Origin of the sequence: Microbacterium sp. MMO-20, assembly GCF_037147735.1 — a bacterium.
Lineage (GTDB): Bacteria > Actinomycetota > Actinomycetes > Actinomycetales > Microbacteriaceae > Microbacterium.
In genome coordinates, this window is record NZ_JBBCUU010000004.1 from 114005 (window position 1) to 171675 (window position 57671).

General features: G+C 71.5%; 46 protein-coding genes (2 of these 46 running past the window's edge). 30 read left to right on the forward strand and 16 right to left on the reverse strand.

The features are described from left to right. The 3 genes in view from WFI52_RS07605 to WFI52_RS07615 are tightly spaced (each overlapping or abutting the next) and all read left to right on the forward strand, a layout consistent with a single transcriptional unit that may run on beyond the window. Positions 1–43: the 3' end of an alkylhydroperoxidase domain protein gene (locus WFI52_RS07605; RefSeq protein ID WP_294979728.1), read on the forward strand. Its footprint begins 581 nt before the window's first position; only the last 43 of its 624 coding nucleotides appear in the window; the start codon falls outside the window, past its left edge; its stop codon occupies positions 41–43. Beyond that, on the forward strand, positions 40–687 hold the full coding sequence (locus WFI52_RS07610) for a VOC family protein (protein WP_336626610.1): 648 nt from the start codon (positions 40–42) through the stop codon (positions 685–687). The genes WFI52_RS07605 and WFI52_RS07610 overlap by 4 nt, the downstream gene beginning before the upstream one ends. Continuing rightward, positions 684–1943 (forward strand): amidohydrolase, encoded by a 1260-nt coding sequence (locus tag WFI52_RS07615; RefSeq protein ID WP_336626611.1) that lies wholly within the window; start codon positions 684–686, stop codon positions 1941–1943. Before WFI52_RS07610 ends, WFI52_RS07615 begins: the two co-directional genes overlap by 4 nt. 70 nt (positions 1944–2013) lie before the next feature. Here the strand turns inward: WFI52_RS07615 and WFI52_RS07620 are convergent, their stop codons facing one another. Beyond that, the gene (locus WFI52_RS07620) at positions 2014–2502 is read right to left on the reverse strand and encodes a DUF6326 family protein (RefSeq protein WP_336626612.1); all 489 of its coding nucleotides are present in this window, start codon (positions 2500–2502) and stop codon (positions 2014–2016) included. Positions 2503–2616: 114 nt separating this feature from the next. On the opposite strand from WFI52_RS07620, the gene WFI52_RS07625 reads away from it, so the two are divergent. From WFI52_RS07625 to treZ, 3 genes are all read left to right on the forward strand, one after another. After that, positions 2617–3288: a TetR/AcrR family transcriptional regulator gene (locus WFI52_RS07625; RefSeq protein WP_336626613.1), complete on the forward strand. Its 672-nt coding sequence runs from the start codon at positions 2617–2619 to the stop codon at positions 3286–3288. Between the two features lie 107 nt (positions 3289–3395). Next, the gene (locus tag WFI52_RS07630) at positions 3396–4682 is read left to right on the forward strand and encodes a serine hydrolase domain-containing protein (RefSeq protein WP_336626614.1); all 1287 of its coding nucleotides are present in this window, start codon (positions 3396–3398) and stop codon (positions 4680–4682) included. A 114-nt stretch (positions 4683–4796) separates the two neighbouring features. Beyond that, positions 4797–6527, forward strand: a complete 1731-nt coding sequence (gene treZ / locus WFI52_RS07635; protein ID WP_336626615.1) for a malto-oligosyltrehalose trehalohydrolase — start codon at positions 4797–4799, stop codon at positions 6525–6527. Positions 6528–6544: 17 nt separating this feature from the next. Here the strand turns inward: treZ and WFI52_RS07640 are convergent, their stop codons facing one another. From WFI52_RS07640 to WFI52_RS07650, 3 genes are all read right to left on the reverse strand, one after another. Next, complete coding sequence (locus WFI52_RS07640) at positions 6545–7270, reverse strand: glutamine amidotransferase-related protein (RefSeq protein ID WP_336626616.1); 726 nt, start codon at positions 7268–7270, stop codon at positions 6545–6547. Positions 7271–7320: 50 nt separating this feature from the next. Next, positions 7321–7923 (reverse strand): LysR family transcriptional regulator substrate-binding protein, encoded by a 603-nt coding sequence (locus tag WFI52_RS07645; RefSeq protein WP_336626617.1) that lies wholly within the window; start codon positions 7921–7923, stop codon positions 7321–7323. A 182-nt stretch (positions 7924–8105) separates the two neighbouring features. Further along, the gene (locus WFI52_RS07650) at positions 8106–8513 is read right to left on the reverse strand and encodes a transferase (protein ID WP_336626618.1); all 408 of its coding nucleotides are present in this window, start codon (positions 8511–8513) and stop codon (positions 8106–8108) included. Positions 8514–8579: 66 nt separating this feature from the next. Between WFI52_RS07650 and WFI52_RS07655 the strand changes: the two genes are divergently transcribed. Beyond that, positions 8580–9239, forward strand: coding sequence for a YitT family protein (locus WFI52_RS07655; RefSeq protein ID WP_336626619.1), 660 nt, complete (start codon positions 8580–8582; stop codon positions 9237–9239). 15 nt (positions 9240–9254) lie between these two features. Here the strand turns inward: WFI52_RS07655 and WFI52_RS07660 are convergent, their stop codons facing one another. The 4 genes from WFI52_RS07660 to WFI52_RS07675 form a co-directional block, all read right to left on the reverse strand. After that, the gene (locus tag WFI52_RS07660; protein ID WP_336626620.1) at positions 9255–10037 is read right to left on the reverse strand and encodes a DNA-formamidopyrimidine glycosylase family protein; all 783 of its coding nucleotides are present in this window, start codon (positions 10035–10037) and stop codon (positions 9255–9257) included. 57 nt (positions 10038–10094) lie between these two features. After that, a complete protein-coding gene (locus WFI52_RS07665) occupies positions 10095–14864 on the reverse strand; it encodes an ATP-dependent helicase (protein ID WP_336626621.1) in 4770 nt (1589 codons plus the stop codon). 101 nt (positions 14865–14965) lie between these two features. Then, complete coding sequence (locus WFI52_RS07670) at positions 14966–16657, reverse strand: ABC-F family ATP-binding cassette domain-containing protein (protein ID WP_336626622.1); 1692 nt, start codon at positions 16655–16657, stop codon at positions 14966–14968. A 288-nt stretch (positions 16658–16945) separates the two neighbouring features. Next, positions 16946–17626: an alpha/beta hydrolase gene (locus WFI52_RS07675; RefSeq protein ID WP_336626623.1), complete on the reverse strand. Its 681-nt coding sequence runs from the start codon at positions 17624–17626 to the stop codon at positions 16946–16948. A 91-nt stretch (positions 17627–17717) separates the two neighbouring features. Between WFI52_RS07675 and WFI52_RS07680 the strand changes: the two genes are divergently transcribed. The 4 genes from WFI52_RS07680 (at position 17718) to WFI52_RS07695 (ending at position 22379) form a co-directional block, all read left to right on the forward strand. Further along, entirely contained in the window at positions 17718–18347 is a 630-nt protein-coding gene (locus tag WFI52_RS07680) for an NUDIX hydrolase family protein (protein WP_336626624.1), read from the forward strand. Between the two features lie 28 nt (positions 18348–18375). After that, positions 18376–18978, forward strand: a complete 603-nt coding sequence (locus tag WFI52_RS07685) for an AlbA family DNA-binding domain-containing protein (protein ID WP_336626625.1) — start codon at positions 18376–18378, stop codon at positions 18976–18978. Positions 18979–18999: 21 nt separating this feature from the next. Beyond that, positions 19000–20949, forward strand: coding sequence for a M3 family metallopeptidase (locus WFI52_RS07690; RefSeq protein WP_336626626.1), 1950 nt, complete (start codon positions 19000–19002; stop codon positions 20947–20949). A gap of 107 nt (positions 20950–21056) precedes the next feature. Then, positions 21057–22379, forward strand: coding sequence for a DivIVA domain-containing protein (locus WFI52_RS07695; protein WP_336626627.1), 1323 nt, complete (start codon positions 21057–21059; stop codon positions 22377–22379). 15 nt (positions 22380–22394) lie between these two features. Here the strand turns inward: WFI52_RS07695 and WFI52_RS07700 are convergent, their stop codons facing one another. Next, positions 22395–23456, reverse strand: a complete 1062-nt coding sequence (locus WFI52_RS07700; protein ID WP_336626628.1) for a threonine aldolase family protein — start codon at positions 23454–23456, stop codon at positions 22395–22397. A gap of 40 nt (positions 23457–23496) precedes the next feature. Between WFI52_RS07700 and WFI52_RS07705 the strand changes: the two genes are divergently transcribed. Both WFI52_RS07705 and WFI52_RS07710 read left to right on the forward strand, forming a co-directional pair. Next, positions 23497–24333 (forward strand): tryptophan-rich sensory protein, encoded by an 837-nt coding sequence (locus tag WFI52_RS07705; protein ID WP_336626629.1) that lies wholly within the window; start codon positions 23497–23499, stop codon positions 24331–24333. Between the two features lie 114 nt (positions 24334–24447). Beyond that, the gene (locus WFI52_RS07710) at positions 24448–25830 is read left to right on the forward strand and encodes an MFS transporter (protein WP_336626698.1); all 1383 of its coding nucleotides are present in this window, start codon (positions 24448–24450) and stop codon (positions 25828–25830) included. 12 nt (positions 25831–25842) lie between these two features. Here the strand turns inward: WFI52_RS07710 and WFI52_RS07715 are convergent, their stop codons facing one another. Then, the gene (locus WFI52_RS07715; protein ID WP_336626630.1) at positions 25843–26520 is read right to left on the reverse strand and encodes an SDR family oxidoreductase; all 678 of its coding nucleotides are present in this window, start codon (positions 26518–26520) and stop codon (positions 25843–25845) included. After that, positions 26513–27958 carry a DUF6421 family protein gene (locus tag WFI52_RS07720; RefSeq protein WP_336626631.1) on the reverse strand — a complete coding sequence of 482 codons (1446 nt, stop codon included), beginning with the start codon at positions 27956–27958 and terminating at the stop codon, positions 26513–26515. The genes WFI52_RS07715 and WFI52_RS07720 overlap by 8 nt, the downstream gene beginning before the upstream one ends. 70 nt (positions 27959–28028) lie before the next feature. Between WFI52_RS07720 and WFI52_RS07725 the strand changes: the two genes are divergently transcribed. The 5 genes from WFI52_RS07725 to WFI52_RS07745 all read left to right on the forward strand — a co-directional run bounded on the left by WFI52_RS07725 (position 28029) and on the right by WFI52_RS07745 (position 32802). Continuing rightward, on the forward strand, positions 28029–28481 hold the full coding sequence (locus WFI52_RS07725) for an Lrp/AsnC family transcriptional regulator (RefSeq protein WP_336626632.1): 453 nt from the start codon (positions 28029–28031) through the stop codon (positions 28479–28481). Positions 28482–28566: 85 nt separating this feature from the next. After that, the gene (locus WFI52_RS07730; RefSeq protein WP_336626633.1) at positions 28567–29793 is read left to right on the forward strand and encodes a sensor histidine kinase; all 1227 of its coding nucleotides are present in this window, start codon (positions 28567–28569) and stop codon (positions 29791–29793) included. Next, a complete protein-coding gene (locus tag WFI52_RS07735; RefSeq protein WP_336626634.1) occupies positions 29790–30449 on the forward strand; it encodes a response regulator transcription factor in 660 nt (219 codons plus the stop codon). Before WFI52_RS07730 ends, WFI52_RS07735 begins: the two co-directional genes overlap by 4 nt. A 101-nt stretch (positions 30450–30550) precedes the next feature. After that, complete coding sequence (locus tag WFI52_RS07740) at positions 30551–31312, forward strand: ABC transporter ATP-binding protein (RefSeq protein WP_336626635.1); 762 nt, start codon at positions 30551–30553, stop codon at positions 31310–31312. Then, entirely contained in the window at positions 31309–32802 is a 1494-nt protein-coding gene (locus WFI52_RS07745) for an FtsX-like permease family protein (protein ID WP_442927720.1), read from the forward strand. The genes WFI52_RS07740 and WFI52_RS07745 overlap by 4 nt, the downstream gene beginning before the upstream one ends. A gap of 108 nt (positions 32803–32910) precedes the next feature. Here the strand turns inward: WFI52_RS07745 and WFI52_RS07750 are convergent, their stop codons facing one another. Next, complete coding sequence (locus WFI52_RS07750) at positions 32911–33438, reverse strand: hypothetical protein (RefSeq protein ID WP_336626636.1); 528 nt, start codon at positions 33436–33438, stop codon at positions 32911–32913. Between the two features lie 39 nt (positions 33439–33477). Here WFI52_RS07750 and WFI52_RS07755 point away from each other — a divergent pair, with 39 nt between their 5' ends. Next, the gene (locus WFI52_RS07755; protein ID WP_336626637.1) at positions 33478–34128 is read left to right on the forward strand and encodes a 2-phosphosulfolactate phosphatase; all 651 of its coding nucleotides are present in this window, start codon (positions 33478–33480) and stop codon (positions 34126–34128) included. On the opposite strand, the gene WFI52_RS07760 is transcribed toward WFI52_RS07755, so the two are convergent. The 3 genes from WFI52_RS07760 to WFI52_RS07770 form a co-directional block, all read right to left on the reverse strand. Continuing rightward, positions 34116–34616: a SprT-like domain-containing protein gene (locus tag WFI52_RS07760; RefSeq protein ID WP_336626638.1), complete on the reverse strand. Its 501-nt coding sequence runs from the start codon at positions 34614–34616 to the stop codon at positions 34116–34118. The two genes, WFI52_RS07755 and WFI52_RS07760, sit on opposite strands and share 13 nt — an antisense overlap. 65 nt (positions 34617–34681) lie before the next feature. After that, complete coding sequence (locus WFI52_RS07765) at positions 34682–35209, reverse strand: hypothetical protein (protein ID WP_336626639.1); 528 nt, start codon at positions 35207–35209, stop codon at positions 34682–34684. A gap of 110 nt (positions 35210–35319) precedes the next feature. Further along, entirely contained in the window at positions 35320–36180 is an 861-nt protein-coding gene (locus tag WFI52_RS07770; protein ID WP_336626640.1) for a spermidine synthase, read from the reverse strand. A 172-nt stretch (positions 36181–36352) separates the two neighbouring features. Here WFI52_RS07770 and WFI52_RS07775 point away from each other — a divergent pair, with 172 nt between their 5' ends. The 5 genes from WFI52_RS07775 (at position 36353) to WFI52_RS07795 (ending at position 47079) form a co-directional block, all read left to right on the forward strand. Beyond that, entirely contained in the window at positions 36353–37108 is a 756-nt protein-coding gene (locus WFI52_RS07775) for a 5-oxoprolinase subunit PxpA (protein ID WP_336626641.1), read from the forward strand. Between the two features lie 38 nt (positions 37109–37146). Then, on the forward strand, positions 37147–38727 hold the full coding sequence (locus WFI52_RS07780) for a 5-oxoprolinase/urea amidolyase family protein (protein ID WP_336626642.1): 1581 nt from the start codon (positions 37147–37149) through the stop codon (positions 38725–38727). Positions 38728–38984: 257 nt separating this feature from the next. Then, the gene (rpoB, locus tag WFI52_RS07785) at positions 38985–42485 is read left to right on the forward strand and encodes a DNA-directed RNA polymerase subunit beta (RefSeq protein WP_336626700.1); all 3501 of its coding nucleotides are present in this window, start codon (positions 38985–38987) and stop codon (positions 42483–42485) included. Positions 42486–42524: 39 nt separating this feature from the next. Next, positions 42525–46397: a DNA-directed RNA polymerase subunit beta' gene (gene rpoC, locus WFI52_RS07790; RefSeq protein WP_336626643.1), complete on the forward strand. Its 3873-nt coding sequence runs from the start codon at positions 42525–42527 to the stop codon at positions 46395–46397. 79 nt (positions 46398–46476) lie between these two features. Then, entirely contained in the window at positions 46477–47079 is a 603-nt protein-coding gene (locus WFI52_RS07795) for a hypothetical protein (protein WP_336626644.1), read from the forward strand. Position 47080: 1 nt separating this feature from the next. Here the strand turns inward: WFI52_RS07795 and WFI52_RS07800 are convergent, their stop codons facing one another. Beyond that, positions 47081–47728 carry a hypothetical protein gene (locus WFI52_RS07800; RefSeq protein WP_336626645.1) on the reverse strand — a complete coding sequence of 216 codons (648 nt, stop codon included), beginning with the start codon at positions 47726–47728 and terminating at the stop codon, positions 47081–47083. Positions 47729–47859: 131 nt separating this feature from the next. Here WFI52_RS07800 and WFI52_RS07805 point away from each other — a divergent pair, with 131 nt between their 5' ends. From WFI52_RS07805 to WFI52_RS07830, 6 genes are all read left to right on the forward strand, one after another. Beyond that, positions 47860–48825 carry an ABC transporter gene (locus WFI52_RS07805; protein WP_336626646.1) on the forward strand — a complete coding sequence of 322 codons (966 nt, stop codon included), beginning with the start codon at positions 47860–47862 and terminating at the stop codon, positions 48823–48825. A gap of 17 nt (positions 48826–48842) precedes the next feature. After that, positions 48843–49331, forward strand: coding sequence for a hypothetical protein (locus WFI52_RS07810; RefSeq protein WP_336626647.1), 489 nt, complete (start codon positions 48843–48845; stop codon positions 49329–49331). Between the two features lie 120 nt (positions 49332–49451). Next, complete coding sequence (locus WFI52_RS07815; protein WP_336626648.1) at positions 49452–50138, forward strand: spermidine/putrescine ABC transporter substrate-binding protein; 687 nt, start codon at positions 49452–49454, stop codon at positions 50136–50138. A 112-nt stretch (positions 50139–50250) separates the two neighbouring features. Next, the gene (locus WFI52_RS07820) at positions 50251–51378 is read left to right on the forward strand and encodes a serine/threonine-protein kinase (RefSeq protein ID WP_336626649.1); all 1128 of its coding nucleotides are present in this window, start codon (positions 50251–50253) and stop codon (positions 51376–51378) included. Further along, complete coding sequence (locus WFI52_RS07825) at positions 51378–57317, forward strand: Ig-like domain-containing protein (protein ID WP_336626650.1); 5940 nt, start codon at positions 51378–51380, stop codon at positions 57315–57317. The genes WFI52_RS07820 and WFI52_RS07825 overlap by 1 nt, the downstream gene beginning before the upstream one ends. Further along, a protein-coding gene (locus tag WFI52_RS07830; protein WP_336626651.1) for an AAA family ATPase crosses the window boundary here: on the forward strand, positions 57314–57671 show its 5' portion. Its footprint extends 608 nt past the window's final position; 358 of the gene's 966 nt are visible here — the first part of the coding sequence; its start codon is at positions 57314–57316; its stop codon lies beyond the right edge, outside the window. Before WFI52_RS07825 ends, WFI52_RS07830 begins: the two co-directional genes overlap by 4 nt.

Below are 57671 nucleotides of genomic sequence, written 5' to 3' on the forward strand. Positions count from 1 at the left end.
CGGCGAACCCGAAGTCCCCACCCGGCAGCGAGGAAACCGATGAGGATCCCCACCCTTCTCGACCATGTCGTCATCGCAGGCCCCGACCTCCCTGCGCTCGTGGACTGGTTCGCCGAGCGCACGGGCGTCGTCGCGGCTCCCGGCGGCGCGCACCCGACGGGCACCGCCAACGCGCTCGTCGCGCTGACGATCGACGGGCGCCGCGGCCCGCAGTACATCGAGCTGATCGGCCCGAACCCGGACCGGTCGGAGCCCGAGCTGCCCGAGACGTTCGGCATCTCGACGTTCAGCGCGCCGTCCGTGCAGGCGTACGCCGTCCACCCCGCCGACATCGAGGCGACGGTCGCGGCGGCGCGCGCGGGCGGCTACGATCCGGGCGACGTCAGCGACCTGTCGCGGCGCACCCCCGACGGCACCCTCCTCGAGTGGCGCCTTACTCGCGGCGAGCACCGCCGCATCGACGTGCCGTTCCTCATCGACTGGGGCACGACGCCTCAGCCCGGGCTCAGCGACATCCCGACAGTCGAGCTCGTCTCGCTCGTGCGCACGGAGCCCGACCCGGCGCCGCTGCGCGAGATCCTCGCCGCGTTCGACCTCGGCGACGGGCTCGCCGAGGTCGTCGCGGGTGACGCCGCAGGCTTCCGGCTGACGCTGCGCACCCCAGCCGGCGATCTCGTCGATCTGTGACCGACGCTGTGACCGACGCGGAGGCCCTGCCCGCCGCTGCGCCCGCAGACGACGAGATCGCGGCGGCCGTCGAGCGCCTGCGCCCCGACCTCGCCCGGCTCGCCCGCGAGCTCTACGACGAGCCCGAGATCGGCTTCGAAGAGCATGCGTCCGTCGCGCGCATCGCGGCCCTCCTCAGGGCGCACGGCGTGGATGCCGAGGTGGGTGCTTTCGGGCTCGACACGGCTCTGCGGGCGCGCGCCGGGGCGGATGCCGCGGCATCCGCCCCCCACTTCGCGATCATCGCGGAGTACGACGCGCTCCCCGGCATCGGGCACGCGTGCGGGCACAACATCATCGCCGGCGTGGCGGTCGGGGCGTTCCTCGCGGCGGCGCCGATCGTCGCGCGGCTCGGCGGTCGGCTCTCGCTCATCGGCACCCCCGCGGAGGAGAACGGCGGCGGCAAGGAGCTCATCATCCGTGCGGGCGGGTTCGACGACGTGGACGCCGCCGGCATGGTCCACCCCTCGAGCGGCCGGGGGACGAGTTCCGTCCTCGGCCAGCGGACGACGGGAGTGCGCCGCGTCGCGGTCAGCTTCCACGGCCGCGCGGCGCACGCCGCAGGCGCGCCCTGGCTCGGACGCAACGCGCTCGACGGCGTCGTCACGGCGTATCAGAGCGTCGCGCAGCTGCGTCAGCACATCCTCCCCACCGATCGCATCCACGGGATCATCACCGACGGCGGTGCGGCGCCGAACATCGTGCCCGAGCGGGCGTCGGCCCTCTTCTACGTCCGCTCGGCCGACGTCGGGGCGCTCCGGGAGCTCACCGATCGAGTCGTCGCCGCCATCGAGGGCGCGGCGCTCGCGACGGGCACGCGCGCCGAGATCGACCTCGACCCGGTGCCTCCGTACCTGCCGCTCGAGACCAACACGGCCCTCACCGGCCGCTGGACGCGGGCTTTCGCCGCACGCGGGCACGACATCCCGCCGCCTGCGGCGCCGCCGCAGGGCGGGCCCTCGACCGACATGGGCAACGTGAGCCGGCTCGTCCCCTCGATCCATCCCGCGCTGGGACTCGGCGGCCCCGACGACGTGTTCCCTCACAACGCGGCCTTCGCCGACCTGACGGTGCTCCCGCCGGCGATCGACGCCCTCGTGGATGCCGCGTCGGCGCTCGCCGCGACGGCGGTCGCCTACGTCTCCGACCCCGAGCTGCGCGCCGCGGCGGCGGCCGAGTTCGCGGCATCCGGCGGCCCGTCGCGCTGGGAGGATTGACGCACGAGGCAGTCCGGCGTGAGGGGCGGGCCGTCACCGGGGTGACGAACCGCCCCTCGTCTTCGGGCGGTCAGGCGGTGTCTGGCCGTCGCGTCGACGTCCAGGCGACACGCACGATGAGAGCGAGCAGGAGCACCTCGACGCCGATGGAGAGCACGTAGAAGGGCACCCACTCCGGCGTCGTGCCGGCGATGTTGAACACCGTATACGGCACGTAGAGCAGTGCCACGATGATGTTGACGAGACGGTTGGCCCGTGCGGGCAGCGTCACGGAGAGCGTGATCATCAGCGCCGGGATCATCACCGAGGCGAGCATGCCCGTGAGGAGTGGAGGGCTGACCTCGAACCTCCAGACGAGTCCGTCGAGGATGCCGGCGACGACCCCGGGCTTGTAGAAGTTGAGCACGTCGACGTAGACGTAGAGGAACATGAAGCTGGTCCACGCAGCAGCGAGCTTCACCCGCGGTGGCACGGGCGTGCGTTCGGCGAGCGTGCGCGCGGTGGCCGTGGTCTGAGGAGCAGGGTGTGGGGCCGACTGAGGGGCGCGGTGCAGGGACATCGGGTCTCCTTCGAAGAGATGATGGGTATGTCGTACAGCGTACGACGTACAGTGTACGACAGCGCGTACGCCGTACGATAGTCCCCGAACCGCCGTGAGTGAGGAGACCCTCGAATGACGCAGGGACGGGAGCCCGCCGCGGAGCCGGAAGGTCTGAGCGCGGCGCGCGTCGTCGCCGAGGCCGTCCGCATCGCCGACGACGCGGGGGTCGAAGGCCTCAGCATGCGGCGCCTCGCCACCGCACTCGGAGCGGGCGCGATGTCGCTGTATCACTACATCGCGAACAAAGACGAACTGCTCGACGCGATGGTCGACGTCGTCTTCGCCGAGATCGAGCCGCCGCCGCTCGACGTCGACTGGAAGGTCGCGATGCGGGCGGAAGCCCTCTCTGCCCGCGAGGCCCTCGCGCGCCACCCGTGGGCGATCAGCCTCATGGAGTCCCGGACCACGCCCGGGCCGGCGAACCTGCGCCATCGCGAGGCTGTCACGGCGTGCCTCCGTCGCGCCGGGTTCTCGGTCGTGATGGCCACGCACGCCAACTGGCTGCTCAACGGGCACGTCTACGGGTATGCCATGCAGGAGGCGAACGTGCCGTTCGACAGCGCGGACGCGCTCGCGGACATGACCGAGGAGGTCTACCTCCCTCAGCTCCCGCCGGATCAGTTCCCGTACCTGAACGAGTCCGCGACCGAGCTCCTCGCGATCGGCTACGACCCGACGCAGGAGTTCCTCTACGGGATCGACCTGCTCCTCGACGCCCTCGACGCCCGGAGGATCGGCGGCTGACGGCGCCGAAGACATGGGCCTGGGTCCCTTCCCCTCAGCGCGCGTTCGACCGCACAGTGGGACAGTCCACCCGAAGGACGCAGAACACCCGTCGTGAAAGGTCCGCCATGCGACCGCGCCGCTCCCTCCCGCTCATCACGGCCGTCACCGCTCTCCTCCTCTCGGGGTGTGCGGCACAGGCCGGCCCGGACCCGGCGGCATCCGCCACGGCCTCCGCCGCCCCCGTCTCGACGTGCGTCGCCGACCCCGAGGCGGTGATCGCGCGCACCCAGGCGCTCCCCACGAGCGCCATGCCCGCCGTGCTCGCCGCAACGATCGACGCCGCCGCACAGGCGGGTTTCGCCGCGGCGGCGGCACCGGGCGCGATCGTCGCCGTGCAGTCTCCGGACGGACTCTTCCTCCAGGCCTACGGCATCGCCGATCCGACCACGGGCGCGGCGATGACGACCGACCTCTACCAGCGGGTCGGCTCGATCACGAAGCCCTTCACGGTGACGCTCCTCGCCCAGCTCGCCGCCGAAGGAGAGCTCAGCCTCGACGACCCTATCTCGGAGTACATCGACGGCGTGGAGGGAGGAGACGGCATCACGCTGCGCGAGCTCGCCGACATGACGAGCGGGATCGCGAGCTACACGCTCGACGAGGCCTGGCAGGCGCGGTTCTTCGACGAGCCTCTGACGCAGTGGACGCCCGACGAGCTGATCCGCGTGGGCACGTCGCTGCCCGCGAAGGGCTTCGCCCCCGGCACAGCCTTCGACTACTCCAACACCAACACCGTGCTCCTCGGTCGGGTGATCGAGAAGGTGACCGGCCGATCCTACGGCGACGCCCTCACGAACGGGATTCTGAAGCCTCTCGGGATGGACCATTCCGTGTTCCCCGTGGATGCCGCATTCCCCTCCCCACACGCGCGCGGATACACGCTGCAGGGCGGCCGCGCCACCCCCGACGCCCCCGAGGAGACGACCGACTGGAACCCCTCCTGGGCCTGGTCGGCGGGCGGGCTCATCTCCTCGGCATCCGACCTCCTGACCTTCGGACGCGCCGAGGCGACCGGCGCCGGACTCCTCCCGGCGGCCGCGCAACTCGACCGCCTGACATCGTTCCGCGAGTTCAACGGGGCGGGCGCCGGTGGCTACGGTCTCGGCTGGGGATGTCAGAACGGCTGGGTCGGTCACGCGGGTGAGCTGCCGGGCTACAACTCCTCGATGTTCTACGACACCGCCCACGACGTGACCGTCATCACGATGACGAACAGCGACATCCCCTCCGGCGACTGCGAGGCGCCGACGCTGGCGTACAACCCCACGGGCATCGTGTGCAGCTCGCCGGCGACGCGCATCTTCACGTCGATCGCCGCGGCTCTCGGAACCCCTTTCGCCCCGCAGCGGTGATCCGGCTCTTCGTCGCCGCCCGCACCTCGGAGGCGCTGTGGGCGAGCGTCGAGCTGTCGCGGGTCGCGCGTCAAGGGGCGCGGTGCATCCGTCCGGCACGGGCAGGATGGACGCATGACGATCGAGGTGTGGGCGCCCCGTGCGCCGCGGGTTCGACTGCGACGTCCGGGTGAGACCGACATCGATCTCACCCGCGCGGAAGCCGGGTGGTGGCGTGTCGATGTCGCCCTGGCGCCGGGCGCCGAATACGGGTTCGTCCTCGGCGACAGCGCCGACGCACCCGCACGGCCCGATCCCCGCTCGCGGCGGCAGCCGCGCGGCGTGCACGACCTCTCGGCGTGGGATGACGCGGCATCCTTCCCCTGGACCGACGCCTCGTGGCCGGGGCGCCCTCTCGAGGGAGGCCTGGTCTACGAACTGCACATCGGCACGTTCACGCCCGAGGGCACACTCGACGCGGCGGCCGCGAAGCTCGCGTACCTCGCCGATCTCGGGGTCACGCACGTCGAGTTGCTCCCTGTGAACGGCTTCAACGGCACCCACAACTGGGGCTACGACGGCGTGCTCTGGTACACCGTGCAGGAGGACTACGGCGGGCCGGAGGCGTACCGGCGCTTCGTGGATGCCGCGCACGCCGCCGGACTCGCCGTCATCCAGGACGTCGTCTACAACCACCTCGGGCCGTCGGGGAACTACCTGCCCGAGTTCGGACCCTATCTGCGGGAGGGGCACGCCAACACCTGGGGCGACAGCGTGAACCTCGACGAACGCGCCGTCCGCGACTACATCACGGGGAACGCCCTCATGTGGCTGCGCGACAACCACGTCGACGGGCTGCGCCTCGACGCCGTCCACGCCCTCCACGAATCAGGCGATCAGCCCCAGCACATCCTCGCCGAGCTCTCCGCGGCCGTCGACGCGCTCTCCGCCGACCTCGGCCGGCCCCTCACCCTCATCGCCGAGAGCGACCTGAACGATCCGATCATGATCACGGCGCGCGATGCCGGCGGCTACGGCATCCACGCGCAATGGGTCGACGACTGGCATCACGCCGCACACGTCGCCCTCACGGGCGAGACGTCGGGCTACTACGCCGACTTCGCCGACCCCGCGGCGCTGCCGAAGACGTGGGCGGGAGGTTTCTTCCACGACGGCACATACTCCTCGTTCCGCGGCGAGAACTGGGGAAGGCCCGTGCCGGAGGCCGTGCCGTCGTGGCGGTTCGTCGAGTTCGCGCAGGACCATGACCAGATCGGCAACCGCGCCGCGGGCGACCGGCTCAGCCAGTCGCTGTCGTACGACCGGCTCGCTGTCGCCGCCGTCCTCACGATGACCGCGCCGGGCACCCCCATGCTCTTCATGGGGGAGGAGTGGGGTGCCTCGACGCCGTGGCAGTTCTTCACGTCGCACCCCGAACCCGAGCTCGCCGAGGCGGTACGGTCGGGCCGCAAGGCCGAGTTCGCCGCGATGGGATGGGACGAGTCGGTCGTCCCCGACCCGAACGACCCCGCGACCTTCCAGCGCTCCACGCTCGACTGGGCAGAAGCGGCGGAAGGTGATCACGCGCGACTGCTCGCGCTGTACCGGTCGCTCGCGCGGCTGCGACGGGAGCGCGCCGAGCTCACCGACTCGCACCGTGCGGGACACGCCGCCGAGTCGGCGGGACCGGGACGGTGGCTCCTGCACCGAGGCGCGGCGACGGTCTGGATCAATCTCTCCGATGAGCCGTGGCGCATCGATATCGCGTCCGGCGACACGGTGTGGCTCGCGACCGAGGAGGTCGCGGGGCCCGGCGGACTCGTCCTTCCGCCGGACGCGGCGGCGGTCGTCGGTCCTCCGGCATAGACCCCCGACGCCGCGGGTCAGAACGCGGTGGCGAAGGCGCGCAGGATGCGCGGGGGTTCCGACAGCGACGCGGCGAGTACGCGGGCGGCGATGCGGTCATAGTCGCGCGCGTCGAAATAGCCGTCGTCGCGATACACGGCCATGCGCTCCGTGAAGGCGTGGCCCGTGGGCTCGGGGTGGAACTGCGTCGCGTAGAGCCGATCGCCGACGCGGTAGGCCTGCACGGGGCATCCCTCGTTCTCAGCGAGCAGCACCGCGCCCGGGGGCAGGGTCGCGGTGCCCTCCTTGTGGGCGGTGAGGGCGGTGAACCGGTGCGCGAGCGCACCGAACAGCGGGTCGGCGCGGCCGTCGTCCGTCAGTGCGACGGGCGTCGGACCAGTGTCTTCGGGGTAGGCGCGTGTCACCTCGCCGCCGAGCGTGCGCGTCGCGACGCCGATGCCGTAGCAGGTGAAGAGCGCGGCGATGCGGCCGGACGCCGCTTCGTCGGCGAGGCGGGCGAGGGAGGCTTCGAGCCCACGCTGCGCGTCCGTCTTGGTGTCTTCGGGGTCGGTGACGTTGAAGGGGCTGCCGCCGACGACGGCACCGCGCCAGCGCGCGGTGAAGTCCGAAGGAAGAGTCTCGCGCACGAGGTCCCAGCGCTCCAGCTCGTCCTCGCCGAGGCGCATCGCCGTGCGGAACGACTCGTACTCGGCGGCCGCGGCGCCCTCCTGCGGGCGCGCGCACAGATACACGAGCGATGTCATGGGGCGAGTCTAGGCTTCCGCGCGAAGTTCCTTCAGCGCGACGGATCCCTTCAGCGCGACGAGTTCGCGGTGCGCCCGCGAACGATCCCGATGAAGGCGTCCACAAGGGGCGGGGTCGGGCCGTCGTCGCGCCACACGAGGGCGACGGTCGAGTGCGGTCCGTCGGTGAGCGGGCGGTGCGCGGCATCCTTCCGGTGGTGCAGGCGGGCGAGCGACATCGGCACGATGACGACGCCCACCCCCGTCACCGCCGTCGCGATGGCCTCTTCGACCGTCGAGGGTGGCGCGAACCGCGGCGGCTCGGCGCCACGGACGGTGACCGCGATCGGCGCGTGAGTGGGCGTGATCACGACTTCGCCGGCGAGATCGGCGAGGGTCAACTCCTCGGCGGCCGTGAGGTGCGAGTCGGCGCTGCACACGACGACCGGCACCTCGTCGTAGAGGGTGATCACGTGCAGTCCCGTGCGGTCGATCGGCAGCCGCACGAGCGCGGCGTCGACGGATGCCGAGGACACCGCTCCGCGCTGATCGCCGATCCCGAGCGGAACGAGCTCGAGGGGGATCTGCCCGTAGCGGCTCTTCCAGACGTCGATCCATTTTCCGGGCGTTGCGCCCTCGATCGCGCCGAGCCGGAACGGTCCGGGCGGCAGCACGAGCGGTGCGGAAGCGGTGCGGGCGGACGCTGGCGGCGTGGCGCGCGTCGGGGACTTCTTCGCCGACGGCGCCGGCTTTGACGTGCGCGCACTCGATCCCGAGGCGCCCGCTCGGCGAGGTCCGGGTCTCCCCGCTGATCTGCGTCCCGCCATGCAGCCAGCGTAGTCCGGGACGTGCAGACTCAGGCCGCCAGGCGCAGCCCGCGGCGGTCGGTGGCGACGGTCTCGCCGTCGGCGATCTGCTCGTCGTCGCCGATGAGCGAACCGCCCGCGACACGCGCGTGCGCGCCGATGACGGTGCGCACGCCGATCTTGGCCTTCGAGCCGATCGCCGCGCCCGAACCGATGTGGGCGTGCGGGGCGATCTCGGCACCGCGGCCGATGACGGCATCCGGTTCGATCCACGCTCCGCGGCCGATGTGCGCGCCCTCCGCGATCTGCACACCCGGTTCCACGTACGCTCCCGCCTCGACGAGAGCGGTCGCGTGCACCTTGGCGCCGTTCGCGATGAGGCCGCGACCGTTGACGTGCTTGCGGTAGCGCAGCGTCTTTCCCTGATCGTCTTCGATGTCGACGTAGTTCTTGCCCACGAGTCCTCCTCGACGGGTGCAACCGGCGGTCGCGGGGATTCATTCCCGCGCACGCGGCCGGGGAGAATGGATGCCGTGACCGCACCCGAACCCGACCCGACGACCGGCCCCTCGCTGGTCTTCGAGGAGAAGACGCAGGAGCACGGGATCGTCGAGGACGCCCTGGGGCTTCTGACCGGGACGTTCCTCGTGTCGCTGGGCCTCCACCTGCTGCACGCGGCACACGCCGTCACGGGCGGTACGGCGGGTCTCTCGCTCCTTCTCGGCTACGCGACGGCGTGGCCGTTCTGGCTGCTGTTCCTCGTGATCAATGCACCGTTCGCCCTGCTCGCGGTGTGGCGGCGAGGCTGGGACTTCACGGTGCGCACCCTCATCTGCATCGGTGCGGTGTCGGGCTGGGCACTCGTCCACGACGCGCTCTTCCCCGTCGGGTGGATCGAACCGTGGTACGGCACCCTCGCGGGCAATCTCCTCGCCGGCGTGGGCGTGCTGATCCTCTTCCGCCACCGCGCGAGCGTCGGCGGCATCAACATCATCGGCCTCGAGATCCAGGACCGCACGGGCTTCCGCGCCGGGTGGACGATGATGATCTTCGACGTCCTGATCGTCCTCTCGGCCCTCCTCGTCGTGCCGTGCACGAACGTGCTCATGAGCGCGGTGGGAGCCGTACTGCTCAACCTCGTGCTCGCGCTCAACCACCGCCCAGGGCGGTACCTGGGGCACTGAGCGGGAGCCTGCGCCTCACGTCTGACAGACGGGGCACCAGAACACTATCCGCTCGCTCGTCTCGGTGGCTCCGAGGTCGCCGCGCTGGATGAGCGTGCCGCACCGACGGCACGGCTTGCCGCCGCGGCGGTACACCCAGTCCTGCTGGCCGGGGCGCGTGTCGCCCGTGAACGTGCGCCCGGAGCGGTCGCGGTTCGCGCGGATCATGCGTGCGGCGGTGTCGATGAGGCCGACGATGTGCGCACCGTCCAGGTCGTTCGCGGGGCGTGTCGGCAGGATGCCGCGAACGAAGAGCAGCTCGTTCGCGTACTCGTTCCCGAGCCCGGCGAGGTTGCGCTGGTCCAGCAGCGCAACGTGGACGGGACGTGTGTCGGCGCCGAGGTTTCGCGCCGCGGCATCCGGGTCCCAGTCCGGCCCGAGCAGATCGGGGCCGAGGTGGCCGACGAGGTCGTCTTCGCTCGATGTCGGCACGAGATCGACCATCGCGATCTCGAACCCCACGGCTGTCGCGCGCGGCGTGCCGACGATCGCACGCGCCTGGAACGCGGGTGACCGCCACCGCTCGCCCGGGCGGAAGACGAGCCAGCGCCCCTCCATCTTGAGGTGCGAATGCAGCGTCATCTCGCCGATGCGCATGAGGAGGTGCTTGCCGCGGGGCGTCACGTCGTGGACGACCTCGCCGGTGAGATCCGCTGTCGCGTGGCGCGGAACGCGCAGGTCGAAGCGCGTCACCTCCTGACCGGCGAGCGCCTCGTGCAGGCGCCGCGCGGTGCGGAAGACGGTGTCACCCTCAGGCATAGGAGGTCTCAGGCATAGGAGGTCTCAGGCATGGGAGGTCTCAGGCATCCGAATCCGTCATCGTGCGCGCCGCAGGGTCAGACCGCGACTCGACTCGACGAAACCCGCCGCCAGCAGGGCCCGCCCCGCGGGTGTGCCGTAGACGAACGCACCCGACACCTGTTCCACCGTGAGCGTGTCCAACCGTCGCGCGCGTGCCGTGTCGACGAGGCTGCGCGCGGCCGCGGCGAGCACGGCGTCATCCTCCGAGAAGGCGAGCGCCGACCGGCCGCCGCGCTCGAGGTACAGCACGAGTGCGCCGTCGACGAGCACGACGAGGCCCCCGGCTTTGCGACCGGGGCGATGGGCGACGCCATCGAGCGCCGGCCATCCGAGCGCCGCGCCGTACGGGTTGGCCGGGTCGGTCGCGGCGAGGGTGAGCGCGTGGAGCGGCGCCGGATCGGCGAGGGCGGCGAACGTCCGCAGGCGGTCGACGGTGGAGGATGCCGCGAACTGCGCCGCACCGAGCCGCTCGATGAAGTAACCGCGGCGCGTGTGACCGGCATCCTCGAACCCCGCCAGGATCCGGTACGCCTGCGCGAAACCGCCCGGGACGCCCTCGGCCTGCACACTGCCGCGCGTCACGACGCCGTAGCGCTCGAGCAGCATGCTCGCCGCTGCGGTGGCGCGCACGGCGCCGTCGGCGCTCGGGTCGGGGAGCAGCGACCAGCGTCCCCCCACGAGCGGCGGCCGGGCCGGCGCCGCCGCACCCCGCACGGCCTGCACGGCCTGCAGCGGCACGCCGCGGAACATCCGTGCTCGTGGCGTCCGCCGCACGGCGCGGTGCGCCTGCGACCCGCCGCCGAGGAGGGCCCGCACGGGAGCGAACGTGTCGTTCGTGACGCGTCCCGTCCAGGTGAGGTTCCAGAGGGCGTCGATGACGGCCTGTTCGCTCGTCGCTCCCGTCATCGCGACGAGTTGCGCGGCGAAGTAGGCCCCGCCCGTCGCGAGCGCGGCGAGGAGCTGCTGCTCGAACGCGTCGGGCTCCGCCCCCTCGTCCCTCGGCGCGAGAGTGAGAGGGAGCGCGTCGGCGGGGTGCAGGGCGATCCATCCGTCGCGTCCGGGCAGCGATCCGTGCCCCGACCAGACCACCTCGCCTGTCGCGGTGAGCTCGTCGAGCATCGCGGGTGCGTAGTCGGTGACGCGCGAGGGCAGGATGAGCGACTCCCACGCACTCGCCGGAAGCGGGACGCCGGCGAGCTGTTCGATCGTCGCCAGCACACCGTCGATTCCCTCGAGGGGCCGGCCGCCGACCGATCCGGCTATGTGCTGCCACGACGGCAGGAACCGGGCGAATGCCTCGGGCGTGACCGGCTCGACCGTTCCGCGGATCGCGGCGAGCGAGCGCAGACGCAGGCGGCGCAGCACCTCGCTGTCGCACCACTCCAGGTCGCCCGTCTCGGAACCGCCGCGCGATGTCTCGGCGGGCAGGAAGAATCCGCTCGCGATACGCCCCTGCGACTCCAGCCGTTGCAGCGTCTGCCGCGCGACGGCCGCGCCGATTCCCAGACGGCTGGCGACGTCCGACGTGCGGAAAGGGCCGTGCGTGCGCGCGTGGCGGGCGACGAGGTCGGCGAGCGGGTCGACGACGGGTTCGAGGAACGCGACCGGGATGCCAACGGGCAACGCGATCCCGAGGGCGTCGCGCAGGCGCCCCGCGTCCTCGATCTGCGCGGTGCGGCTCTCGCCCGCGATCGTCACGCCGATCGCCCGGCGCGCCGTCACGAGCTCGTCGAGCAGTGTCGCCGCCGTGGCGCGGTCGGCCGGCGCTCCGGGGGCGGCGTCAGAGCCGGGCGCCCCCTCGGGGCCGGGCGCGCCCTCGAGCCGCAGCGCGACCTCATCGGCGCTCAACGGGCCGAGCAGGCGCAGCAGGTCCGCGACCCCCTCGACGCCGCGCACCCGTCGGTCGGGGGCGAGACGCTGCGCCTCGGCTTCGAACTGCGCGATGACGGCGGGGTCGAGGAGCTCTCGCATCTCGACCTTGCCGAGCAGCTCGCTCAGCAGTGCCGGGTCGACCGACAGGGCGGCCGCGCGGCGCTCGGCCAGCGGGGAATCGCCCTCGTACATGAACGCGCCGACATATCCGAACAGCAGGTCGCGCGCGAAGGGTGACGGCTGACTCGTCGTCGTCTCGACGAGGCGGATGCGTCGGTCGGCGATCGAGCGCGCGATGCGCAGCAGCGCCGGCACGTCGTAGACGTCTTGCAGCACTTCGCGCAGGGTCTCGAGGATGATCGGGAACGTCGGATGGTTCTTCGCCACTTCGAGCAGCTGCGCCGACTTCTGCCGCTGCTGCCACAGCGGCGACCGCTTGTTGGGGTTCAGGCGCGGCAGCAGCAGCGCGCGCGCTGCGCACTCGCGGAAGCGAGACGCGAACAGGGCCGACCCGCCGACCTCGTCCGTGACGAGCTGCTCGAGCTCGTCCGCGTCGAACACGAAGAGCTCCGCGCCGGGGGGCTCGCTCTCGGCATCCGGCACTCGCACGATGATGCCGTCGTCGCTCGCGACCGCTGACCCGTCGACGCCGAGCCGCTCGCGGATGCGCGCGTTGACCGCCAGCGCCCACGGTCCGTGCACGTGCATGCCGTACGGGGAATGCAAGATGATCCGCCAGTCGCCGACCTCGTCGCGCGAGCGCTCGACGGTCAGCGTGCGATCGGTCGGCAACGTGCCGGTGGCCTCCTTCTGCTCGGCGAGGTACGCGAGGAGATTCCCGATCGCATTGTCGTCGAGACCCGACTCGCGCAACCGCGCGGTCGCCTTCTCAGCGGAGGATGCCGCGACCTCGCGCGAGAACGCACCCAGTGCCTCGCCGAGCTCGGCCGGCCGGCCGAGGCCGTCGCCGTGCCAGAACGGCAGCTTGCCGGGCTGCCCGAAGGCCGGGAGCACATTGACGCGGTCGTGGGTGATCTCGACGATCCGCCAGCTCGTCGTGCCCAGTGTGAAGACGTCGTTGACGCGCGACTCGTACACCATCTCCTCGTCGAGCTCGCCGACGCGCGCGTTCCGCGTCTCACCGGCGACGAAGACGCCGAACAGGCCGCGATCGGGGATCGTCCCGCCGCTCGTCACGGCGACCCGCTGCGCGCCGGGGCGCCCCGTGAGAGTGCCGTGATCGCGGTCCCAGACGACCCTCGGCCGGAGCTCCGCGAATTCGTCTGAGGGGTACTTCCCGGCGAGCAGATCGAGCGTCGCCTCGTACGCTGAGCGCGGCAGGGTGCGAAACGGCGCCGAACGCTTGACCGTCTCGAACCAGTCCTCCACATCGATCGTGCCCGTGGCGCAGGCCGCGATCGTCTGCTGCGCGAGGATGTCGAGCGGATTCGCGGGCACCGAGATCGCCTCGATCTGCCCCGCGAGCATGCGCTCGGTCACGACGGCCGTGTGCAGCACGTCGCCGCGATGCTTGGGGAACAGGGCCGCGCGACTGATCTCTCCGACCTGGTGACCCGCGCGGCCGACGCGCTGCAGGCCGGATGCCGCGGAGGGCGGCGCCTCGACCTGGATGACGAGGTCCACCGCGCCCATATCGATGCCGAGCTCGAGCGAGCTCGTCGCGACGACGCAGCGCAGCGTGCCACTCTTCAGCTCGTCCTCGACCTGAGCGCGCTGCTCCTTCGACACCGAGCCGTGGTGCGCTTTGGCGAGGACCGGCTCCACTCCCGCCGACGAACCCGCCTGCGCCATCGTCGCGGCGGGGATCGCTGGGGTCGGCACCTCCACACCGAGACGCTCGGCGTAGATCTCGTTGAGCCGCCCGGTCAGCCGCTCGGCGAGCCGGCGCGAGTTCGCGAAGACGATCGTGGAGCGGTGCGCGAGCACGCGATCGACGATCGCCTCCTCGACGTGCGGCCACACCGAGCCCGTCACTTCTGACGGCTGCGAGGGCGCGGCGAACCAATCGCCGTCGCCGGCATCCTCCGCGGTCTCGCCGTCGCCCGCTGTCTCGGCCGCCGCCGGCGGCGGCGGGGGCGGGTTCAGCATGTCTTCGAGCGGGACGACGACGCGCAGATCGAACGTCTTCGACGCGCGTGGAGCGACGACCTCGACCGGCGCTGACCCGCCGAGGAATCGTGCGACCTCGTCGATCGGCCGCACCGTCGCCGACAGCCCGATGCGCTGCGCGGGGGACTCGAGGAGAGTGTCGAGCCGCTCGAGACTCACGGCGAGATGCGCGCCGCGCTTGGTGGCCGCGACCGCGTGCACCTCGTCGACGATGACGGTATGCACGCCTCGCAGCGTCTCGGATGCCTGCGACGTCAGCATCAGGTAGAGCGACTCGGGCGTCGTGATGAGGATGTCGGGCGGATCGGCGACGAGTTTGCGGCGGTCGGCCGACGTCGTGTCTCCCGAGCGCACGCCGACCGTCACCTCGGGCACCGGGATGCCGAGGCGGCGCGCCGACTGCCCGATGCCGACGAGCGGGGAGCGCAGATTCCGCTCGACGTCGACGCCGAGCGCCTTGAGGGGCGACACGTAGAGGATGCGGGTGGTCGGGGCATCCGCCTTCTGTCTCTTCGGCTTCGTGCCCGACCTCGCACCCGGGTTCGCGCCGGCTGCCGCATCGGCCGCGGCGGGAGCGGCGACCGCCTTCTCGCGGAACACGCGGTCGATCGCCCACAGGAACGCCGACAGTGTCTTGCCCGACCCGGTCGGCGCGACCACGAGCGCGTGCTTGCCGTGCGAGATCGCCTCCCAGGCCCCCGCTTGGGCCGGGGTGGGCTCGGCGAAGGCGCCACGGAACCAGTCCTGCGTCGCAGGACCGAATCGCTCGAGCACGTCGCCCATCCGTCCATCTTGGCGCGAGCCTCCGACATCGGCGCAGGTGTTCGCCGACAGCGCCGTCAGTCAGAGCACGTCGGGAAGCGCTCGATGCCAGGGAGGAAGGCTCACACCGCGCGCTCCGCCCCGTCGAGCCGTGTCTCGGCCAGCCGCCCGTCCCGCAGCTCGAGTACGAGGCTCGGCTCCAGGCGCGCCAGGAACGCGTCGTCGTGACTCACCACGAGCACGCCGCCGCGGTAGGCGCCGAGGGCGTCGACGAGCTGGTCCACGGTGTCGAGATCGAGGTTGTTGGTCGGCTCGTCGAGCACGAGCAGGTGCGGCGGGGGATCGGCCATCAGCACGCACGCGAGTGCCAGGCGGAACCGCTCGCCGCCCGACAGCGCCGCCGCGGGCCGCAGCACCGTGTCGCCGCGCAGGAGGAACCGGGCGAGCCGATTCCGGAGCTCGACGTCGCCGACGCTCGGCGCTGCCCGGCGCAGGTTCTCGAGCGGGGATGCCCCGTCGTCGAGGCCGTCGACGCGCTGCGAGAGGTACCCGACGCGGTCGGTGTGCGCGGCGGCATCGACGAAACTCCGGCGATCTGCCGCGATAACGCTCGAATCGGCCCATGACGGTCGCTCGGGCGCCGGATCACCGGAGTTTTGTCGCGCCGTTCCGATCAGCCGCCGCACGAGCGTCGTCTTGCCCGCCCCGTTCGGCCCGATGAGCGCGATGCGCTCCGGTCCCTGCACGACCCACGACCGATCGCCGTCGTGCAGGGTCGCGAGCCGGCGCCCGGCCCCGACGCCGGGATCGGGCAGATCGATGCGCACGCTGTCGTCGTCGCGCACACGCCGTTCCGCGGCATCCAGCGCCGACCGTGCCCGCGCCTCCTTGCCCGCCGCCTCGATGCGCAACCGGCCGGCCGACTCCTGCGCGGCGCGCTTCCGCGCCCCTGCGATGATCCCCGGCACGCGCTTCTCCGCGAAGGCCTTGCGCCCGATCGCGGCGCGGGTCGACAGCACCTGCTCCTGATGGATGCGGTCCCGCTTCTCTCGTCGCACCACCTGGCGCGCCGCCGCCTCGGCCTGGCGGGCGGCCGACTGCTCGGCGTCCAGCGCTTCGCGCCACTGAGAATAGGGGCCGCCGAAGGTCGACAGTGCGCTGCCGTACAGCTCGGCGGTGTCGTCCATGAGGTCGAGCAGCGTCGTGTCGTGGCTGACCACGATGAGCGCGCCGCGCCAGCGGCGCACGAGCTCGTAGACCCGTTCACGGGCGTCGCGATCGAGGTTGTTGGTGGGTTCATCGAGCAGCGCGATCGGTGCCGCGCGCAGCCGCACTCCGACGAGCGCGGCGAGCACCGCTTCGCCGCCGGAGAGCTGACCGATGCGACGGTCCAGGATGCCGGGTGGCAGGCCGGCCTCGTCGAGCGCCGCCGCGGCGCGCGCCTCGACGTCCCACTCGTCGCCGACGGCGTCGAAGAGATGCGGGGAGGCGTCGCCCGCCGCGATCGCGCGCACGGCGTCGAGCGGCGCGGCCACGCCGAGAACATCCGCGACGCGACGGTCGGTGTGAAGCGTCAGTCGTTGCGGCAGCAGATCGACGGTGCCGGTCGTCGAAATCGTCCCGGATGCCGGCGCAAGAGCGCCCGCGACGAGAGCGAGCAGCGTCGACTTGCCGGATCCGTTGCGTCCGACGAGGCCGGTGCGTCCCGCGCCGAACGCGCCGGAGACGTCGTGCAGCGCCGTCGTGCCGTCCGGCCAGGTGAAGGTCACTCGGTCGATGGCGACCGCGGGGGAGGGGGAATGAGTGGTGGGCATGGTGTCCTTCCGAATCGCGAAAGCGCAGACGCGGCGGACACCGGTGCCTCGGCGATGCGAGCGGACGTGCATGGGCACGCACCCGGAGGAGGCGGAAGGTCGACGGTCAGCGCGGAGGGATGCGCGGACACGTCGATGATCCGGTCGGAAAGAGCGGAGGGTCGACGATCAGCGCGGGGTCACTGCGCGGCGTCGATACGCTTCAACGGCTCTTCCTCACGCTCGGGACGGGGACCTGCCAACTGTAACGCGACCGGCTGAGGGATGCCAGGGAGTCCATGTCGCGCGTCAGCTCGCCAGGTCATCGAGGCGCTTCTGCAGGAATGCGCGGACATCGCCGAGCTCCTCCTCCGAGACGCTGTGCGTCAGTCCCGGGTACACCCGCCCGCTCAGCTCGACGAATCTCGGCAGCCACTCGGTCGTGCGAGCGACGCGTGCGGCAGGGATGACCTCGTCTCGGGCGCCGCGCCCCCAGAACACGGGGGGTCGTGCGGCCGCGAGGGCGGCATCCGTCGGCAGCTCGCCGTCGGCCACGAATCCCGCGAGCACGACGGCGAACGCGATGCGCTCGGGCGCGAGGCGCAGCGTCTGCAGCGCGATCGCGCCGCCTTGAGAGAAGCCCAGGAGCCCGACCGACTCGGCGTCGGGCGCGACTCGCGCGAGCCAGTCCAGAAGGCCTTCGGATGCCGCGGTGACGGCGCCCCCGGCATCCTGCCCCGACGCCTCGACGCCCTCGATCGGGAACCACGACCATCCGGGCGCCGGGAAGGGAGGGGTGAGCGGCGCGCGCACCGCCGCGACCACGAACTCCGGCGGCAGGTACGGCACCAGGCCGAACAGGTCGCCCTCGTGCGACCCGTAGCCGTGGAGGAGCACGAGGAGCGGTCGGTCGCGCAGGGCCGCGGTGCGCTCGTCGGGCGGCACCGACCACAGCACAGCGTCGTCGTCGAGGGCGGGAATCTCGCTCATGCGCTTCATCCTGGCATCCGCCGCCGACACCGCCGCCGCCGACACTGGGGTCGCCGCGACGGGATCCGGGGCGACCGGGTATACATGAGGCATGGCCGTCCGCACCCCCGACCCCGATCCCGCCGACCGTGACGACGACGGTGCGCGCCGAGGGAATCCGCTCGGCGACGGGTCGTTCTCATCCCCGGCTCCGCGCAACGCCGCGAATCCCGGCTGGCTCAGCGATGTCGAACTGGCGGAGGCGCGGCGTCGTCTGCCGATCCTGTATGTCGAAGCCGTGCCGGTCCGCACCGACGGCATGGGTCAGGTGACGCAGGTCGGTGTGCTTCTGCGCGCGACCCCGCTCGGCGAGATCACCCGATCGATCGTGTCGGGGCGCGTACGCTACGGCGAGACGGTGCGCGACGCCCTCTTCCGCCACCTCGAAAACGACCTCGGTCCGATGGCCTTTCCGCTGCTGCCGCCGCAGCCGGTTCCCTTCACGGTCGCCGAGTACTTCCCGATGCCGGGGCTCACGGCGTTCCACGACGACCGCCAGCACGCCGTCTCGCTCGCCTTCGTCGTTCCCGTTACGGGCACGTGCGAACCGCGTCAGGACGCGCTCGAGGTCACCTGGATGAGCCCCGAGGAGGCGGCCTCCGACACGCTCGCGGCCGAGATGGAGGGTGGCCGTTCGACCCTCGTGCGCCAGGCGCTGGCCTCCGTCGGCGCGCTGCGCTGAGAGGCTCGGCCTCCGCCTGTGGATGCCGGTGTCGCTGCTGATCGCGGCGGGCACCAGCATCGCGCTGTCGTTCCTCGTGGCATCCGTCTTCGCTCTCGCCCGCCGCGATGCGGCGATCGACGTCGCGGCGCTCGTCGCGGCGGGCGAGAGCGACCGCGTGGAGTTCAAGGAGACGGCGCGCTGGAACGTGCGCGACGACAAGAAGGACGCGCGGATGGAGCAGGTCGTCGCGAAGACGGTCGCCGCGTTCCTCAACAGCGCGGGCGGCACGCTCGTGATCGGCGTCGATGACGCCGGCCGCGCCGTCGGACTCGATCGGGACTTCTCGACGCTGCGGACGCCCGATGCCGACCGCTTCGAGCTCTGGCTGCGTGACCTGCTCGCCACCTCGATCGGCAAGAACGCCGCCGCGCTCCCGAAGATCCGTTTCGCCGATCTCGACGGCGTCACGGTCTGCGCCGTGCGATGCCCGCGCGCCGCCGAGCCCGTCTTCCTGACGCAGGGCGGTTCGACGGAACTGTGGGTGCGGGTGGGCAACTCGACGCGCGCGCTCGGTGTCGACGAGGCGGTCAGCTACGTTGCGCGGCGGTTCAGTCCGTCGTTCGCCGACGTGGTACTCGGTCGTCGCTGAGCCGCATCGTAGGCTCGGGACATGAGCACACCCGACCCCCTCGTCTTCCCGACCGACCACGACGGCTGGCTCGCGTTCGTCACCGAGCGGCCTGCCGCCGCCGTCGCTCTCATCGCCGATGTCGACGCGCGGCTCGCGGCGATCGCCGAGGCGGAGGCGGTGGATGCCGCCGAGGTCGTCGATCTCTGGAACGACGCCGATATCGCGCTGCACCGGGCGACGAGCGAGGTCTACCTCCTCAGCGAGTCGCACCCCGACGAGGACGTCCGCGCGGCCGCGGAGGCCGAGGTGCAGCGCCTCGAAGCGCTCGGCGCGGAGCGCCTGCAGCGGCGGGAGCTGTTCGCGGCGGTCGCCGCGGCCGAGGAGGCGGCGGTGACGGCCGGCCTCGACGATGGGGCGCGGCGCCTGCTCAGCCAGGTGCTCCGCGACTTCCGGCGCGGTGGCGTCGACCTGCCGGATGCCGAGCGCGAACGCGTGCGCGAACTCACCGACCGCGACACCGAGCTGAGCCTCGAGTTCTCGCGCAACATCCGCGACGGGCGCCGCGAGATCCGGGTCGCGCCCGAGGCGCTCGCCGGGCTGCCGCAGGACTTCATCGACGAGCACGCGCCGGGCGATGACGGCCTCGTCGTCCTCACGACCGACTACCCCGACCTCATGCCGGTGCGCGAGTACGCGACCGATCGCGCGACGCGCACGGCGCTCGTCGCCGCGTACAACGACCTCGCCTGGCCCGAGAACGACGCCGTGCTGGCCGAGCTCCTCGCCGTCCGCGCCGAGCGCGCGGCGCTCCTCGGCTACGGCGACTGGGCCGACTACGAGACCGAGCCCCGCATGATCGGGTCGGGCGGCGCGATCGCCGATTTCCTCGCTCGTGTCGACGAGGCGTCGATCGCCGCCGCCGAGGCCGAGTACCCGCTGCTGCTCGAGCGCCTGCGGCACGACGACCCCGACGCGACCGAGGTGACGATCGCCGACTTCTTCCACCTGCTCAGCACGCTGCGCAAGGAGCGCCACGACGTCGACGCACAGCTCGTGCGCTCGTATTTCACGTTCGACCGCGTGCTGCCGGGGCTGCTCGAGACCACGGGGCGGCTGCTCGACGTCGAGTATGTTCCGGTCGAGGTCGCCACGTGGCATCCCGACGTCCACTCCTACGACGTCGTGCGCGGCTCGGGCGACGGGGCGGAGCGGCTCGGACGCATCCACCTCGACCTGCACCCGCGCGAGGGCAAGTACACGCACGCCGCCTGCTTCGGCCTGGCGCCGGGGATCACAGGGCGGGTGCTGCCCGAGTCGGTGCTCCTGTGCAACTTCGCCCGCGGCTACATGACGCACGACGAGGTCGTCACGTTCTTCCACGAGTTCGGACACCTGGTGCACGCCATCCTCGGCGGCGCACAGCGGTTCGCCCGGTTCACGGGTGTCGCGACCGAGTGGGACTTCGTCGAGGCGCCCAGCCAACTGCTGGAGGAGTGGGCGTGGGATGCCGGGGTCTTGGCATCCTTCACGGCGGGGCCCGACGGGGATCCCATCCCCGCCGACCTCGTCGCGAAGATGGCGGTCGCCGACGGCTTCGGGCGTGCGCTCGAGGTGCGCCGCCAGCTCGGGCACGCGAACGTTTCCTATCACCTTCACGTCGACCGGCCCGCGGATCTGCAGGCCGCGAGCGAGCACTGGTACGACGTCACGAGCCCCGTGGGGCCCCTGCGCGGCCTGCACTCGTACGCCGGGTTCGGTCACCTGACCGGTTACGGCTCCTGCTACTACACGTATCAGTGGAGCCTCGTGATCGCTCGTGACCTGCTCTCGGCCTTCGGCGGCGACCTCATGAACGCGGATGTCGCGACGCGCTACCGGCGCGAGATCCTCGAGCCCGGCGGCAGCCGCGACGCCGCCGACCTCGTCGAGTCCTTCCTCGGACGTCCGTACGGCTTCGAGGCGTATCGGGAGTGGCTTTCGGGCTCCTGACGCCTGGCGGGGCACGCGGGGTGCGGGGGTACGATTCTCGTGTCGACCCACCCGAGGTCGCACCCTCGCCCGGCGACACTCGTCGCCCCCTCGAAGCGGAGTCCCCTGTGTCCGACGCGCCCGACCGCCACGACGACGCCCTCACGTCGCCTTTCGACGAGCTGATGGCCGGCGCCTCCGCGTCCGGCGAAGGCCCGTCCGCAGCCTCGGCGGCATCCACGACGTCCGGCGGCGAGTTCACCACGACGTTCCGCGGCTACGACAAAGCCGAGGTGGATGCCGCCATCGCCGCGCTCACCGCACAGCGCGGCGCCCACGCGGAGCAGCTCGCGCGGGCGAAGGACGACGCGCGTCGCGCGGAAGCGACGATCGACGAGCACGCCGCGACCATCCGCGACCTCGAGCGTCGCCTTTCGGGGCTCGAAGCCGACCTCGCCGTCGAGCAGGCGCGCGCCGCGAACGCCGAAGACAAGGTCCAGACGCTCACCGACGAACTCGTGAATGCGGAGGGCGAATCGTCCAAGGGTCGCGAGCGGTTCGAAGAGGTCCTGCGCGTCGCCGAGGAGCAGGCATCCGTCATCATCAAGAACGCGAGCGTCCAGGCCGACCGGCTCATGGAGGCGGCGCGCGACGAAATCGCCGCGCAGCGCGCGAGTGCTCAGGCCGATGCCGACGCGGTGCGTCAGCAGGCCGATACGGATGCCGCGCAGGCGCGACTGCGCATCGACACCGAGCTCACCGCGCACGCCGCTCAGCTCGAGCGGGAGGCCGCGCACGCCGCCGAGAAGGTCGCGCAGGCCGATCAGGAAGCCGCGGCGATCCGCACGGAGGCGGAGAAGGGCGCGGCGGCCCTTCGCGCCCTCGTCGCCCGCGAGAGCGAGCAGGCTCGGGCCGAGGCCGAGGAGGCCGTCCGTGAGCAGCGCATGCGCGCGCTCGAGTTCGAGGAGTCGCTGACGCGACGTCAGGACGATGCGCAGCAGGAGTTCCTCATGCTGCACAACCAGGCCGTCGCCCATGCCGAACGGATCACCCAGGACGCGAACGACCAGGTCGCCGCCTCGGTCGAGCACGCGCAGCGCATCAGCGCGAAGGCGGAGGACTTCGACAAGCTCATGCGCGCTCAGGCGCAGCAGATCGACGCCGATGCGAAGCTCCGTGCGCGCGAGACCCTCGACCGCGCGAGCATCAAGGCGCAGAAGATCATCGACACCGTCACGCAGCACTCGCAGTCGGTGCTGCGCGACGCCGAGGATCGTACGCGGGCGCTGCGCTGGCAGCAGCAGCAGCTCACGAGCTTCATGTCCGAAGTCAAGGAGCTCATGCGCACCGAGGGTGCCGGCGCCGCGGCGGACGCCGGGAGCGCGGCATCCGCCGAGCTGTCCGCTCCCGTCGTGCTCGACTCGGGCTTCGACGAGACCGCCGAGGGCTGAGCGCGTCGGCGCGGCTCAGGTCAGACGCGCGAGTTCCGCGACGAAGGCATCCACGTCCTCTTCGGTGGTGTCGAACGAGCACATCCACCGCACCTCGTTCTTCGCGGCGTCCCAGTCGTAGAAGCGGAACGCCGTGCGCAGCTCGTCGGCGACGCCGTCGGGCAGTGTCGCGAAGACGCCGTTCGACTGCGTCGGCTGGCTGAAACCGACGCCGGAGATCGATCCGTCGCGAAGGCCGGCTTCGACCCCCGCGCGCAGTCGGGCCGCCATCGCGTTGGCGTGGCGGGCGTTCCGCAGGTACAGGTCGCCGTCCAGCAGTGCGATCAGCTGAGCCGAGATGAACCGCATCTTCGATGCGAGCTGCATGTTGAGCTTCCGCAGGAACAGCAGTCCCTCGGATGCCGCGGGGTCGAGCACGACGACCGCCTCGCCGCCGAGAGCCCCGTTCTTCGTGCCGCCGAAGCTCAGGACGTCGACGCCGGCATCCGTCGTGAAGGCCCGCAGCGGCAGGTCGAGGGCGGCGGCGGCGTTCGACAGGCGCGCGCCGTCGAGGTGCAGGCGCATGCCGCGCGCGTGCGCGTGGTCGGCGAGGGCACGGATCTCCTCGGGCGTGTAGAGAGTGCCGAGCTCGGTCGACTGCGTGATCGACACGACGAGCGGCTGAGCGCGGTGCTCGTCGCCCCAGCCCCACGCCTCGCGGTCGACGAGCTCGGGGGTGAGCTTGCCGTCGTCGGTCGGCACGTTGAGGATCTTGATGCCCGCGACGCGTTCGGGGGCCCCGCCCTCGTCGACGTTGATGTGGGCGGTGGATGCCGCGATGACGGCGCCCCACCGGGGCAGCATCGACTGGAGCCCCGTGACGTTGGCGCCCGTCCCGTTGAAGACGGGGAAGGCCTGCACGCCCTCGCCGAAGTGGCGGGCGAACACCTCCTGCAGACGCGCGGTGTAGGCATCCTCGCCGTAGGCGATCTGGTGGCCGTCGTTGGCGGCGGCGATCGCCTGCAGGATCTCGGGGTGCACCCCGGAGTAGTTGTCGCTGGCGAAGCCTCGGATATCACGATCGTGGAGCGTTGTCACCGCTCCAGCCTAGATTCCCGCGGGCGCCTAGGCTCGCGACATGGCCACTGCAGCGGCATCATCCTCGGCATCCGCGACGCCTCGCGACCTCGTGCGGCAGATCGTCGTGATCAGCGCGTTCTCGTTCATGATCATCGGTGACGCGGTCGGGATCGGCGCGTTCGGCGGTACGCCGATCCAGGATGCCGTGGGCGGAGCCTTCGACCCCGACGCGTCATACCTGACCCCCGCGACGTCCGCGTTCAGCATCTGGAGTCTCATCTACCTCGGACTCCTCGGCTACACCGTGTGGCAGGCGCTGCCGTCGCAGCGCCAGAACGCGCGCCAGCGTGTCGTGGGGTGGTGGATCGCACTCACGATGGTGCTCAACGGCGGGTGGCTCGTCACGGTCCAGTTCGCGGGCGACGGCGGTGTGTGGGCGACCGTCGTCGTGCTCGCCCTCCTCGTCGCGGCGCTCTGCGTCGCGTACGTGCAGATCGTCCGCACCCGCCAGCCGCAGGACCGCATCGTCGCGACGGCGCTCCTCGATGGCGCGACCGGGCTGCACCTCGGCTGGGCGACCCTTGCGACCGTCGCCAACGTCGCCGCAGCGCTGACGGCGACCGGGCCCGCCTCGTGGGGAGATGCGGCGGACGTCGTGGGCGTCGTCGTGATCGTCGTCGTCGTCGTGATCGCGCTCGTCCTCGCCGCCTGGTCGCGGTGGAGTCTCGCGCCGGGTCTCGCGATCGGCTGGGGGCTCGTCTGGCTCGCCGTCGCACGTCTCGGGGGCGACCTGCACAGCACGCCGATCGGCGTCGCGGCGATCGGCGCCGCGGGGATCGTCGTCCTCGTGCCGGCGGGAATGCGCGTGCTGCGACAGTTCCGCCCCGTCGACTGACGGCCGGGGGTCTTCCCGCGTGTCGGAGGGGGCGGCTACTCTCGCCGCATGACCTCGATGGATGCCGCGGTGCCGGCCGCACCGCAGGGCGACTCCCGCACCCCCGCCGGCGGCATGCGCACGTTCCTCGGTGTGCTCGTCAACACCGCCGTCGCGAACGTCACGACCAGCTTCCTGTGGTTCGCGCTGACGTTCTGGGTGTACCTCGAGACGCGGTCCGTGCTCGCGACGGGCATCATCGGCGGTGCCTACATGCTGCTGCTGGCGCTGTTCGGCATGGTGTTCGGCACGTTCGTCGACCGACATCGCAAGCACCGGGTGATGGTCGTGTCGGCGCTGTGCACGCTGATCCTGTTCGGCGTCGCCGGGGTCATCTTCCTGCTGCTGCCGCAGCGCGCGATCCTCGATCTGGGCGGGCCGTGGTTCTGGCTGTTCTCCGCCGTCATCCTCGCCGGCGCGGTCGTCGAGAACCTCCGGAACATCGCGCTGTCGACCACCGTCACACTGCTCGTGCCGACCGAGCGCCACGCGAACGCGAACGGTCTCGTGGGCACCGTGCAGGGGCTCGCGTTCCTCGTGACGAGCGTCTTCTCGGGTCTCGCGATCGGCCTCGTCGGCATGGGGTGGACGCTCGTCATCGCCGTCGTGCTCACGGCGGCTGCGCTCGTGCACCTTCTGACGCTGCGCATCCCCGAGGGTGAGCCCGAACGCACGCCCGGAGCGAAGGCGATCGACATCCGCGGCGCCGCGGCCGCGATCCGCGCCGTCCCGGGACTGTTCGCGCTCATCCTGTTCTCGACCTTCAACAACCTCGTGGGCGGCGTCTACATGGCGCTCATGGACCCGTACGGTCTCACGCTGTTCGACGTGAAAGTGTGGGGGATCGTCCTCGGCGTGACTTCGACGGGGTTCATCATCGGGGGCGCGATCGTCGCCAAGCGGGGCCTCGGGCGCAACCCCATCCGCACGATGCTCCTCGCCGTCATCGTGATGGGCGTGCTCGGCGCCGTCTTCACGATCCGGGACTGGTGGTGGCTGTACGTCCTCGGCATCTGGCTCTACATGTCGCTCGTCCCGATCATCGAGTCGGCTGAGCAGACCGTCATCCAGAAGGTCGTGCCCTTCGAGACGCAGGGTCGCGTGTTCGGCGCGGCGGCGACGTTCGAGGCCGGCGCGGCACCCATCACGGCTTTCCTGATCGCGCCGATCGCCCAGTTCTGGGTGATCCCGTACATGGAGACCGATGCGGGCCGCGGCGCCTGGGGGTGGCTCCTCGGCGAAGGCCAGGGTCGCGGGATCGCACTCGTGTTCCTGGTGTCGGGGCTCGTCATGGTCGTCCTCGCGGCCCTGGCGTTCACGACGCGGTCGTACCGCATCCTCTCGCGTGAGTACACGGAGGTTCCCGCGGGTGAAGGTGACACTGACGGTGACGGCGAGCCCGCGATCGGACCCGCGTCGGCCGCTCAGGCGCGCGCCGGTGACGCCGGACTCGGGTGAGCCCGCCCGCGGTCAGGCGGCGTCGATCTGGACGACGGTGTCGTTGATCGCGGCGGCCTCGGCATCCCACAGCCCGGTGAATCGCTCCGCGAGCACGGTCTCGAGGCCCGCCAGTGCACGCACGCGGAAGATCACAGATGCCGCGCGCACCTCCCGCGCCTCGTCGCGCGCGTTCTTCGCGAACCCCTGCGCCATCGCGCGCGCCCAGGCCTCCTCGGCGGCTTTGACCGCGGCGTAGTTCGCGCCGCCCGCGAGCGGGCGCGCAACCGCCGTCGAGGAGACCATCGCGCAGCGCGCGGCATCGGAGGCGAGGAGGCCGTCCCAGAACGCTCTCGTCACGTGCCGGAGAGCGGTGAGGCCGACCTCGAGCGCCCGGTAATCCGCGTCGCTCTGGCCCGCGAGTCCGCCGCCGCCGCGCCACCCGCCGACGAGATGCAGGATGCCGTCGACGCGCACGCCGTCGGCGCGCAGCGTGTCGGCGAGGGCGCGCACGTCGGCCTCGGCCCCGAGGTCGCACTCGGCCGTGCGCGCGGGCGGCACCGCCGCCGCGAGCGCGTCGAGCTTCGCGGTATCCCGCCCCACGGCGATGACGAGCGCGCCGGCGTCCGTCAGCGCGTGCGCCGCCGCGAGCCCGCTCGTGCTCGTCGCTCCCGCGATCAGCACGGTGCGCCCGCGCACACCGTCAGGCATCGCGCCCCGTGATGCCCGAGGTCGACGCGATGACGTCCCGCATCTTCTTCTCGAGCGCCTCGAAGAACATCGACAGGGGGAATTCGTCGTCGAGCACCGCGTCGGTGTAGCCCTTCGGAGCCCCCGCGAGCACGTCCTCCGGCAGGCCACGCGCCCACACCGACGCGGGGTGCGGCGTCACGACCGAGCGCACCAGGTCGTAGGCGGCGAGCCAGTGCGCGACCTTCGGTCGGTCGATCGACTCCCAGTAGAGCCGGTCGATGGCATCCGACAGCGCGATGACAGCCGCCGGCACCTCGTCCCAGTCGAACGCGAGCTGCGTGTCGGTCCAGTGCAGCACGCCGCGCTGGTGCAGCCACGCGAACAGGAGCTGCCCGCCGAGGCCGTCGTAGTTGCGCACGCGCGAGCCGGTGATCGCGAAGCGGAAGATCCGGTCGAAGATGACCGCCTGCTGCACGAGCCGGGCGTGGTCGGCGATCTCGCCGTCGCCCTCGCCGAGGCTCACGCACTCGCGGAAGGCGGTCAGGTCGCACCGCAGCTCTTCCAGCGAGTACAGGAAGAACGGCATCCGCTGCTTGATCATGAAGGGGTCGAACGGCAGGTCGCCGCGCATGTGCGACCGATCGTGGATGAGGTCCCACGTCACGAAGACCTCTTCCGTGAGTCGCTGGTCGGCGAGCATGCGCGCCGTACCCTCGGGGACATCGAGCTTCGTGATGTCCGATGCCGCGGCCACGACCCGACGGAAGCGCGCTGCTTCGCGGTCCTGGAAGATCGCCCCCCACGTGAAGGTGGGAACCTCGCGCATTGCGACGGTCTCCGGGAAGAGAACGGCGGAGTTGGTGTCGTAGCCGGGCGTGAAGTCGATGAGGCGCAAGCTCACGAACAGCCGGTTCGTGTACGTCTGCTCGAGCTCCGCGATGAATTCCGGCCAGATCACCTCACACAGCAGAGCCTCGACGAAGCGGCTGCGCGATCCGTTCTGCGTGTACATCGGGAAGACGACGAGGTGCTGCAGGCCGTCGACGCGATGCTCCTGCGGCTGGAAGGCGACGAGGGAGTCCAGGAAGTCGGGCACGCCGAAGCCATCGTCCGCCCAGCGCTCGACATCGACGACGGATGCCGCGAGATACGCGGCGTCGTGCGGGAACAGCGGCGCGAGCGTGCGGATCGCGGCGGCGACCGTCGCTGCGAGGACGCGGGCCTCGGCGTGGTCGGCGGTCTCGGGCACGGAGCCGTCCTGCGCCTGGAGCTGCTGGAGGGCGGTGGCGGCGTCCTTCAGTGCGAGCCACGCCGGCTGCTGCTCGATCGGACGGCCGTCCTCGACGAGCGGCGTCTTTGCGAGGTCGTCTTCGACGAGAAGCGTGTTCGCTCGGTCGTCTTCGACGACCTCGGGTTCTCCGACGACGGTCTTCACGGCGGGGGTGAGAAGGGACATGCGAACCTCCGATCGTTCGATTCAGGAATATTTCCGGTGAGAGCATCTCAACTCAGGTATTGTTTCATGTATGGATGACGCTGTCGACCTCGCGATCGTCTCGGCCGTCTCTCGCGACGGGCGGGCGACCCTCGCCGATCTCTCGGCGGCGACGGGGCTGTCGGTGTCCGCAGCGCAGGCTCGGCTGAAGCGACTCGAGGCGCGCGGCGTCATCACGGGCTATCGCGCGACGATCGACGCCGAAGCGGCCGGGCGCCCGCTCGCGGCCTTCATCGAGATCACGCCGCTCGACCCCGCGCAGCCTGACAACGCCCCCGAGCTGCTCGAGCACCTCGACGCGATCGAAGCGTGCCACTCGATCGCGGGTGACGCCGCCTACATGCTGTTCGTGCGCGTCGCCAGCCCGCGCGCACTGGAAGACCTCGTTCGCGACATCCGCGTCGCCGCGAACGTGCGCACGCGCACGACCGTCGTTCTGCAGTCGTTCTACGAGCATCGCCCCGTCCTGCCCGTCGCGGGCTGAGCGAGCCGTGCCCGTCACCGGCTGAGCGCCGCGGATACATCTCGGGACGGATGCCGGAGGCACACAGCTCGCGTAGCGTCGAAGGGTGTTCCGCCCGCTCACGCGCCCCCAGTTGACCGTCGACATCGTCGTCGCGTCGCTGTTCGCCGTTTTCGTGCTCGCCGCGACGCTCGTTCCGGGCTCGTCGTCGGCGTTCGGCTCCGCGTTCGTCAACACGCACATCGCTCTCCTCGTCGCGCTCGTGCTCATCGGCGTCTTCTCGGTCGCGCTCGCCCTGCGCCGACGGTCTCCCGCGCTCGCGCTCGCCATCTGCTGGGGCGGGGCGCTGCTGCAGATGTCGTTCGGCCTCCCGCCGATGCCCGCCAACGTCGCGATCTTCGCTGTGCTCTACACCACCGCGGCCTACGGAACCCGTCGGCTGTTCTGGACCGGCTTCGCCTCCGCGATCCTCGGCGCGGTGGTGATCAGCGCATACCTCATCGTGCCGGCGTTCGTGCGATTCTCTGCCCCCGGCGACGTCGCTCAACTCGGCTCGTACGTGTTCGCCGCGGTCATGACGTTCGTCGCCTCTGCGCTCGCGCTGCTGCTCGCGTGGACGATCGGCGCGCTCGTGCGCACCGGCATCCGCGCGCGGGAGAACCGGCACGCGCAGCAGCTCGCGGAGGCGGAAACCGCCGCCGAAGCGCAGCGCACGCGTGTCGCGCGCGACATGCACGATGTCGTCGCGCATTCCCTTGCGGTCGTGATCGCTCAGGCCGACGGTGCGCGCTACGCCGCGGCATCCGATCCGCAGGCCGCGGCCGAGGCTCTCGCGACCATCTCGACCACCGCGCGCGCGGCACTCTCCGATGTGCGCATGCTCCTGACGCAGCTGCGGCACACGCAAGCCGACGGCCCGCAGCCGACGCTGGCCGATCTCGAGCAGATCTACGCGCACGTGCGCGCGGCGGGCGTCGACCTGTCGGTCGACGTCGATCCTGCGCCGCGGGGCGACGTCGCGGCATCCCTGCAGCTCGCCGTCTTCCGGATCCTCCAGGAGGCGCTCACCAACGCGCTGCGCCACGGGGCCGGCGGGCCGGTCGCCGTGCGACTGGCGTGGCACGATGATCGGGTGGAGTTCGAGGTCGCGAACACCGTCGCGAAAGACACGTCCGCGCCCGCCTCATCGGCCGGTGCCGATACCGCGCGCGGACACGGCCTCATCGGCATGCGTGAGCGCGCGCAGCTCGTCGGCGGCACGTTGTCCGCGGGAGCCGAAGAGCACGGCCGCTTCGCCGTGCGCGCCGTGCTGCCTCGGCAGGCTGCCGCATGACCGGGGCGATCCGTGTCGTGCTGGTCGATGACCAGGCGCTCTTCCGCGCCGGCATCCGCATGGTGATCGATTCGCAGCCCGATCTCGAGGTCGTCGGCGAAGCAGGCGACGGGGCGGAGGGCCTGCGCGTCGTGCGCGCGACGCGGCCCGACGTCGTGCTGATGGACATCCGCATGCCCGTGATGGACGGCCTCGCCGCGACGGCGGAGCTCCTCGCCGACGCGACGTTCGCGGGCGCGCCACCGCGCGTCGTCATGCTGACGACCTTCGATCTCGATGAGGCGGCGGCGCGCGCGATCCGGCAGGGCGCGAGCGGATTCCTGTTGAAAGACGCCGACCCGGAGTTCCTCCTCGCCGCGATCCGGTCGGTACACGCCGGCTCCGCCGTCATCGCGGCGTCCGCGACGAGGGACCTGTTCGCGCACTTCGCGGCTCCCGAAGCGGCGCCCGTGCCGCCCGCCTATGAAGAGCTCACCGAGCGTGAGCGCGAGATCTTCGCGCTCGCCGCGCGCGGGCTGTCCAACTCCGAGATCGCCCAGCGCGAGTACCTCTCCGAGGCGACCGTGAAGACTCACATCAGCCGCATCCTCGCCAAGCTGGGCCTGCGCGACCGGGTGCAGCTCGTCGTCTTCGCGTTCGAGCACGGCCTCGCCTGACCCCGCAGCGCCGCCCAGTCGGCGCGTGTCATCCTCGAGATGTACGTCGCCGCGACTCCAGGCCGACGCGACGCGTGTGGGCCCGTCCGTAGCGTCGAAGCATGGAGATCACGACGACGCAGCTGGGCCTCGCCGCCCGCGTACAGAACCTCACGAAGACCTACGGGGCGGGCGAGTCGGGGGTGCGCGCGCTCGACGATGTCACCGTCGGCATCCGCCGGGGAGAGTTCACCGCCATCATGGGGCCCTCGGGATCGGGCAAGTCGACGCTCATGCACATCATGGCCGGTCTCGACGCCCCGACGAGCGGTCGCGCCTGGATCGGCGACACCGAGATCACCGGCCTCGGCGACCTCGAGCTGACCCTCCTGCGCCGGCGCCGTGTCGGATTCGTCTTCCAGGCGTTCAATCTCGTGCCGACGCTCGACGCGCTCGGCAACATCCTGCTGCCCTTCGATCTCGACGGTCGGCGCCCGAGCGCCCTCGAACGCGCCCGCATCGACGGACTCGTCGAGACCCTCGGCCTCGGTGCGCGGCTCAGGCATCGCCCGCACCAGCTCTCCGGTGGTCAGCAGCAGCGTGTCGCGATCGCTCGCGCCCTCGCGACCGCGCCCGACCTCGTCTTCGCGGACGAGCCCACGGGCAACCTCGACTCGCGCGCCGGACGCGAAGTGCTGACCCTGCTCCGAACCGCGAGTCGCGAGCACGGGCAGTCCATCGCGATGGTGACGCACGACCCGGTCGCGGCATCGCACGCCGACCGTGTGCTGTTCCTCGGCGACGGTCACATCATCGCCGACAAGCCGCGCCAGAGCGCGGAGCAGATCTCGGCGTTCATGCTCGCCGCGGAGGTCGCCGCATGAGCGCCGCGACGGCCGTCGGCGCCGAGCGCGCCGGTGCCGCACCCGGCGCCGCAGACGCAGGCCGGATGCCACGTGCCGCCGCTGGTGCCCTCGCTCGCCTGGGCGAGCGCGGGATGGGCGCGACAGTCCTCGTCGCCGGCATCTCGAGCGCGTTCGGAGTGCTGCTCCTGAGCGCCACCGGCTACATCGCCGCCTGGGCGGGCGGCGAATCGGCGCTCGCCGGACGGACCGCCACGATCGTCATCGGCATCCTGAGCTTCCTGCTCATCGGGGTCGCCGTCTATGTCGCCTCGATCGTCACGGCGAACACGTTCGCGACGATCGTCGCCGGCCGCACGCGCCAGATCGCGCTCCTGCGACTCATCGGCGCGTCGGCGCGATCGCAGCGCCACGAGGTCGCCCGGCAGGGCGCCGCGGTCGGCGCGGTCGGCGCCGTCATCGGCCTCGTCGTCGGCATCCTGGCCGCGGCCCTGCTGCTGCGGTGGGCGGATGCCGCGCTCGGCATCTCCACCGGATATCAGGTGCTTCAGCCGGTTCTCCTCCTCCCGGCGGCGGTCGTGTGCCTCACGACCTGGGCCGGCGCGTGGAGCGGGTCTCGGCGCGTGCTGTCCGTCACGCCGCTCGAGGCGATCGCGGGGGCCGCGCCGCGCACGCGCGAAGACGTGACGGGATCGAAGGGACGCAGCATCACGGCCCTCGTGTTGTCCGTCGCGGGTGCCGCCCTGCTTGCCGGCGGCGTCGCGCTCGGCCTCCTCGATCCGATCGGAGTCGTGGTGGCGTTCTTCGGCGGCATCCTGTCGTTCACCGGCCTGTCGCTCGGCGCGGTCGTCGTCATGCCTCCCCTCCTGCGGCTCACCGGCCGTATGTTCGGCCGGTCGGCGACGGCGCGGCTCGCGGCGGAGAACGCCCTCCGCCATCCCGAGCGCGCCAGCCGGATGGCGATCGGCATCGTCATGGGCGTGACCCTCGTGCTGATGTTCGCCGTCGCGAACGAGTCGGTCAAGACGCTCCTGACGACCGCGGCCGGTGGCGATGTGCCCCCGCAGCTGAGCCAGATCATGGACACCTTCGCCGCGATCATGATGGGCCTCGTCGCCGTGTCGGCGGTGATCGCCGCGGTCGGGCTCGTCAACCTTCTGTCGATCGGCGTCGTGCAGCGTCGCCGCGAGCTGGGACTTCTCCGCGCGCTCGGGCTCACCTCCGGGCAGGTGCGACGCGTCGTCCTGCTGGAGGCCGTGCACGTCACCATCACATCGCTCGCCTTCGGCCTCGTGCTCGGCGTCCTGTACGGGTGGGTCGCCGCGCAGTCGCTCCTCGGCTCGGTCGCACTGCCGCCGGCATCGTCGGCGCCGACATTCGTCGCTCCCGGCATCCCGTGGGGACCGGTCGCGGTCGTCGTCGTCGCGACGGCGGTGCTCACGCTCGTCGCCGCGGTCGTGCCCACGCGACTCGCGACGCGCGTCACAGCGGTCGAGGCGCTCGCGGAGTGAGCGCGAGGTGAGCGTGCGCGGGTGAGGCTCCCGCACCGGCCCTCTCGGGTGGGCGACGGGCGGGACGGCGAGGCGCTTCGGGTGCGCCTCGCTCGGGGGATGCCGCGGTCAGGCTTCGGCCGCGGCATCCCCCTGGGCGTTCTCCGTCTCGGGGTCGTGCGCCCACGTGGGAGCGAGCGCGCGCAGGCGGGCACCGCGCCACTGCCACGTCGCCCAGAGCACGGGCCACAGCGCGGGTGCGGCGCCGCCACCGATGACGAGCCGGTCGCGCCAGAGAGTCTTCGACGCGTCGCCTGGAGCGGGCGAGACCGCCATCTGGTGATCCCACACGTCGAGGCTCGCGAGCGGACCGGTGAGCGGGATGCCACTGTCGCGGAAGATCCGCACCGGCCCGTGAGCGTCTTCCGTGTGTCGCTCGCTGATGTGGATCAGCTGGTCGCCGAGCGGCGCTCCCGCCACACGCATCCGAACCGGCACGTCGGCGCCGGGGTCGAGCCGGTTCGGCAGGCCCGCGGCATCCATCGGCACGAGTTCGACGAACGGGCCGTACAGATCGGCGACCGCGCGGGGAGAGTGGAGGGCGCGCCACGCGGCATCCGCGTCGCAGTCGAGGACGAGCTTCAGCAGGATGCGCATGCGCCCAGTCTGGCATCGCCCGCGCTCTAGCCTGGAGGGGTGACCACGCCGTTCGACCAGTCCCGCTACCAGGTGCGCTTCGAGTGGGGCGCTCCGGGCCTCGACGCTCTCGCGCCCTCCGATGTCGTCGTGGTCGTGGACGTCCTCCGGTTCGGCACGAACGTCGTCGCCCGCGTCGACGCGGGCGAGACGGTGCCGCTGGATGCCACCGCGCACGCCGTCTCGCTGAACGGCGCCGCCGTCGCGGCGCGAGCCGCAGAGCTCGATCCCGCGCCGACCGTCTTTCTGGGCGCTCTCCGGAACGCTGCGGCCGTCGCCCGCGCGGCCCTCGCCGAGCAGACCCGCCGTGGAGCGCGCACGAGTATCGCCGTGATCGCTGCGGGAGAGCTCGCCGGGCGCGAGCCCGGAGCCCGACTGCGGTTCGCGGTCGAGGACCTGCTCGGTGCGGGCGCCGTCATCGATGCGCTCGGCGCTCTCGGGGTCGACCACACCTCGCCCGAGGCGGCGGCAGCGTGCGAGGCCTTCCGCGGGCTCCGCGGCGCGGCACGGCACCTCCTCACCGCGAGCGGCTCCGGGCAGCAGCTCATCGAGCGCGGAGCGCGCGACGAGGTGCTCGCCGCCGCGGCGGCGGACGTCTCGGCCTCGGTCCCGGTGCTCCGCGCCGGCGCGTTCGTCGCCTACGCGGGCTGATCCCGAGGGGTCATCGCGGCGAGGCGCGTCGCCGGGGTGATCTCGCGTCGCGTCCAGACGAACAGGTAGCGGTCGTCGAACGCGGGGGAGCATCGTGCGCACGACGTCGCGCGTGTCGCCCGGCGATGGCGGTACGCGACATGCCCTGCCGGGCAGACACCCACCCACGGGGCGAGCTCCGTGGCGGTCTCACCGTGGTGGGTCGTGCCGCCGGTGTAACCGAGCGTCCGCGCCGTGCGCTTCCAGTGCGCGCCGTGCGCGGCGCGCGCCCCCGCGAGCGCGTGCGCGACTTCGTGCAGCAGAGTCTGCCGATTGGTTTCGTCGTCGTAGCGCGCGGCCAGGTAGCGCGACACCGTGATGCGCTTGCGGGTGTAGTCGCACGCCCCCGCGCGACGCTTCGCGTTGTCGAACGCGAACGACCACGAGGCATCCAGGTGCGTCGACAGCAGCGCCTCGGCGACGCGACGCACATCGTCCAGGTCAGACATCGATCAACCGTCCGGTCATGCAGGAAATGTAGAACAAACCTACGACATCGAACCTCGGCCGCGGGTCAGCTCGCGACCTGGGCGCCCGAGCGTCGCCGCTCCGCGGCATCGATCGCGGCGAGCGTCGACTCGAGCTGCTCCTCCGGAGCGCCGGCCTCTTGGCGCAGGAACAGCGCGCGCTTGAAATCGGCGCGCGCGTTCACGAAGTCGCCGGAGTCGTAGAACACCTTGCCGCGGTGCTGGTAGGCGAACGCCGCGAGCGCCGACCACCCCTGCCCCTCGGCCTCCTCGCCGCACGTCGTCAGCTCCTGAATCGCCGCGGCATACGCCGAGCGGGCCTGCAGCACCGTCGCGTGGAGCACGCGGGCGCGCAGCAGATCCTTCCGGGGGCCGCCCATGCGGGCGACGCGCACCGACTGCTCGGAGACGGCGAGCGCCTCGTCGAACTCGCCCGTGACCTTCAACAGCCACACCCGCTCGAGCAGCGCCGGAAGCGACCGCTGGTCGCCGAGCTCGCCGAGTCGCTCGCGGCACTGGGAGACGTCGACGATCTCACGCAGGGTGTGCGGGTCGTATCCCTGGATGTAGCTCACCGGCATCCTCCTTCGCGCGCGGACGGTGCGGCCTCCAGTCTCACCCGCGGCGCGACGCATCGGACGAGCCCGGTCGGCGCGCCGCCCGACCGGGCTCGCCGCGGCGGTGCTCAGCGCTCGAAAAGGCCGGCGGACGGCTTCGGAGACGCCGTCGCATCGGCATCCGTCACGATCGTCGCGCTGCGCACGAAATCGTCGATCTCGCGCCCCTCGGCGACCTTCGCGGGGTGCGGTCCCGCGGCCATGAGCCGCGGCAGCCACACCGTCGGGAGAGGATTCAGGGAGGCTGCGATCACGAGGTTGCCGAAGCGGCGTCCCTTCAGCGTCTGCACCTCGGCGAGGATGATCGTTTCGGGCAGAACGGCGCGCACCGTCGCCACTTGTCGCCGGGCGAAAGCGAGCCCGGCCCCGTCGGCGACGTTGACGAGGAGAACTCCCTCCGGCGAGAGCAGCCCCGCGAGCACGCGGTAGTACTCGACCGTCGTGAGGTGCGCCGGGGTCTGCGCCCCCGCGAAGACGTCGGACACGACGAGGTCGGCGGCACCGGCGAGGCCCGCGGGCAGCTTCGCGGCGACGGCGCGGGCGTCGCCGATCCGCACCCGCACCTGCGCCCCGCGCGGCAGCGGCAGACGCTCACGGACGAGGTCGATGAGCGGCTGCTCCAGTTCGATCACCTGCTGCCGGGAGCCCGGGCGCGTGTGCTCGACGTAGCGAGGGAGCGTCAGTGCGCCGCCGCCGAGGTGGATCGCGGTGAGGGGCTGGCGCGGCATCCGGAGCAGATCGATCACGGCACCCATGCGTGCCACGTACTCGAAGTGCAGATGCGTCGGATCGTCGAGGTCGACGTGCGACTGGGGGGTGCCGTCGACCTCCAGCTCCCACCCGCCGGCGAAACGGCTCGGCACGACGCGGGCCAGCGAGCCGTCCGACAGGCGCACCTGCTCGGGTTCGTCGACGTGCGCGCGGGCCATTGCTCCACGGTAGCGTGCACTTTCTCAGGAACGGTGCGGGCCCGGGCCCGCCGACCGCCGTAGTGTGGCGCCGTTCCGCGCCGCCGCCGCGGCGGCCGGGTGGCCTCCGCTCCTGAGAAAGTGCACGCCCACTCGATGCGCCGCGCCCCGGACCGGCCGGTACCGTGGCTGCATGGCGACGATCGACCTGAACGCCGACCTCGGTGAGACCGTCGACGGCGTGCCCACCGCCGACGACGCGGCGCTCTATCCGCTCCTGTCGAGCGCGAACGTGGCGTGCGGCGGACACGCCGGCGACGAGACGTCCATGCGTGCGGCTGTGGCGCACGCGGAGAGGCTCGGCGTCGCGATCGGCGCCCACCCGTCCTACCCCGACCGCTCCGGCTTCGGCCGCGTGCGCCTCGACCTCGCGGAGCCGGATCTGCGGGCCGTCCTCGTCGTGCAGATCGCGGCCCTCGTGGATGCCGGCGCCGACCTGCGCTACGTCAAGCCGCACGGCGCGCTGTACCACGCGATCCGGACGGATGCCGCGCATGCGCGCGCCGTGGCATCCGCCGTCTCCGAGGTCTCGGACCGGCTCGGCAGGCCCCTGTCGATCCTCGGGCAGGACGGCGAGATCACCCGTGCGGCTTCCGACGCGGGGTTGCCGTTCCGGTGCGAAGCCTTCCTCGATCGCGGCTACCTGGCGTCGGGGGCGCTCGTTCCCCGCGGGCAGCCGGGCGACCTGCTGCATGACGGCGCCGAGGTCGCCGCACGAGCCGTGCGCCTCGCGACCGAGGGCGTCGTCCTTTCAGTGGACGGCGCGGTGATCCGCACGGATGCCGTCTCGCTGTGCATCCACGCCGACTCGCCCGGAGCGGTGATGCTCGCCCGCGCCGCTCGCGCCGCGCTGGACGCCGCGGGCGTCACCGTGCGCGCGCCGTGGTGAAGTGGTGGTGAAGTGGCGGTGAGTGCGTGGAGCGGGCGGTGAAGACGACGACGACCGCCTCCACGGCCGGGTCGCCACGGATCCTCCCCTTCGGTGATCGCGGGCTCCTCGCCGAGGTCGCTTCTCTCGACGAGGCGGTCGCGCTCCACGCCGCGCTCGCGGTGTCGCGCCCCCGCGGTGTCATCGGGCTCGTCCCCGCCGCGCGCACCGTGCTCGTCGAGATCGATCCGGACGCTCTCAGCCTCGCCGCGGCACGCAGATGGATCGCGGGCGCGAGCGGGGGTGAGGATGCCGCGGCACCCGACCCTCCCATCGTGGAGCTGCCGATCGCGTACGACGGGCCGGACCTCGCCGACCTCGCGGCCGCCCTCGACATCGCCCCGGACGAGCTCGTCGCCCAGCACACGGCCGCCGTCTGGACGGTCGCGTTCACGGGGTTCGCGCCGGGATTCGGCTACCTCGTGAGCGCCGACTGGCCCTATGACGTGCCGCGCCGGGCGAGCCCGCGCACGCGCGTACCGGCGGGCGCGGTGGGTCTCGCGGGGGAGTTCACCGGCGCGTATCCGCGCGAGACGCCGGGCGGCTGGCAGCTGATCGGTACGACCGGCGCGGTGCTGTTCGATCCGACCCGGGCGGTCCCGGGCCTCCTCGCCCCGGGCTCGCGCGTGCGATTCGTGCCGACCCCGCCGAGTGTGCTGCTCCCGCCGGCCGTGCCGCCCGCGCGGGTGTCCTCCCGCGGCCGCGCGAGCGCAGGGGCGCCGGCTTTCACCGTGGTGTCACCCGGATCGCTCTCGACCGTGCAGGATCAGGGCCGGCCGGGGCACGGTGCGGAAGGCATCGCGCCGGCGGGCGCCGCCGATCGCGCGGCGCTGCGGACGGCGAACCGGCTCGTCGGCAACTCCGAGGATGCGGCGGGCGTCGAGATCACACTCGGCGGATTCCGCGCCGTCGCCGACGTCGACCTGTGGATCGCGCTGACCGGCGCGTGGGGAACGGCGTACGTCGGCGAACGAACGCTCGACCCGTACACCGCGGCACTCTGGCCGCGGGGCGCCGAACTGCGCATCGACGGCTTCACCCACGGTGTCCGCGGGTACCTCGCCGTCCGGGGCGGCATCGACGGGCCGCGCGTGGCCGGTTCGCGCTCGGCCGACACGATGTCGGGTCTCGGCCCGCCGCCGCTCAGCGCGGGTACCCGCGTCGCGCTCGCCGACCCCGCGCCCGTCGCGCCGATCCCGCCGGGTGACCTGCATCCCTGGGGTCGCCCGCCCGACGCTCTCGAGATCGCCCTCGCTCCCGGTCCGCGGGCGGACTGGTTCACGGATGCCGCAGACCTCTACACCCGCACGTGGACCGTCTCCGCCGCGGCCGATCGCGTCGGCATCCGTCTCGCGGGCACACCGCTCACGCGCGCAGAACACGGTTCGCGGGAGCTGCCGAGCGAGGGCATGCTCCCGGGTGCGATCCAGGTCCCGCCGGACGGGCTGCCCGTCATTCTCGGCCCCGACGGCCCCGTGACCGGCGGCTACCCCGTCGTCGCCGTCGTCGCGGATGCCGCGCGCGACGCGCTCGCGCAGGCACGCCCGGGCACGGTCATCCGCTTCCGCCACGTCCGCTGAGCCCGCGGTGGCGGCGCGCGCGGGGTTATACCGCAGCATCCGAAACTCGTCAAGGATTCGGCTTGCCATGGCGCGTCGCCGAGGCTATAGTTGGTAGTTGCGCTCCCTTCCCCCATGCCCTCATATGGTGGTCGGCGTGCGTCTGCAGATACCCCGCCACTCGTCAGAGACGGCGGCGCGTGGCAGGCGTGGGAACGGAGCACTCCACCTGACGACAAGGAAACCAGCCCCCGCCCGGGCTCATGGAGGTCATCCCCTTGGCTGCTGCGCGCAACGCAACCAATCCCACCACCACCACCAAGAACGGCCGCGGCGCATCGCGCCTGTCGTTCGCCAAGATCACGGACACGCTCGAGGTCCCCGATCTGCTCGCTCTGCAGACCGAGTCCTTCGACTGGCTCGTCGCGAACGACGCGTGGAAGGCGCGCGTCGCGGAGGCGAAGGCCGCCGGACGCACCGATGTGCCCGAGAAGAGCGGCCTCGAGGAGATCTTCGAGGAGATCTCGCCCATCGAGGACCTCGGCGAGACGATGCAGCTGAGCTTCACGAACCCGTACCTCGAGCCCGAGAAGTACTCGATCGAGGAGTGCAAGGAGCGCGGCAAGACCTACGCCGCCCCGCTGTACGTCGAGGCCGAGTTCATGAACCACCTCACGGGTGAGATCAAGACCCAGACGGTCTTCATGGGCGACTTCCCGCTGCAGACGGGCAAGGGCACGTTCATCATCAACGGCACCGAGCGTGTCGTCGTCTCCCAGCTCGTCCGTTCGCCCGGCGTCTACTTCGACAAGACCCCCGACAAGACGAGCGACAAGGACATCGTCTCGGCGCGCGTCATCCCGAGCCGCGGTGCATGGCTCGAGTTCGAGATCGACAAGCGCGATCAGGTCGGTGTGCGCATCGACCGCAAGCGCAAGCAGTCGGTGACCGTCTTCCTCAAGGCCCTGGGTCTGTCGAGCGAGGACATCCTGAACGAGTTCGCCGGCTACGAGTCGATCGAGGACACGCTGTCGAAGGACACGATCCTCACGAAGGAAGATGCGCTCCGCGACATCTACCGCAAGCTCCGTCCGGGCGAGCAGGTCGCCGCCGAGGCCGCCCGCGCGCTGCTGGACAACTTCTACTTCAACCCGAAGCGCTACGACCTCGCGAAGGTCGGCCGGTACAAGATCAACCAGAAGCTCGGCCTCGACAAGCCGCTGTCGGACTCCGTTCTGACGGTCGATGACATCGTCGCGACGATCAAGTACCTCGTCGCGCTCCACAAGGGCGACGCGTCGATCCCCGGCATCCGGAACGGCCAGCCCGCCGAGATCCGCCTCGACGTCGACGACATCGACAACTTCGGCAACCGTCGCATCCGCGCGGTCGGCGAGCTCATCCAGAACCAGGTCCGCACGGGTCTGTCGCGCATGGAGCGCGTCGTCCGCGAGCGCATGACCACGCAGGACATCGAGGCGATCACGCCGCAGACCCTGATCAACGTGCGCCCCGTCGTCGCCGCGATCAAGGAGTTCTTCGGAACGTCGCAGCTGTCGCAGTTCATGGACCAGAACAACCCGCTCGCGGGTCTGACGCACAAGCGTCGCCTCTCGGCGCTCGGTCCCGGCGGTCTGTCGCGCGAGCGCGCGGGCGTCGAGGTCCGTGACGTGCACCCCTCGCACTACGGCCGCATGTGCCCGATCGAGACCCCGGAAGGCCCGAACATCGGCCTCATCGGCTCGCTCGCGTCGTTCGCGCGTATCAACGCGTTCGGCTTCATCGAGACGCCGTACCGTCGCGTCGTCGACGGCAAGGTCTCCGACCAGATCGACTACCTGACGGCCTCCGAGGAGGTCGACTACATCGTCGCGCAGGCCGGTGCCGAGCTGAAGGCCGACGGATCGTTCGCGACCGAGCGCGTCCTCGCCCGTCGCGGCCAGGGCGGCGAGGTGGACATGTTCCACCGCGACGAGATCGGCTACATGGATGTCTCGCCGCGCCAGATGGTGTCGGTGGGTACGTCCCTCATCCCCTTCCTCGAGCACGACGACGCGAACCGCGCCCTCATGGGCGCGAACATGCAGCGTCAGGCCGTGCCGCTGCTGCGCAGCGACTCGCCGTTCGTGGGAACGGGCATGGAGGGCTACGCCGCCATCGACGCCGGTGACGTCATCACCGCCGACAAGGCCGGTGTCGTCATGGAGGTCTCGGCCGACGTCGTGACCGTGCAACTGGACGAGGGCGGCACGAAGGACTACTTCCTCCGCAAGTTCGACCGCTCCAACCAGGGCAACTCCTACAACCAGCGCGTCATCGTCTCGGCGGGCGACCGGGTCGAGGTCGGCGAGGTCATCGCCGACGGCCCCGCCACCGAGAACGGCGAGCTCGCGATCGGCAAGAACCTGCTCGTCGCGTTCATGACATGGGAGGGTCACAACTTCGAGGACGCCATCATCCTCAGCCAGGACCTCGTCAAGAACGACACGCTGTCCTCGATCCACATCGAGGAGTACGAGGTCGATGCCCGTGACACCAAGCTCGGCAAGGAGGAGATCACCCGTGACCTCCCCAACGTCAGCCCGGACCTCCTGAAGGACCTCGACGAGCGCGGCATCGTCCGCATCGGCGCCGAGGTGCGTCCCGGTGACATCCTCGTCGGCAAGGTCACGCCGAAGGGTGAGACCGAGCTCTCCGCCGAGGAGCGGCTGCTCCGCGCGATCTTCAACGAGAAGAGCCGCGAGGTCCGCGACACGTCGCTGAAGGTTCCCCACGGCGAGCAGGGCACGATCATCGCGGTCAAGGAGTTCAACGCCGAGGACGGCGACGACGAGCTCGGCTCGGGCGTCAACCGCCGCGTCGTGGTCTACATCGCCCAGAAGCGCAAGATCACCGAGGGCGACAAGCTCGCGGGCCGCCACGGAAACAAGGGCGTCATCGCGAAGATCCTCCCCGTCGAGGACATGCCCTTCCTCGCCGACGGCACGCCCGTCGACGTCGTGCTGAACCCGCTCGGCATCCCCGGCCGCATGAACTTCGGTCAGGTTCTCGAAACCCACCTCGGGTGGATCTCGAAGCAGGGCTGGAAGGTCGAGGGCAACCCCGAGTGGGCGGCGCACCTGCCGGAGGCCGCTCGCGAGGCCGCTCCCGGCACGAAGGTCGCCACCCCGGTGTTCGACGGCGCCTACGAGGCCGAGATCGCGGGTCTGCTCGACTCGACGCTCCCCAACCGCGACGGCGATCGCCTGATCGACTCGACCGGAAAGACGCAGCTGTTCGACGGCCGCTCCGGCGAGCCGTTCCCGGCGCCCATCGCGGTCGGCTACATGTACATCCTGAAGCTGCACCACCTCGTGGACGACAAGATCCACGCGCGCTCCACCGGCCCGTACTCGATGATCACCCAGCAGCCGCTCGGTGGTAAGGCGCAGTTCGGCGGCCAGCGCTTCGGTGAGATGGAGGTGTGGGCCCTCGAGGCCTACGGCGCCGCGTACGCGCTGCAGGAGCTCCTCACGATCAAGTCCGACGACATCGTGGGCCGCGTCAAGGTGTACGAGGCCATCGTCAAGGGCGAGAACATCCAGGAGCCCGGCATCCCCGAGTCCTTCAAGGTGCTCATGAAGGAGATGCAGTCGCTCTGCCTGAACGTCGAGGTCCTCTCGGCCGACGGCACGGCGGTCAACCTGCGCGACACCGACGACGAGGCCTTCCGCGCGGCGGAGGAGCTCGGCATCAACATCTCCACCCGGTTCGAGTCCTCGTCCATCGACGAGATCTGACCCGCGGTTTACGAAACTTTCTGAGACACAGGAGAACCAGTGCTCGAGTCCACCACTTTCGATCAGCTTCGCATCGGCCTGGCCACCGCCGACGACATCCGTCGTTGGTCGTTCGGCGAGGTCAAGAAGCCCGAGACCATCAACTACCGCACCCTCAAGCCCGAGAAGGACGGTCTGTTCGGCGAGCAGATCTTCGGCCCGTCCCGTGACTGGGAGTGCGCCTGCGGCAAGTACAAGCGCGTCCGCTTCAAGGGCATCGTCTGCGAGCGCTGCGGCGTCGAGGTCACCAAGTCCTCGGTCCGCCGCGAGCGCATGGGCCACATCGAGCTCGCCGCGCCCGTCACCCACATCTGGTACTTCAAGGGCGTCCCGTCGCGCCTCGGGTACCTCCTCGACATGGCGCCGAAGGACCTCGAGAAGGTCATCTACTTCGCCGCGTACATGGTGATCTCGGTCGACGAGGAGGCGCGCCACCGCGACCTCCCGACCCACGAGGCCAACCTGCGCCTCGAGATCAAGAACGTCGGCGACCGCCGCGACGCCCGCGTCGCGACGCGTCTGGCGAAGCTGGAGGAGGAGCTCGCGGCCCTGGAGGCCGAGGGTGCCAAGGCCGACCAGAAGAAGAAGGTCAAGGATGCCGCCGAGAAGGAGATGGCATCCATCCGCAAGAACGCCGACGACCAGGTCGCCAAGCTCGAGCGGATGTGGGACGAGTTCCGGGGCCTCTCCGTCGGCCAGCTCAAGCAGGAGGACGACGTCTTCCAGGAGCTGCAGGACCGCTTCGGCCAGTACTTCGAGGCCTACATGGGCGCCGAGTCGATCCAGCGTCGCCTCCAGGCGTTCGACCTGCAGGCCGAGGCCGAGAACCTGCACCTGCAGATCTCCGAGGGCAAGGGCCAGCGCAAGATCCGTGCGATCAAGCGCCTGAAGGTCGTCAACTCGTTCCTGCAGACCGGCATGTCCCCGGCATCCATGGTCCTCGACGTCGTCCCGGTGATCCCGCCGGAGCTGCGCCCGATGGTCCAGCTCGACGGTGGCCGTTTCGCGACGAGCGACCTGAACGACCTGTACCGCCGCGTGATCAACCGCAACAACCGCCTCCGTCGCCTGATCGACCTCGGTGCCCCCGAGATCATCGTCAACAACGAGAAGCGCATGCTGCAGGAGGCCGTCGACGCCCTGTTCGACAACGGCCGCCGCGGTCGCCCCGTCACGGGCACCGGCAACCGTGCTCTGAAGTCCCTCAGCGACATGCTGAAGGGCAAGCAGGGTCGCTTCCGCCAGAACCTGCTCGGCAAGCGCGTGGACTACTCGGGCCGTTCGGTCATCATCGTCGGCCCGCAGCTGAAGCTGCACCAGTGCGGTCTGCCCAAGCAGATGGCGCTCGAGCTCTTCAAGCCGTTCGTGATCAAGCGCCTGATCGACCTGGGTCACGCCCAGAACATCAAGGCGGCCAAGCGTCAGGTCGAGCGCATGCACGCGCAAGTCTGGGACGTGCTCGAGGAGATCATCCGCGAGCGCCCCGTGCTGCTCAACCGCGCGCCTACGCTCCACCGCCTCGGCATCCAGGCGTTCGAGCCGCAGCTCGTCGAGGGCAAGGCCATCCAGCTGCACCCGCTCGTCTGCGCGGCGTTCAACGCCGACTTCGACGGCGACCAGATGGCCGTGCACCTGCCGCTGTCGGTCGAGGCTCAGGCCGAGGCCCGCGTGCTGATGCTCGCGTCGAACAACATCCTGAAGCCGTCCGACGGCCGTCCGGTGACCCTGCCCTCGCAGGACATGATCATCGGCCTGCACCACCTGACCACGGTCAAGGAGGGCGCCTCGGGCGAGGGTCGCGTGTTCGGTTCGGTCGGCGAGGCGATCCTCGCGAAGGACGAGGGCACCCTCGACCTGCAGGCCAAGGTCCGCATCCGCATCCCCGGTCTCTCGTTCCTCGAGGGCGAAGCGCCCGAGGGTTACGAGCGCCACGGTCTCGTGGACGCGTCGCTCGGCCAGGCGATCTTCAACGACACGCTGCCCAAGGGCTACCCGTTCGTTCGCGAGCAGGCCGACAAGGGCAAGCTGTCGCAGATCGTGAACAAGCTCGCCGAGGAGTACCCGAAGGTGGAGGTCGCGGCTTCGCTCGACCGCATCAAGGACGCCGGTTTCTACTGGGCCACGCGCTCGGGCGTCACCGTCGCACTCTCCGACGTGCTCACGCCTCCGAACAAGGGCGAGATCATCGCCAAGTACGAGAAGCAGGCGCAGAAGGTGCAGGGCCAGTTCGAGAAGGGTCTCGTGACCGACGCCGAGCGTCGTCAGGAGCAGATCAAGATCTGGACCGAGGCGACCGACGAGGTGCAGGCCGCGATGAAGGCGAACTTCCCCGCGGACAACACCATCAACCGCATGGTGTCCTCGGGCGCCCGTGGTAACTGGCTGCAGATCCGCAACATCGCGGGTATCCGAGGCCTGGTGAACAACACCAAGGGTGAGATCATGCCCCGCCCGATCATCTCCTCGTACCGCGAGGGGCTGTCGGTCGCGGAGTACTTCACCGCGACGCACGGTGCCCGCAAGGGTCTGGCCGACACGGCCCTCCGGACCGCCGACTCCGGCTACCTGACGCGTCGACTCGTCGACGTCTCGCAGGACGTCATCATCCGTGAGGACGACTGCGGCACGACGAAGGGCCTCGAGTTCACGATCGCCGCTCCCGGTGCCGACGGCACGCTGGTGCGCGACGCGAACGTGGAGAACTCGGTGTTCGCCCGCACGCTCGCCGCGGATGTCGTCTCGCCTTCGGGCGAGGTCGTCGCCTCGGCCGGCGAGGACGTCGGCGATGTGCTGATCGACAAGCTGGTGGATGCCGGGGTCGAGACCATCAAGGTCCGCTCGGTCCTCACATGCGACTCGGCCGTCGGTGTCTGCGCCAAGTGCTACGGCCGCTCGCTCGCGACCGGCAAGCTCGTCGACATCGGCGAGGCGGTCGGCATCATCGCCGCCCAGTCGATCGGTGAGCCCGGCACGCAGCTGACGATGCGTACGTTCCACACGGGTGGTTCGGCCTCCGCCGACGACATCACGCAGGGTCTGCCGCGCGTGCAGGAGCTGTTCGAGGCGCGCACCCCCAAGGGCGCGTCGCCGATCGCCGAGGCCGACGGTCGCATCACGATCGATGAGACCGACAAGGCCAAGAAGGTCATCCTGACGCCGGACAACGGCGACGAGCCGCACGTCTACCCCGTGCTCAAGCGCGCGACGCTCCTGGTCGAGGACGGCCAGCACGTCACCGTCGGCCAGCCGCTGCAGGTCGGAACGCTCGACCCCAAGGAGGTCATGCGTGTGCAGGGGGCCCGCGAGGTGCAGAAGTACCTCGTCGGCGGCGTGCAGGGCGTGTACCGCTCGCAGGGTGTGCCGATCCACGACAAGCACATCGAGGTCATCGTGCGCCAGATGCTGCGGAAGGTCACCGTCGTCGACCACGGCGAGACCGACCTCCTGCCGGGCGAGCTGGTCGACTTCAAGCGCTACCAGCAGATGAACCGCGAGGCCGTGGCACAGGGCAAGCGCCCCGCGTCGGGTCGACCGGAGCTCATGGGTATCACCAAGGCGTCGCTCGCGACGGAGTCGTGGCTGTCCGCGGCATCGTTCCAGGAGACGACGCGCGTGCTCACCCAGGCGGCGATGGAGGGCAAGAGCGACCCGCTCGTCGGCCTCAAGGAGAACGTCATCATCGGAAAGCTCATCCCCGCCGGAACCGGTCTTGCGAAGTACCGCAACGTCACGGTCGAGGCGACGGAGGAGGCCAAGAGCGAGCGGTACCCCAACCGCATCTTCGCCTCGGACGGCGCGTACAGCGACGCCGACCTGAGCTACGTCGATTTCGACAGCTTCACGACCGACGGCTTCTCCACCGAGTACAACTGAGCCGGTTTCCGAACCGCACGGAAAGGGCGGTCCCGCGTTGCGGGGCCGCCCTTTCGCGTGCGCGCCCTACGCTGAAGGCATGGCCAAGGTCGGCGGCAGGAACGCCGCGTTCGCGTGGATCGTGGGGCTCGTGTGCCTCGGGATCGTCGGCGTGCTCGCGTTCCTCGCGCTTCCGCTGATCCCGGCGACGGTGGCGTGGGTCGGCGACACCGTGAACCGGCCCACGAGCGCGCCGGATGCCGGAGGCTCCGGAGGGGATGCCGAGGCGGGTGTGCCCACCGAGTGCGCCGGCCTCTACGACTCGGCCCTCTGGGCGACGATGCGCTTCGCGCCAGGCTCGGTGCTCACCCCGTCGGCTGATGCCCCCGTCTCGACCGCGACCGCCCTCGTTCAGGCGCTCCAGCCCCAGGTGCTCTTCACGTGTGCATGGCACGCCGAGGCCGGCGCGGTCTCCACGACACTCGCGACCGTGCCGACGGATGCCGGGGCCATCGCCGCGGCGGCGCTCCCCGGCGCAGGATTCGCGTGCGAAGCGGACGGCGACCGCACGCGGTGCACACGCACCGACGGCGACCTCGTCGAGACGATCGAGGCCGGCGGCGGTCTGTGGCTGTCGACGAGCGAGCAAGCGTGGCATCCTGCCGAGTACGTCCGCCGCACCGGCGACCGGGTCTGGGGCTGAGCTACGGCGTGGCGCTCGGGGTGGGCTTCGGCGTCCGCCCGCCGACAGGCCAGAGTGCCGCGATCACGGCGTCGGTGTAGCCGGTCGGCGCGAGGTTCGAGTACTGCGTGTCGACGATGACGCCGTCGCGCCAGAAGAGCGTGCGGCCGTCTTCGACGGGCAGGTTCGGGTCGGTCCACGTCTTCTCGCAGCGGATGCCGCCCTGCGGCTCGTAGCAGGTGAATCCGTCCTCGCCGAGCGCGTACAGCGCGTCGCGCGCCTCCCGCTCGGGCGAGTAGCCGATCACCGTGACGAGCCGGGTGGTCGCGGCCCCCGGCTCACCCCACACGCAGACGCGCGCGCTGTCCTCGCGGATGCCCCCGCCCATGCCCGGGGCGTTCAGCGGTACGCCGTCGAGCTGGGCCAGCACCTCGGCATCCAGCAGGTCACGGCACCCCTGCGGCAGATCGGCGGGGAGCGGCGTCGTCGACACGGACGCGCCCATGGGAAACGGTGAGAGCGACGCGGACGGCGTCGGGCGCGGGGATGCCGCGGAGGCGGAGTCGCCTGTCGGCGCGGGGGATGGCTCCGCGACACAGCCCGCGAGGGCGAGCGCGAGAGCGGCGACCGCGGCGGCGGCGCCGACGGCGGTGCGAGACGGTCGAACCATGTCTCCACGATAGGCGGGCGAGGCGGGAGTCTGGCGGGTGGGCGGAAACCCGGCGAGGCTCCGCGGCGTGGCGTGCCGCGGGCGCTACTCTCGCTGTGCGGCGGCGCGCGCCCCGCGTGAGGAGCAACGCCATGAGCGACCACAAGTACGGCGAGCCGGTACCCGAGACGGACCGCGTCACCGACGCCACCGCCGGTGAGTCGGCGACGTCGGCCGACGACGCGGTCGCGAGCGCCCACGAAGGCCTCGCCCACGCCGAGGCCGCGCAGCGTGAAGTGAGCGCACACGATCAGCCCGTGGAGTCCGCCCCTGCCGAGCAGACCGCTGATCCGGTCGTCACGCCCTCCGAGCCGACGGACGCGACCGTCGTCGCCGAACCCGTGGCCCCCGTCCACGGCAGCCTCTACGCGGACGACCCGGTCGATGAGACGTACGTTCCGGGCGCCTACTCGACTCCCTCGGACGCACCCACGGAGGTCGTCGCGCCGGCGGTCGTCGCGCCCGCTGCGGCTCCCCTCGCCCCCGCGCCCCAGCCGATCTTCGTTCAGGCTCCCGAAGCGCCGCGGCCGCGCGGCAACCGTGGCGCGGCCGGCCTCATCGGCCTTCTCGCCGCCGTCGCCTTCGGCGTCCTCTACCTCGCAGCGGCCCTCGGCCTGCGCGCCCTCGACGGCAGTGTCACTTCGTCGAACTTCGGCACCGAAGCGACCTCCGCGCTGACGTCGTGGTGGTTCTGGGTTCCCGTGGTCGTGTTCTACCTCGCGTTCTGGCTGCTCGGCGCCATCATCAACCGCGGCCGGTGGGGGCACTGGGTGATCTTCGGGCTGCTCGTGGGCGCCGCATCCTATGGCGGGCACCTGCTCGGACAGCTCTTCCAGGCGCCGTTCTGGCAGTTGACGGCACGGCAGGGGCAGGAGGTCGTCCAGGGCCAGCTGCTCGCGCCTCTCGCGATCGTCGCGTTCGTCGTGGGCCGAGAGCTCACGATCTGGTTCGGTGCGTGGGTGGCAGCGCGCGGTCGCCGCATGAGCGAACTCAACCGCGAGGCGCAGCGCGAATACGAGCGCACGCTCGAGGCGGGCCCGCGGATCCAGCAGGGCTGAGCATCCGGCCGCGGCCGATGAGCCTCCCGGAGGAACCGGGCGACGATGCCGGCGGCGTCAGTGCGCCGGTGGCCGTCGTGTTCGCGACGGTCGGCTTCTTCGCGCTGCTGGTCGCCGGGTTCGGGCTCCTGAGCCTCGCGACGGATGCCGAGGTGCTGCCCGTGGCGGGCCTCGGCCCCGCGCCGGGCATCGTCGGGACTGCCGCGGCCGTCGTCGCGTTCGCCGCGGGGGTCGCGGCGCTCGTTCGGCCCCCGCGACCGACGTACCGCGGCGTGTGGCTCGTCGCCGTCGGCTGCTTTCTGGCGTACCTGGTCGGGGTCCTCGTCGGCGCCGCGCTGACGGGCGTCGATCTCACTCGTGCCATCGCGGCGGCCGGCGGGTTCGCGACGTCGTGGTTCGCTGTGCTCCTCGCATCCGTCGCCCTCGTCGCCGCGTGGACTGCGGTCGCGCTCGTGCGGACGCGCGCCGGTCGGCCGCGCTGGCCGTGGGAGCGCGACGAAGACTGACCGGCCCTCCCGACGCCAGCCTCCCCGCGGCACCACGACGCCGCGAAACCGAGGCCCGGCGGCGCGCGGGAATCCGTGAGATTCGGGCGAAACGGGTGCCGACCGGCGACAATGGATGCCGTGGAGCGGTCGATCGAGACCCAGGTCAGCCAGGCGGTGGATGCCTGGCTGCGCTGGCTGCCCCGGTGGGAGCCCGCCACTCATCGCGGCCGCGCCGCTCCGTGCCGGCGGTGCATCGGATCACCCGTGCTGTCGGCCGCGGGGCTCGGCGCGGACGTCCCCCACGGTGTGCAGCACGGACTTTCGACGCGCGTCAAGACGATCGTCGACCACGCGGTCGCCGAGTACACTTCCCGAAATCTGCCGCTCCTGCAGGCAGAACTCGACCAGCAGGCCGCGCGCAACCGCGCCCGCAGCTACCGTCCCGCCGAGGGCCTCGATCCGGAGTTCGACGGCTTGCCGATGGACCCCGATCCGGTGCCCGGAGCGCCTTTCCTCTTCACGATCGGCGGTCTGGCGGAGGAGGTGGATGCCGCGATCCCGGCCCTCCCGCCGCTGACGGAAGAGGCTAAAGCCGCGCTCCGGCAGGAGGTCGGACTCGCCGACGACTACGCCAACATGGTCGGCCGCGAGGTCTGCGCCGTGCTGCTGCACCACCGCCTGCGGATCCAGGCCGCGGTTTCGCAGTACGTCGAGCCGCAGATCGCGGCGATGCTCGAAGAGCTGACACGGTCCCTCGACGCCCCGTTCGACCCGAACCCGTTCGACGCGGACGCCGGTCGCGGTCCCGAGCTGCCGGAGATCTGACGCCCTGCGCCCCGGGCTCCGACGGCGCGAGCTGCCGAGCCGCGTGCCGCGCCGGCTTTGTTAGCATTACCGGGTCTTCGAAGAGGCCGAGGACGGGAAGCAAAGGGGTGCCATGACGCGCAGGCTGCCCTCCGCGCCGCCCCTGCTCCCGGGACTCGATTACGTGCGCCCGCTCGGCTCCGGCGGATTCGCGGACGTTTTCCTCTACCAGCAGGACATGCCGCGCCGGCAGGTCGCCGTCAAGGTGCTGCCGATCGGCGAGCGCGACCCCGATCTCCTCCGCATGTTCAACGCCGAGGCCGATGTCCTCGCGCACCTGTCCGCGCATCCCGCGATCGTCACGGTCTATCAGGCGGGAATCTCCGCCGACGGTCGTCCGTACATCGTGATGGAGTTCTGCCCGGGCTCCCTCGCGCAGCGCTATCGGATCGAGCGGATCCCCACCGAGGACGTCATGGCGATCGCCGTGCGCCTCGCCGGTGCGCTCGAGTCAGCGCATCGGGCCGGGCTGATCCACCGCGACATCAAGCCGAGCAACATCCTCATCACGACGTTCGGGTCGGCGGTGCTCGCCGACTTCGGCATCTCGTCGACCCTCGCCCGCTCGCAGGGGGATGAGGTCCTGGCGATGTCGATCCCCTGGAGCGCGCCCGAAGTCGTCGCGGAGCACACCGGAGGCACGATCGCGAGCGAAGTGTGGGGGCTCGGTGCGACCGTGTACTCGCTGCTCGCCGGACACAGCCCGTTCGAGCGGCGCGAGAAGGGGCAGAACACCCGCGAGCTCATGCGTCGGCGCATCGCCCGCGCGACGTTCGTGAGGATCGCGCGCGACGACGTGCCCGATGCCCTGCAACAGGTGCTCGCGACCGCGATGGCGCGCGATCCCGACCGCCGCTACCGCAGCGCCGCGGAGTTCGGCGAGGCCGTCCGGGACGTGCAGCGCAGCGCGGGTCTCGCGCCCACACCGCTCGAAGTGCCCGCGGCCGAGTGGATGCCGGCATCCGCCCCCGTCGACTTCACCGACAGCACCGCCCGCGGGCCGGCGCGCAGTCACGTCGCGCACGAGAGCAGGCGCTCACCGGTGCCGCGTGAGCGGACCGTGCGTCACCGCGAGGAGGACACCGACGTCACGACCCCGCCGTCGGCCGGCAGTCGCGTCTGGCCGTGGGTCGTCGGGGGCGCGCTCACCGTCGCAGCCCTCGCCGGCGTGGGTGCGTGGGTGTGGACGGTCCTGTCCTGATGCGCCGGCAGACAGGGATCGGTCTCGCGGCGGTGGGTGCGGTGCTCGCCCTCGTCGCGGGCGCAAGCGTGGTGTGGCCCGGCCTCGACGCCCAGCGCACGCCGCCGAAGACCACGACCGCATGGGTCCTGCAGTCGGACGGGCTACGCTACGCCCGCGTGAACACGGCGATCGACGAGCTCGACACGGTGCGTGCGGTGAGCAATCCGAGTCGGATCGTGCAGACGCAGGGCGCCTCCTACATGTTCACCGACAGCGACGCCAAGGTCGTCCGGATCGACGACGCCGTCCCGGTCGACCTCGATGCCGAGGGTCTGCGCGATGCGGCCTCCGCCCCGCCCGGAACCGAGGAGGTCGACACGTCGGGAGACTTCGTCGCCTACCGGACGGATGCCGGGGCGATCTCCGCAGGACGCCTGTCGAGCGGACAGGTGACGCCGCTCGATCCCACCGGCACGCGCTCGAGCGAGGGCGCGGACGGTCCTGCCTATACCTCCGACGCGATCGCGGTCAACGCGACGGGCGAGCTGTTCAGCTACTCCGCCGCGGCGGGCACCGTCGTGCGCATGGACATCGACACGGGCGAGGTGCGCGGCACCGACAGCGTCGCCGCTGACGTGTCGGCGCCCGCGCTCACGGCGGCCGGCGACGACTGGGTGCTCGTGGACACGGCATCCGGCGACTACTGGACGGTCCGCCGCACGGGGGCGTCCGCGGGCACCTCCGGCGTCGTCGCCCTCTCCCGAGCCGACGCCGACGGCGATGCCGTCTATCTCGCCGACGAGAGCGGCCTCGTGCGCGTGCCGACGACGGATGCCGCGGCCGAGCGCGTCTTCGGCGACCGGACGACCTCGCGCGGCACGCCGGCGCGCCCCGTCGTGCGGGGCGGCGTCGTGTACGCGGCCTGGCTTTCGGAGGGCGCGGGCCCCGGGACCCTCTGGACCTCAGCCGGCGGCGACGTGCGACTGGACTATGCGGGGGCGACGCTTCCCTCGCAGCGACGTCCGACCTTCACGGACGCCGGTGACGGTCTCGTGCTCAACGACACCCGGTCCGGCTGGGTGTGGACCGTTCCAGACGGCGCGATCGTCCCGTCGAGTCAGAACTGGGATCTCGACGACGCCGTGGAGACCGCTCCCGAGACGAACGAACAGGAGCCGCCGGCTGTCATCGACCCCCGGCCGCCGGTCGCCGAGGACGACGCGTTCGGTGTCCGCCCCGGTGCCCTCGTATCGCTGCCCGTGCTCCTCAACGACCACGACCCCAATGAGGACGTGCTGCAGATCGATGCCGCGTCCGTCCAGGGACTCGACCCCGCGTTCGGCACCCTCACCCTCACGGACGACCGGCAGCGCCTCGCCATCCGCGTCGCAGCGGATGCCGCGGGGACAGCTTCTTTCCGCTACGCCGTCAGCGACGGGACGGCGGTCGACGGACTGCTTTCCGCCCCCGCGACCGTGACCCTGCGGGTCATGGGAGACGATGAGAATTCCGCCCCGCAGTGGTGCGGGGTCGAAGGATGCCAGCAGTCCTGGCCCGAGCCGGAGGTCGCCGCCGGCGGCACCGTCGCGGTGCCCGTGCTGGGGGACTGGGTCGATCCGGAGGGCGACCCGATCGTCCTGCTGTCGGCGGCCCTCGAGTCGGGCACCGCGCAGGTGGCGTCGACGCCGGAAGGGCGGGTGGTCTTCCAACACGCCGACACCGGCGAGGGCGGCGACGCGACCGCTCCCGTGACCCTCACCGTCGCCGACACGCGCGGCGCCGTCACGACGAAGACCCTCTCGGTGCGTGTGCTCGGCGATCCGCAGCCGCACCTGCAGTCGTTCGCGGTCGTCGACACCGCGGGATCGCGCCTCACGATCGACGTCGCGCCGCACGTCACCGGCACGGCCGGCCAGCTCACCCTCACCGCGGCGCGGGTCCTCGATGATGCTGCCGCGACAGCGACCGTCGTCGGCGGCACGACGCAGTTCGACTTCGCCGCGGCGAACCCCGGCACCTATCGCGTCGCCGTGACGGTCTCGGCGGGCGGCCGCGAGACGACCGGCACGGCCCGCGTGACGCTCCTGCCCCCGGATGCGCCCGCGCAACTCGCGACGGCTCCCGTCGTCGCTTTCGTGCGGCCCCAAGCCGACGCGACCGTCGACGTGCTCGCCGCGGTCGCCAACCCGACGGGGCGCGTGCTGCTCCTCAGCGACGTCGTCGTCTCGGCGGCGGCGGGCTCGTCGCTCGTCGCCGACGCCGTCGGCCAGAGCCAGCTGCGCGTGTCGGGCTCGACCGCCACGGCGGAGTCGGGACTCCTCGGGACGGTGTCGTACCGCGTCAGCGACGGGACCGCCGACGAAGGCGCCTCCGTCGTCGGGGAGGCGACGATCTACCTCCTGCCGCCCGCGCTCGAGGCGGCTCCCATCACGGTCGACGACAGCGTCGTGGTGCGCGCGGGCGAGCAGATCGACGTGCCCGTCCTCGACAACGACGTGTCCGCCGAGGGCGGCCGGCCCCGCCTCGACGCAGAGTCGATCACCTCCTCGACTCCGGATGCGCTCGCGTTCGCATCCGGCGACGTGCTGCGTTACCTCGCGCCCGACGAGCCCGGCCAGTACACCGTGGACTACCGAGCCTTCACGACCGGGTCGCCTGCCCTCGGCGACATCGCCACCGTCCACGTGCGCGTCGTCTCTGCCGACGAGAACCGCGACCCGCTGCCGCCGCGCCTGTCCGGCCGCGTCGCGAGCGGCCTGCAGACGACGATCGCGTTCGACGGGTTCGGCATGGATCCCGACGGCGACGTCGTGCGGCTCGATCGCATCGTCAGCCAGCCGGCCCACGGCGCCGCGACGATCGCACCCGACGGCACGGGCATCGTCTACACCAGCACGGCGGGGTCGAGCGGCCAGGACACCTTCACGTACCGCGTCGTCGACGCGTTCGGCGCGACCGGTGAGGGGACGGTGCGCATCGGCATCCTGAGCGGCGAGGCGAACCCGAGTCCGATCACCTACACCGACTACGTCCATGTGCAGGCCGGCGCCGACAGCGTCATCCGCGTGCATCCGCTCGCGAACGACCTCGATCCGACACAGGGCACGCTCGCGCTCGCGCGGGTGCGGCCCGATGTCCCCGAGACGGCGCTCGACGGCACGACGAGCGCCGAGTTCGCCCGGCTCTCGGAGCGCATCCGCAGCGTCACCGACGACACCGTCACGATCGCCGCGGGCACCGAGCCCGGGACGATGTCGTTCCTGTACGACGTCGAGTCGACGTCGGGCAGCACCGCGCGGGGCCTCCTCGTCGTCAAGGTGGTGTCGCAGCGCGTGCCCGACTATCCCGTCGTCTCCGATACCGTGCTGACCGCGGCCGACCGAGACGACCTCGACACGGGCGTCGACGTGCTGGCGGGCAAGGTGCTGTGGTCGGGCGGCGACACGGGCGATCTCGAGCTCGGACTCTGGGGTGCGCCCGCAGGAGTGAGCGTCGTCGGGCACCGGCTGCGTGCGACGCCCGGTGACGCCGCGCGCATCATCCCCTTCTCGGTCACCGGACAGACGCCGGGCGGACCCGTCACGACCTACGCCTTCCTGCGGGTGCCGGCGGCCTCCGAAGGGGCGCTGTCACTGCGCGCGGGAACGCCGCCCCTCACCGTGGGTGAGGCGCAGCAGGCGGATGCCGACGTCGCGAGCCTCGTCGCGCTGCCGCGCGGCCGCACGCTCGAGCTCGACGCGGCCTCTGTACGCGCCTCGGGGGCACGCGCCGGCGGCGTCTGCGTCGCGACGACGGGAAGCGGCATCCGCTACACGGCGGGAGAGGGCGCCCCGTGGTCCGACGCGTGCCTCGTGCCGGTGCGCCTCGTCGGGACGTCGGCGTGGTCGGTGCTGTCGATCCCCGTGTCCGTGACGCCGCGCGCACCGCAGCCCTCGCTCGCGCCGGCGGCCCTGGAGGTGGGTCCCGGCGAGACGCACGTCTTCGACCTCGGCTCCATGACGACGTGGCAGGGCAAGGCCGAGGCGATCGAGTACCGCATCTCGGGCGCCCCGGCATCCTTCGTCGTGACGCTGCAGGGCGCGCAGCTGACGGTGCGCGGCAACGACAACGCCGCGCCGGGCACGGTCGAGAGCGTCTCCGTCGAGGTGACGAGCCATCCAGGTGTCACGCCTGCCCGGATCACTCTGCGCGTGGGGGCGGCGCCGTCCACGCTGCCGCAGGGCGGCCAGGCGGCGCAGCAGTGCAGCCAGGCGTCGGGATCGTCGTGCACGATCGACGTCATCGGTGCGCCCGGAGAGGTCAACCCGCTCCCTTCGACGCCGCTCCAGCTCGTCTCTGTCACCGCCTCGAGCGCGTGCGCGGGCGTCACCTTCGCCGTCGCATCGGCCTCCCGCGTCGTCGCCAGCTGGGACGGCGACGCCCCCGGCGCGACCTGCAGCGCGCGCTTCACGGTGCGCGACGCGCAGGGGCGGCAGACGGCGGCGGGCCGCGATGGCTCGGTGGTCCTGGACCTCCTCGGGTTCCCCCGCGCGCCCGCGTCGATCGCGCAGACGGCCTATGCCGACGGCAGCCTGACGCTGCGTGTCGATCCGGGCGCGGCGCAGACCTCGTACCCGTCGGTCACGGGTTTCGACGTCCGCGTGGGTGGCCAGAGCGTCGCGACGTGTTCGGCGCAGGGCGTCTGCCCGGCGATCTCCGCTCCCAACGGTGAGCAGCGGCAGTACGAAGCCGTCGCGGTGAACTCCGTCGGTCCGTCGCGCGCGTCCGTCCGGACGACCGCGTGGGCGTACGACCCGCCCGCGGTGCCGTCCTCGGCCTCCTCGACGCCCGTACCGGCCGGGACGGACGGCGGCGTGGTCTCCCTGGCGTTCGACGGGGTGGATGCCGCCGACACGAAGGCCCTGCAGATCACCAGTCCCGTCGGAGAGAGCATCACGGTCCCCGTGGGCCTCGGTGTCACGTCCGTCACCGTGCCGACCTTCCGCGTCGGCGCGAACACCACGACCGCCGTCACGGTCACGCCGCTGTCGCGGTACGAGGTGCCGCCCGGCCTCGGTGGCCCGGCCATCGGGTCGATGACCGTGAATGCGAACGGTGTCGGCGCACCGACGGCGCCCGCCCTGACCCTCACCGCCGTCAACGCCGGCAACGGCCTGGCCGACATCACGGCTGTCGGCTCGGCGGGCGCCGGCGGCACCGGCTCGACGCTGCGCTATGGCATCGTGCCGCAGGGTCAGCCGTGCATCGCGACGGTCGGCGGCGATCGGCAGGTGTTCCGCGGCTACCCGGACGGCCGCAAGTACACCTTCGACCTGTGCGTCGAGTCCTGGTATGGCGGTCAGCCCTTCGCGCGGGCGACGACGAGCGCAGAGGTGCGCGCCGTGCAGAGCGACCGCGCCCCCACGGGGTACACCTTCGTCGTCGGTCCGACCGCGCACGTGCGCGACGGCGAGGCGCGCTGGACGATCGACACCGACCCGACGTCTCCCGAGCAGCCGCCGCGCGACAACGTCGCCACCTTCTCGGGGCTTCCGAGCACCGTGTTCGACACCGACCCCGGCATCCGCGTGCGGTACGAACACGTCTCGGGCTGGTGGCAGACGCCGTGGGCGGCCGTCACCCCCGCCGCGGGCAGTGCGCCCTACCAGGTGCAGGCGACGTGGTCCCTCGGGTCGTGCGCGGGTGGCGCCCGCTTGGCGCGCTCGAGCGCGTCCACCGGGAGCCTCGCCTCGATCACGTTCGACGCCACGGGCATCGTCTACTACGACGACACGAACGCGGTCATCCCGCTCGCCGAGGGCGCTGACCCGTGGCTCGTGCCCGACGCGGCCGTGCGTGTCGAGGGCATCCGTGTCGGCGTCGACTGGTCGGCGCACGGCTGGAACCTCGATGCCGCCACCGCCACCCTCTCCGCCCGCTGCACCCCCGTTCCCCCCACCACCGGAGGCACCCCGTGACGATCACCCCCGAACAGGCGACCTGGTTCGCGCAGACCTTCGCGGCGCTCGCCGACAACGTCGAGCGCGCCGTGCTCGGAAAGCGTCACGTCGTCGAGCTCGTGCTGACCGCCATGCTGAGCGAGGGACATGTGCTGCTCGAGGACGTCCCGGGCACAGGCAAGACCTCGCTCGCCCGCGCCGTGGCACAGTCGGTGCAGGGCACGACGACGCGCATCCAGTTCACCCCCGACCTCCTCCCCGGCGACATCACCGGCATCACGGTGTACGACCAGAAGACCGGCGAGTTCTCCTTCCACGAGGGGCCGGTGTTCGCGAACATCGTGCTGGCCGACGAGATCAACCGCGCGAGCC

Excerpts from the sequence above, each read along its gene's own strand:
- WFI52_RS07610 (WP_336626610.1), top strand. The coding sequence starts at position 40 with ATGAGGATCCCCACCCTTCTCGACCATGTCGTCATCGCAGGCCCCGAC.
- WFI52_RS07620 (WP_336626612.1), bottom strand. The coding sequence starts at position 2,502 with ATGTCCCTGCACCGCGCCCCTCAGTCGGCCCCACACCCTGCTCCTCAG.
- WFI52_RS07625 (WP_336626613.1), top strand. The coding sequence starts at position 2,617 with ATGACGCAGGGACGGGAGCCCGCCGCGGAGCCGGAAGGTCTGAGCGCG.
- WFI52_RS07630 (WP_336626614.1), top strand. The coding sequence starts at position 3,396 with ATGCGACCGCGCCGCTCCCTCCCGCTCATCACGGCCGTCACCGCTCTC.
- treZ (WP_336626615.1), top strand. The coding sequence starts at position 4,797 with ATGACGATCGAGGTGTGGGCGCCCCGTGCGCCGCGGGTTCGACTGCGA.
- WFI52_RS07640 (WP_336626616.1), bottom strand. The coding sequence starts at position 7,270 with ATGACATCGCTCGTGTATCTGTGCGCGCGCCCGCAGGAGGGCGCCGCG.
- WFI52_RS07655 (WP_336626619.1), top strand. The coding sequence starts at position 8,580 with ATGGATGCCGTGACCGCACCCGAACCCGACCCGACGACCGGCCCCTCG.
- WFI52_RS07660 (WP_336626620.1), bottom strand. The coding sequence starts at position 10,037 with ATGCCTGAGGGTGACACCGTCTTCCGCACCGCGCGGCGCCTGCACGAG.
- WFI52_RS07665 (WP_336626621.1), bottom strand. The coding sequence starts at position 14,864 with ATGGGCGACGTGCTCGAGCGATTCGGTCCTGCGACGCAGGACTGGTTC.
- WFI52_RS07670 (WP_336626622.1), bottom strand. The coding sequence starts at position 16,657 with ATGCCCACCACTCATTCCCCCTCCCCCGCGGTCGCCATCGACCGAGTG.
- WFI52_RS07675 (WP_336626623.1), bottom strand. The coding sequence starts at position 17,626 with ATGAGCGAGATTCCCGCCCTCGACGACGACGCTGTGCTGTGGTCGGTG.
- WFI52_RS07680 (WP_336626624.1), top strand. The coding sequence starts at position 17,718 with ATGGCCGTCCGCACCCCCGACCCCGATCCCGCCGACCGTGACGACGAC.
- WFI52_RS07690 (WP_336626626.1), top strand. The coding sequence starts at position 19,000 with ATGAGCACACCCGACCCCCTCGTCTTCCCGACCGACCACGACGGCTGG.
- WFI52_RS07705 (WP_336626629.1), top strand. The coding sequence starts at position 23,497 with ATGGCCACTGCAGCGGCATCATCCTCGGCATCCGCGACGCCTCGCGAC.
- WFI52_RS07710 (WP_336626698.1), top strand. The coding sequence starts at position 24,448 with ATGCGCACGTTCCTCGGTGTGCTCGTCAACACCGCCGTCGCGAACGTC.
- WFI52_RS07715 (WP_336626630.1), bottom strand. The coding sequence starts at position 26,520 with ATGCCTGACGGTGTGCGCGGGCGCACCGTGCTGATCGCGGGAGCGACG.
- WFI52_RS07720 (WP_336626631.1), bottom strand. The coding sequence starts at position 27,958 with ATGTCCCTTCTCACCCCCGCCGTGAAGACCGTCGTCGGAGAACCCGAG.
- WFI52_RS07725 (WP_336626632.1), top strand. The coding sequence starts at position 28,029 with ATGGATGACGCTGTCGACCTCGCGATCGTCTCGGCCGTCTCTCGCGAC.
- WFI52_RS07735 (WP_336626634.1), top strand. The coding sequence starts at position 29,790 with ATGACCGGGGCGATCCGTGTCGTGCTGGTCGATGACCAGGCGCTCTTC.
- WFI52_RS07740 (WP_336626635.1), top strand. The coding sequence starts at position 30,551 with ATGGAGATCACGACGACGCAGCTGGGCCTCGCCGCCCGCGTACAGAAC.
- WFI52_RS07745 (WP_442927720.1), top strand. The coding sequence starts at position 31,309 with ATGAGCGCCGCGACGGCCGTCGGCGCCGAGCGCGCCGGTGCCGCACCC.
- WFI52_RS07750 (WP_336626636.1), bottom strand. The coding sequence starts at position 33,438 with ATGCGCATCCTGCTGAAGCTCGTCCTCGACTGCGACGCGGATGCCGCG.
- WFI52_RS07760 (WP_336626638.1), bottom strand. The coding sequence starts at position 34,616 with ATGTCTGACCTGGACGATGTGCGTCGCGTCGCCGAGGCGCTGCTGTCG.
- WFI52_RS07770 (WP_336626640.1), bottom strand. The coding sequence starts at position 36,180 with ATGGCCCGCGCGCACGTCGACGAACCCGAGCAGGTGCGCCTGTCGGAC.
- WFI52_RS07775 (WP_336626641.1), top strand. The coding sequence starts at position 36,353 with ATGGCGACGATCGACCTGAACGCCGACCTCGGTGAGACCGTCGACGGC.
- WFI52_RS07795 (WP_336626644.1), top strand. The coding sequence starts at position 46,477 with ATGGCCAAGGTCGGCGGCAGGAACGCCGCGTTCGCGTGGATCGTGGGG.
- WFI52_RS07800 (WP_336626645.1), bottom strand. The coding sequence starts at position 47,728 with ATGGTTCGACCGTCTCGCACCGCCGTCGGCGCCGCCGCCGCGGTCGCC.
- WFI52_RS07805 (WP_336626646.1), top strand. The coding sequence starts at position 47,860 with ATGAGCGACCACAAGTACGGCGAGCCGGTACCCGAGACGGACCGCGTC.
- WFI52_RS07810 (WP_336626647.1), top strand. The coding sequence starts at position 48,843 with ATGAGCCTCCCGGAGGAACCGGGCGACGATGCCGGCGGCGTCAGTGCG.
- WFI52_RS07820 (WP_336626649.1), top strand. The coding sequence starts at position 50,251 with ATGACGCGCAGGCTGCCCTCCGCGCCGCCCCTGCTCCCGGGACTCGAT.
- WFI52_RS07825 (WP_336626650.1), top strand. The coding sequence starts at position 51,378 with ATGCGCCGGCAGACAGGGATCGGTCTCGCGGCGGTGGGTGCGGTGCTC.